At 64.9% G+C, this 55,859-nt stretch carries 50 protein-coding genes, 2 tRNA genes and 1 riboswitch; of the genes, 23 read left to right on the forward strand and 29 right to left on the reverse strand.

The genetic code is table 11. The annotated features are described in order from the left end of the window. Positions 1-228: 228 nt before the first annotated feature. Positions 229-303: transfer RNA gene (locus C4E04_RS16805), tRNA-Gly, on the reverse strand. Positions 304-440: 137 nt separating this feature from the next. On the opposite strand from C4E04_RS16805, the gene C4E04_RS16810 reads away from it, so the two are divergent. Next, entirely contained in the window at positions 441-713 is a 273-nt protein-coding gene (locus tag C4E04_RS16810) for a hypothetical protein (RefSeq protein WP_109599218.1), read from the forward strand. Between the two features lie 12 nt (positions 714-725). Here C4E04_RS16810 and C4E04_RS16815 read toward each other — a convergent pair whose 3' ends face one another. Beyond that, positions 726-1,817 carry a 2'-deoxycytidine 5'-triphosphate deaminase gene (locus C4E04_RS16815; RefSeq protein WP_109599220.1) on the reverse strand — a complete coding sequence of 364 codons (1,092 nt, stop codon included), beginning with the start codon at positions 1,815-1,817 and terminating at the stop codon, positions 726-728. Between the two features lie 201 nt (positions 1,818-2,018). On the opposite strand from C4E04_RS16815, the gene apaG reads away from it, so the two are divergent. Then, positions 2,019-2,411 carry a Co2+/Mg2+ efflux protein ApaG gene (gene apaG, locus C4E04_RS16820; protein WP_109599222.1) on the forward strand — a complete coding sequence of 131 codons (393 nt, stop codon included), beginning with the start codon at positions 2,019-2,021 and terminating at the stop codon, positions 2,409-2,411. A gap of 7 nt (positions 2,412-2,418) precedes the next feature. After that, positions 2,419-3,591 carry an acetylornithine deacetylase gene (argE, locus tag C4E04_RS16825; RefSeq protein WP_109599224.1) on the forward strand — a complete coding sequence of 391 codons (1,173 nt, stop codon included), beginning with the start codon at positions 2,419-2,421 and terminating at the stop codon, positions 3,589-3,591. A 28-nt stretch (positions 3,592-3,619) separates the two neighbouring features. Here argE and C4E04_RS16830 read toward each other — a convergent pair whose 3' ends face one another. From C4E04_RS16830 to C4E04_RS16840, 3 genes are read right to left on the reverse strand one after another with little or no spacing between them, the layout of a single operon-like run. Further along, positions 3,620-4,609, reverse strand: coding sequence for an Hsp33 family molecular chaperone (locus C4E04_RS16830; RefSeq protein WP_109599226.1), 990 nt, complete (start codon positions 4,607-4,609; stop codon positions 3,620-3,622). Continuing rightward, complete coding sequence (gene argF / locus C4E04_RS16835) at positions 4,606-5,532, reverse strand: ornithine carbamoyltransferase (protein WP_109599228.1); 927 nt, start codon at positions 5,530-5,532, stop codon at positions 4,606-4,608. The genes C4E04_RS16830 and argF overlap by 4 nt, the downstream gene beginning before the upstream one ends. Beyond that, the gene (locus C4E04_RS16840) at positions 5,529-6,737 is read right to left on the reverse strand and encodes an aspartate aminotransferase family protein (protein ID WP_109599230.1); all 1,209 of its coding nucleotides are present in this window, start codon (positions 6,735-6,737) and stop codon (positions 5,529-5,531) included. The genes argF and C4E04_RS16840 overlap by 4 nt, the downstream gene beginning before the upstream one ends. Before the next feature lie 380 nt (positions 6,738-7,117). Here C4E04_RS16840 and C4E04_RS16845 point away from each other — a divergent pair, with 380 nt between their 5' ends. Beyond that, on the forward strand, positions 7,118-7,651 hold the full coding sequence (locus C4E04_RS16845) for a GcrA family cell cycle regulator (protein ID WP_109599232.1): 534 nt from the start codon (positions 7,118-7,120) through the stop codon (positions 7,649-7,651). Between the two features lie 170 nt (positions 7,652-7,821). Here the strand turns inward: C4E04_RS16845 and phoB are convergent, their stop codons facing one another. Genes phoB through pstS form a run of 6 tightly spaced genes read right to left on the reverse strand, consistent with a single transcriptional unit; the run spans position 7,822 to position 13,034 of the window. Beyond that, positions 7,822-8,523, reverse strand: a complete 702-nt coding sequence (gene phoB / locus C4E04_RS16850) for a phosphate regulon transcriptional regulator PhoB (RefSeq protein ID WP_109599234.1) — start codon at positions 8,521-8,523, stop codon at positions 7,822-7,824. A 3-nt stretch (positions 8,524-8,526) separates the two neighbouring features. Further along, positions 8,527-9,237, reverse strand: coding sequence for a phosphate signaling complex protein PhoU (gene phoU / locus C4E04_RS16855; RefSeq protein WP_109599236.1), 711 nt, complete (start codon positions 9,235-9,237; stop codon positions 8,527-8,529). Between the two features lie 26 nt (positions 9,238-9,263). Continuing rightward, the gene (gene pstB / locus C4E04_RS16860) at positions 9,264-10,082 is read right to left on the reverse strand and encodes a phosphate ABC transporter ATP-binding protein PstB (protein ID WP_109599238.1); all 819 of its coding nucleotides are present in this window, start codon (positions 10,080-10,082) and stop codon (positions 9,264-9,266) included. Further along, positions 10,079-10,972, reverse strand: a complete 894-nt coding sequence (pstA, locus tag C4E04_RS16865) for a phosphate ABC transporter permease PstA (RefSeq protein WP_109599240.1) — start codon at positions 10,970-10,972, stop codon at positions 10,079-10,081. Before pstA ends, pstB begins: the two co-directional genes overlap by 4 nt. Before the next feature lie 11 nt (positions 10,973-10,983). Next, on the reverse strand, positions 10,984-11,955 hold the full coding sequence (gene pstC, locus C4E04_RS16870) for a phosphate ABC transporter permease subunit PstC (protein WP_109599242.1): 972 nt from the start codon (positions 11,953-11,955) through the stop codon (positions 10,984-10,986). Between the two features lie 35 nt (positions 11,956-11,990). Next, positions 11,991-13,034: a phosphate ABC transporter substrate-binding protein PstS gene (pstS, locus tag C4E04_RS16875; protein WP_109599244.1), complete on the reverse strand. Its 1,044-nt coding sequence runs from the start codon at positions 13,032-13,034 to the stop codon at positions 11,991-11,993. Positions 13,035-13,285: 251 nt separating this feature from the next. Here pstS and C4E04_RS16880 point away from each other — a divergent pair, with 251 nt between their 5' ends. Beyond that, entirely contained in the window at positions 13,286-16,483 is a 3,198-nt protein-coding gene (locus tag C4E04_RS16880) for a PAS domain S-box protein (protein ID WP_162559437.1), read from the forward strand. A gap of 19 nt (positions 16,484-16,502) precedes the next feature. Here the strand turns inward: C4E04_RS16880 and C4E04_RS16885 are convergent, their stop codons facing one another. Both C4E04_RS16885 and C4E04_RS16890 read right to left on the reverse strand, forming a co-directional pair. Continuing rightward, positions 16,503-17,798 carry an ATP-binding protein gene (locus C4E04_RS16885; protein ID WP_109599249.1) on the reverse strand — a complete coding sequence of 432 codons (1,296 nt, stop codon included), beginning with the start codon at positions 17,796-17,798 and terminating at the stop codon, positions 16,503-16,505. 62 nt (positions 17,799-17,860) lie between these two features. Continuing rightward, on the reverse strand, positions 17,861-18,904 hold the full coding sequence (locus C4E04_RS16890; protein WP_371682005.1) for a lysylphosphatidylglycerol synthase domain-containing protein: 1,044 nt from the start codon (positions 18,902-18,904) through the stop codon (positions 17,861-17,863). Between the two features lie 250 nt (positions 18,905-19,154). Here C4E04_RS16890 and C4E04_RS16895 point away from each other — a divergent pair, with 250 nt between their 5' ends. Genes C4E04_RS16895 through C4E04_RS16905 form a run of 3 tightly spaced genes read left to right on the forward strand, consistent with a single transcriptional unit; the run spans position 19,155 to position 22,598 of the window. Then, entirely contained in the window at positions 19,155-20,546 is a 1,392-nt protein-coding gene (locus tag C4E04_RS16895) for a sensor histidine kinase (RefSeq protein WP_162559438.1), read from the forward strand. Between the two features lie 28 nt (positions 20,547-20,574). Then, complete coding sequence (gene cobU, locus C4E04_RS16900) at positions 20,575-21,120, forward strand: bifunctional adenosylcobinamide kinase/adenosylcobinamide-phosphate guanylyltransferase (RefSeq protein WP_109599256.1); 546 nt, start codon at positions 20,575-20,577, stop codon at positions 21,118-21,120. Next, a complete protein-coding gene (locus tag C4E04_RS16905; protein ID WP_109599258.1) occupies positions 21,117-22,598 on the forward strand; it encodes a cobyric acid synthase in 1,482 nt (493 codons plus the stop codon). Before cobU ends, C4E04_RS16905 begins: the two co-directional genes overlap by 4 nt. Here the strand turns inward: C4E04_RS16905 and C4E04_RS16910 are convergent, their stop codons facing one another. Next, positions 22,599-23,453: an ABC transporter substrate-binding protein gene (locus C4E04_RS16910; RefSeq protein WP_109599260.1), complete on the reverse strand. Its 855-nt coding sequence runs from the start codon at positions 23,451-23,453 to the stop codon at positions 22,599-22,601. 16 nt (positions 23,454-23,469) lie between these two features. Continuing rightward, a riboswitch (cobalamin riboswitch) is annotated at positions 23,470-23,687 on the forward strand. Positions 23,688-23,722: 35 nt separating this feature from the next. Here C4E04_RS16910 and C4E04_RS16915 point away from each other — a divergent pair. Next, complete coding sequence (locus tag C4E04_RS16915) at positions 23,723-25,690, forward strand: TonB-dependent siderophore receptor (protein ID WP_109599262.1); 1,968 nt, start codon at positions 23,723-23,725, stop codon at positions 25,688-25,690. Between the two features lie 7 nt (positions 25,691-25,697). On the opposite strand, the gene cbiB is transcribed toward C4E04_RS16915, so the two are convergent. Beyond that, positions 25,698-26,669 carry an adenosylcobinamide-phosphate synthase CbiB gene (gene cbiB, locus C4E04_RS16920; protein ID WP_109599264.1) on the reverse strand — a complete coding sequence of 324 codons (972 nt, stop codon included), beginning with the start codon at positions 26,667-26,669 and terminating at the stop codon, positions 25,698-25,700. On the opposite strand from cbiB, the gene cobD reads away from it, so the two are divergent. Further along, the gene (gene cobD, locus C4E04_RS16925; RefSeq protein ID WP_245416135.1) at positions 26,668-27,678 is read left to right on the forward strand and encodes a threonine-phosphate decarboxylase CobD; all 1,011 of its coding nucleotides are present in this window, start codon (positions 26,668-26,670) and stop codon (positions 27,676-27,678) included. The two genes, cbiB and cobD, sit on opposite strands and share 2 nt — an antisense overlap. A gap of 185 nt (positions 27,679-27,863) precedes the next feature. Then, complete coding sequence (locus tag C4E04_RS16930) at positions 27,864-29,027, forward strand: transglycosylase SLT domain-containing protein (protein WP_109599267.1); 1,164 nt, start codon at positions 27,864-27,866, stop codon at positions 29,025-29,027. Here the strand turns inward: C4E04_RS16930 and C4E04_RS16935 are convergent. Further along, on the reverse strand, positions 28,979-30,310 hold the full coding sequence (locus C4E04_RS16935) for an MFS transporter (protein ID WP_109599269.1): 1,332 nt from the start codon (positions 30,308-30,310) through the stop codon (positions 28,979-28,981). The genes C4E04_RS16930 and C4E04_RS16935 overlap by 49 nt on opposite strands. A 122-nt stretch (positions 30,311-30,432) precedes the next feature. Then, entirely contained in the window at positions 30,433-30,678 is a 246-nt protein-coding gene (locus C4E04_RS16940; protein ID WP_109599271.1) for a hypothetical protein, read from the reverse strand. A gap of 212 nt (positions 30,679-30,890) precedes the next feature. Between C4E04_RS16940 and ggt the strand changes: the two genes are divergently transcribed. The 4 genes from ggt to C4E04_RS20975 all read left to right on the forward strand — a co-directional run bounded on the left by ggt (position 30,891) and on the right by C4E04_RS20975 (position 34,505). Beyond that, a complete protein-coding gene (ggt, locus tag C4E04_RS16945; RefSeq protein WP_109599273.1) occupies positions 30,891-32,654 on the forward strand; it encodes a gamma-glutamyltransferase in 1,764 nt (587 codons plus the stop codon). A 120-nt stretch (positions 32,655-32,774) separates the two neighbouring features. Next, positions 32,775-33,965 carry an O-succinylhomoserine sulfhydrylase gene (gene metZ, locus C4E04_RS16950; RefSeq protein ID WP_109599275.1) on the forward strand — a complete coding sequence of 397 codons (1,191 nt, stop codon included), beginning with the start codon at positions 32,775-32,777 and terminating at the stop codon, positions 33,963-33,965. Between the two features lie 75 nt (positions 33,966-34,040). Then, positions 34,041-34,208 (forward strand): hypothetical protein, encoded by a 168-nt coding sequence (locus C4E04_RS21125; protein ID WP_174219288.1) that lies wholly within the window; start codon positions 34,041-34,043, stop codon positions 34,206-34,208. Positions 34,209-34,331: 123 nt separating this feature from the next. Further along, positions 34,332-34,505 carry a hypothetical protein gene (locus C4E04_RS20975; RefSeq protein ID WP_162559439.1) on the forward strand — a complete coding sequence of 58 codons (174 nt, stop codon included), beginning with the start codon at positions 34,332-34,334 and terminating at the stop codon, positions 34,503-34,505. Between the two features lie 237 nt (positions 34,506-34,742). Here the strand turns inward: C4E04_RS20975 and C4E04_RS16955 are convergent, their stop codons facing one another. Both C4E04_RS16955 and C4E04_RS20980 read right to left on the reverse strand, forming a co-directional pair. Beyond that, entirely contained in the window at positions 34,743-35,123 is a 381-nt protein-coding gene (locus tag C4E04_RS16955; protein WP_162559440.1) for a hypothetical protein, read from the reverse strand. Positions 35,124-35,414: 291 nt separating this feature from the next. After that, the gene (locus C4E04_RS20980) at positions 35,415-36,890 is read right to left on the reverse strand and encodes a replication protein (RefSeq protein WP_162559441.1); all 1,476 of its coding nucleotides are present in this window, start codon (positions 36,888-36,890) and stop codon (positions 35,415-35,417) included. 773 nt (positions 36,891-37,663) lie between these two features. Here C4E04_RS20980 and C4E04_RS16965 point away from each other — a divergent pair. From C4E04_RS16965 to C4E04_RS16980, 4 genes are all read left to right on the forward strand, one after another. After that, the gene (locus C4E04_RS16965; protein WP_109599281.1) at positions 37,664-38,185 is read left to right on the forward strand and encodes a hypothetical protein; all 522 of its coding nucleotides are present in this window, start codon (positions 37,664-37,666) and stop codon (positions 38,183-38,185) included. Between the two features lie 178 nt (positions 38,186-38,363). Beyond that, complete coding sequence (locus tag C4E04_RS16970; protein ID WP_109599283.1) at positions 38,364-38,681, forward strand: hypothetical protein; 318 nt, start codon at positions 38,364-38,366, stop codon at positions 38,679-38,681. Positions 38,682-38,742: 61 nt separating this feature from the next. After that, the gene (locus C4E04_RS16975; RefSeq protein WP_109599285.1) at positions 38,743-39,351 is read left to right on the forward strand and encodes a hypothetical protein; all 609 of its coding nucleotides are present in this window, start codon (positions 38,743-38,745) and stop codon (positions 39,349-39,351) included. 214 nt (positions 39,352-39,565) lie between these two features. Continuing rightward, positions 39,566-39,994, forward strand: coding sequence for a hypothetical protein (locus C4E04_RS16980; protein WP_109599287.1), 429 nt, complete (start codon positions 39,566-39,568; stop codon positions 39,992-39,994). Positions 39,995-40,015: 21 nt separating this feature from the next. Here C4E04_RS16980 and C4E04_RS16985 read toward each other — a convergent pair whose 3' ends face one another. Together C4E04_RS16985 and C4E04_RS16990 are read right to left on the reverse strand one after the other, a co-directional pair. Next, positions 40,016-40,387, reverse strand: a complete 372-nt coding sequence (locus C4E04_RS16985; protein ID WP_162559442.1) for a hypothetical protein — start codon at positions 40,385-40,387, stop codon at positions 40,016-40,018. Positions 40,388-40,498: 111 nt separating this feature from the next. Beyond that, a complete protein-coding gene (locus C4E04_RS16990; RefSeq protein WP_109599291.1) occupies positions 40,499-41,170 on the reverse strand; it encodes a recombinase family protein in 672 nt (223 codons plus the stop codon). A 217-nt stretch (positions 41,171-41,387) separates the two neighbouring features. On the opposite strand from C4E04_RS16990, the gene C4E04_RS16995 reads away from it, so the two are divergent. Continuing rightward, complete coding sequence (locus C4E04_RS16995) at positions 41,388-41,777, forward strand: hypothetical protein (RefSeq protein WP_109599293.1); 390 nt, start codon at positions 41,388-41,390, stop codon at positions 41,775-41,777. Positions 41,778-42,101: 324 nt separating this feature from the next. Here the strand turns inward: C4E04_RS16995 and dgt are convergent, their stop codons facing one another. From dgt to C4E04_RS17010, 3 genes are all read right to left on the reverse strand, one after another. Further along, positions 42,102-43,571 carry a dGTP triphosphohydrolase gene (dgt, locus tag C4E04_RS17000; RefSeq protein ID WP_109599295.1) on the reverse strand — a complete coding sequence of 490 codons (1,470 nt, stop codon included), beginning with the start codon at positions 43,569-43,571 and terminating at the stop codon, positions 42,102-42,104. A gap of 439 nt (positions 43,572-44,010) precedes the next feature. Beyond that, on the reverse strand, positions 44,011-45,804 hold the full coding sequence (locus C4E04_RS17005; RefSeq protein ID WP_109599297.1) for a site-specific integrase: 1,794 nt from the start codon (positions 45,802-45,804) through the stop codon (positions 44,011-44,013). A gap of 84 nt (positions 45,805-45,888) precedes the next feature. Then, positions 45,889-45,964, reverse strand: a tRNA-Glu gene (locus C4E04_RS17010). 90 nt (positions 45,965-46,054) lie between these two features. On the opposite strand from C4E04_RS17010, the gene C4E04_RS17015 reads away from it, so the two are divergent. Together C4E04_RS17015 and rpoH are read left to right on the forward strand one after the other, a co-directional pair. Then, positions 46,055-47,062, forward strand: coding sequence for an RluA family pseudouridine synthase (locus C4E04_RS17015; RefSeq protein WP_109599299.1), 1,008 nt, complete (start codon positions 46,055-46,057; stop codon positions 47,060-47,062). Positions 47,063-47,281: 219 nt separating this feature from the next. After that, positions 47,282-48,169 (forward strand): RNA polymerase sigma factor RpoH, encoded by an 888-nt coding sequence (gene rpoH / locus C4E04_RS17020; protein ID WP_109599301.1) that lies wholly within the window; start codon positions 47,282-47,284, stop codon positions 48,167-48,169. Between the two features lie 48 nt (positions 48,170-48,217). On the opposite strand, the gene C4E04_RS17025 is transcribed toward rpoH, so the two are convergent. From C4E04_RS17025 to C4E04_RS17035, 3 genes are all read right to left on the reverse strand, one after another. Beyond that, positions 48,218-49,402 carry a histidine kinase gene (locus C4E04_RS17025; protein ID WP_109599303.1) on the reverse strand — a complete coding sequence of 395 codons (1,185 nt, stop codon included), beginning with the start codon at positions 49,400-49,402 and terminating at the stop codon, positions 48,218-48,220. A gap of 33 nt (positions 49,403-49,435) precedes the next feature. Next, positions 49,436-50,728, reverse strand: a complete 1,293-nt coding sequence (locus C4E04_RS17030; protein WP_109599305.1) for an adenylosuccinate synthase — start codon at positions 50,726-50,728, stop codon at positions 49,436-49,438. Positions 50,729-50,861: 133 nt separating this feature from the next. Then, complete coding sequence (locus tag C4E04_RS17035) at positions 50,862-51,725, reverse strand: type 1 glutamine amidotransferase (RefSeq protein ID WP_109599308.1); 864 nt, start codon at positions 51,723-51,725, stop codon at positions 50,862-50,864. Positions 51,726-51,802: 77 nt separating this feature from the next. Here C4E04_RS17035 and C4E04_RS17040 point away from each other — a divergent pair, with 77 nt between their 5' ends. Then, on the forward strand, positions 51,803-52,708 hold the full coding sequence (locus C4E04_RS17040; RefSeq protein WP_109601233.1) for a DMT family transporter: 906 nt from the start codon (positions 51,803-51,805) through the stop codon (positions 52,706-52,708). Between the two features lie 186 nt (positions 52,709-52,894). Here C4E04_RS17040 and serA read toward each other — a convergent pair whose 3' ends face one another. Together serA and C4E04_RS17050 are read right to left on the reverse strand one after the other, a co-directional pair. Next, on the reverse strand, positions 52,895-54,487 hold the full coding sequence (gene serA / locus C4E04_RS17045; RefSeq protein ID WP_109599309.1) for a phosphoglycerate dehydrogenase: 1,593 nt from the start codon (positions 54,485-54,487) through the stop codon (positions 52,895-52,897). A gap of 122 nt (positions 54,488-54,609) precedes the next feature. After that, on the reverse strand, positions 54,610-55,782 hold the full coding sequence (locus C4E04_RS17050) for a phosphoserine transaminase (protein ID WP_109599311.1): 1,173 nt from the start codon (positions 55,780-55,782) through the stop codon (positions 54,610-54,612). Positions 55,783-55,859 lie beyond the last annotated feature (77 nt).

Raw genomic sequence — 55,859 nt, forward strand, 5'->3', positions numbered from 1 at the left:
CGATCCAATTGTCAACTCCAATCCGCAACCAAAGTCGAACAACACGTCTCAGGCCAGCCAAGGGCCAGGGCGGTTCTGCGTGACGGTGAAGGAATAGAGGACGGTGCGGCTTCGAGCCGACGGCTCGGCCTCGCCTAGAGATATATGGGAAAACGATCCCGGCTCCGCAAGGAGGCGAGTTTCGGGAGCCAGCCGGCTCCATCCGGGTCTCTTCGTATAGGAGGAAAGTGGAGCGGGCGATGGGAATCGAACCCACGACATTCAGCTTGGGAAGCTGACGTTCTACCTCTGAACTACACCCGCGTCACACGCCCGACCTAATGCGGCCGGGACGGGGGGAACTTAGCAAAGGGGCACGGCCCCTGTCCATCGACTTCTATCGTGGTGGGCGCATATCCGTCCGGGCGCGCCTTCGTGGCACGTGCCACAGGAGATTCCGGATGGGCTTCAATCTCGATCCTTTGGTCGCTCTTGGCGTCGTATTTGCCACCGCGGCGACCGATGCGGCCTATGTCTTTTTCAATGCTGCCGTCGTGGCGCGCCGCCGGGTCCGCGCGGCAAACTGGAGCGGGATCTGGTATCTGCTCTCGGCCTTCGCGGTGATCAGCTACACGGAACACGCCGTCTACGTGCTCTTCGCTGCACTTGGGTCCTGGATCGGCGCCTTCCTGTCCGTGACCTGGCTGGTGCGTGCGCCGCACCCGAGCCGGTGACCGGACCTCTTCCTATCGGAAGTGCTTCGACAGCTTCAACCCTTGTGCCTGATAGTTCGAGCCCACGCCCGATCCATAGAGAATGTCGGGTCGCCCGGCCATGCGTTCATAGACGAGGCGCCCGACGATCTGGCCATCTTCCAGGATGAACGGCACGTCGCGCGAGCGCACCTCGAGCACGGCCCGGGCCCCCTCCCCGCCTGCCGGCGCATGGCCGAAGCCGGGATCGAAGAAACCCGCATAATGGACCCGGAACTCTCCCACGAGCGGATCGAAGGGCACCATTTCGGCTGCGTAATCGGGCGGCACATGCACCGCTTCCTTCGAGGCAAGAATGTAGAACTGGCCCGGGTCGAGGATGAGCGTGCGGCTGGCATCCGCATAGAGCGGCTCCCAGAAATCGGCGATCCGGCAGGAGCCCGGCTTGTCCACATCCACGAGGCCCGTGTGGCGCTTGGCCCGATACCCGATGAGCCCGTCGGGCCCGAAGCCCGCGAGGTCCACGCTCACGGCCACGCCGTCCTGGATCGACGGCTCGGCCGACGTCACGACCCGGTCCCGGGCATGGAGGGCGTGGAGCTCCGCATCGCTCAGGCGCACCTCGCCCCGGCGCAGCCGCAGTTGCGACAGGCGCGTGCCGGTCCGCACTAGAACCGGGAAGGTACGAGGGGAGATCTCCGCATAAAGAGGGCCGTGATAGCCGGCCCCGATAGTATCGAATTCCTGGCTACGGTCCGTGATGACCCGTGTGAACACGTCGATGCGGCCCGTGGAGCTTTTCGGGTTTGCGGCGGCCGACAGGTCGGGCGGCAGCGCGAGGCTCTCCTGGAGCTCTGCGATATAGACGCTGCCCGTCTCCAGAATGGCGCCGATGCCAAGGTCGATCTCGTGGAAGCTCAGCTGGGTCAGGCGGTCGCGGACCGTATGACGGCGCCCGGGCAGAAAGCTCGCCCGGACCCGGTAGGCCCGCCGCCCGAGCCTCAGATCGAGGCTCGCCGGCTGCACCTGATCCGCCGCAAAGGGCGTCTCGGGCCGGATCACCCCCTCGTCCGCAAGCTGTCTGATGGTTTCGGCCGATTGGATCCCGTCCCGCAACGCAACCATGTCTTTCCTGACGGGCCCCGGCCCACTCCCCTGCTGAAATGCCGTTCTATCTCTAAGGGATGTGGCGAAATTCTCAAGGCAGGTCCGAGAGGCGTCGTCCCTTATGCCCGCTCTCGATTGACGGAGGCCGAGCCCCGCCTTACCACGTCTCCGGCGCTGCCTTCCGCCGATCTCCTGCGGCGGCGCCCGTGAGGAGGACCGATGTACAAGGCTGTCACCCGAGGCATCAGCGTGACCGTGACGCCCCGCTACATGCCGGAAGAATCCTCTCCGTCCGACAGCCGCTATTTTTTCGCCTACACGGTGGAGATCATCAACACGGGCCTCGAGCGCGTGCAGCTTCGCGCCCGCTATTGGAAGATCATCGACGAGCGCGGTCACACTCAGGAGGTCCGCGGCCCGGGCGTGGTGGGCGAACAGCCCGTTCTCGGCCCTGGGGAAAGCTATAGCTACACGAGCGGCTGCCCGTTGACGACGCCGAGCGGCACCATGCAGGGCTGCTACGTCATGGAGACGAGCGGCGGCGAAACCTTCAACGCCGAAATCCCGGCCTTCTCTCTCGACAGCCCCCACACGAAGCGCGTGGTTCACTGAGGTTTTCATGTCCCCTAACGGCCAGCGGCTGACGCCGCTCGAAATGCTCGCGAAGCTTGTCTCCTTCGATACCGAAAGCTCCAAGTCGAACCTGCCGCTGATCGATTTCGTCGAAAGCTACCTGAAAAGCTGGGACGTGCCCTTCATCCGCGTGCCGAACGCCTCCGGCGACAAGGCTGCGCTCTATGCGACCGTCGGGCCGCAGGACCGGAGCGGGATCGTCCTGTCGGGCCATACGGACGTGGTGCCGGTAACCGGCCAGGCCTGGACGTCGGACCCCTTCACGCTGCGCGTCGAGAACGGACGCGCCTACGGTCGCGGCGCCGTGGACATGAAGGCCTTCGATGCCCTGGCGCTGGCTCTCGTGCCGGATTTCCTGGCCGCGGGGCTGAAGACCCCCATCAACATCATGCTGTCCTATGACGAGGAAACGACCTGCCTCGGTGTGATCGACACGATCCGGCGCATGGGCCACGAGCTTCCCATGCCGAAGGCTGCCATCATCGGAGAGCCGACGCTCCTGGAAGTGGCGGATGCGCACAAGAGCGTCGTGACCTTCATCACTACGGTTCATGGCTTCGAGGCCCATTCCTCGAAGCCCTATCTCGGCGCAAGCGCCGTGATGGCCGCGGCCGAGCTGATCTGCGAGCTCAACCGCATCGCCGACGAGATGATGGAGCGGGGCGATCCGAGCGGGCGCTTCGATCCTGCCTACACCACCGTCCATGTGGGCGTCGTCAATGGCGGTACGGCGCGCAACATCATGGCCAAGGAATGCAGGTTCCACTGGGAATTCCGCGGCCTGCCGAGCCTGGATCCTGCGGAGATTCCCCAGCGCCTCGAACGCTTCGGGCAGGAGGTTGTGCTCAAGCGGATGAACCGTTTCGGCACCTTTGGCCGGATCGAGACCCAGCTCGAGGTGGCCGTCCCGGGCCTCGCCCCGGATCCGGGCTCCGCGGCCGAATCCCTGGCCCTGCGGCTCGTGGGCAAGAACCGGACCCAGACCGTTCCGTTCGGTACGGAAGCGGGGCATTTCCAGGCTGCCGGCATTCCCACGATCGTCTGCGGTCCGGGCTCCATCGACCAGGCCCATCAGCCGGACGAGTATATCACCCTGGAGCAGCTGAACGCGGGCGAAACCTTCATGCGCCGCCTCGCGACCGCCTGCGCCGAGGGCTGAGCAGCTTCGCGCAGCTCAGCCCCGGCTTTCAGGTCTCGGCTTTGGCGATCTCGGCCTCCACATCGGCGGGGTCGAGATCGTAGAACCGCGAGCAGAACTCGCAGGTGATGCCGATGCGGCCATTGTCGCCGACCATGTCGCGGCGGTCCTCTGACGAGAAGCGGCGCATCATGGACATGATGCGCTCTTCCGAGCAGCGGCACTCCTCATGCACGCTCTGCCCCTCGAAGACGCGCACGCCGCGTTCGTGGAACAAGCGATAGAGCAGGCGCTCGCTCGAAACCGCGGGATCGATGAGCTCGTGATCCTCTACGGTTTCAACCAGAGCCTGCGCCTCGACCCAGGCGTCGTCCTCGCCGGGAACGGCCAAGTTCTCCGAAGGGTGTCCTTCTGGAATGTCCCCCGGCGAGAGATCAGCCTGGCGCATCCGCTCGGGAGAGCTCGGCAGGAACTGGATCATCAGCCCGCCGGCCCGATAAGTGTGCCGCCCCTCCTCGAACTGCTCCGCCACCGCAAGGCGCACCCGGGTCGGGATCTGCTCCGACTGGCGGAAATACTGGTGCGCCGCCTCCTCGAAGCCCTGCCCTTCCAGGGCGACCACACCCTGGTAGCGGTTGCGGTCGGAGCCCTGGTCGATGGTCATGGCGAGATAGCCGGAGCCGAGCAGATCACCCGTCTGCGTGGCCCCGGAGCCGAGCGCCTCGATCCGCTCTTTGTCGAAACGCGCCGTCGCCCGCAGACGGTCCGGCGCGTCGAAATCCACCACCACCATTTCGATGGGCCCGTCCGTCTTGGTCTGGAGCTGGAACCGCCCCTCGAACTTGAGGGAGGAGCCCAGCATGACCGTCAGGGCCGCGGCCTCGCCGATCACCCGGGCGACCGCGTCCGGGTAGCCGTGACGCATGAGGATGGTGTCGATGGAAGGTCCCAGGCGAACGATCCGCCCGCGCACGTCGAGGGGCTCGACCGCAAACGGAAGGACGACGTCGTCGGCGCCTTCGAAGGATGCCGCCATCATTCTTCAGCCGCTCCCAGGCACCAGGCCAGGATGCCCTTCTGTGCATGGAGACGGTTCTCGGCCTCATCGAAGACTACCGATTGCGGTCCGTCCATCACGTCGTCGGTTACCTCCTCGCCCCGGTGGGCCGGGAGGCAATGCATGAAGACAGCACCCTTGTCGGCCACACCCATCAGCCTGCTGTTGACCTGATAGGGCTTGAGGAGGTTGTGACGGCGGAATTCGTCCTCGTCGCCCATGGAGACCCAGCAATCGGTCACGATTGCGTCCGCGCCGTCGGCGGCCTCGAATGCGTCGGTCGTCACCACGATGTCCGCTCCTTCGCTCTTCGCCCATGTCAAAAGCTCGGGGCGGGGCGCGAGTTCCGGCGGCGAGGCGATCCGAAGCTTGAAATCAAGCCGGGCGGCCGCGTGGACCCAGGAGGCGAGGACGTTGTTGGCGTCGCCCGACCAGGCGATCGTCCGCCCCTTGATGGGGCCCCGATGCTCCTCGAACGTCATCACATCGGCCATGATCTGGCAAGGATGCGTCATCTTGGTCAGGCCGTTGATGACCGGAATCGCGGCGTTCTGGGCCAGCTCCGCTACCATGGCGTGGTCGAGGGTGCGGATCATGATGGCGTCGACATAGCGCGACAGGACGCGCGCCGTGTCCGCGATGGTCTCGCCGCGGCCGAGCTGCATCTCCTTGCCGGTGAGCATCAGGGTCTCGCCGCCGAGCTCCCGCATGCCCACGTCGAACGAGACACGGGTGCGCGTGGAGGGCTTGTCGAAGACCATGGCCAGGACCTTGCCCTCGAGAGGCCGCTCCTTAGCCCGCTCGCCCCGGCGACGCTTGGCCTTCAGGGCGGAGCCGATATTGAGGACGTTCCGGATTTCGTTACCGGACAACTCGCTAAGATCGAGAAAGTGGCGGGGGGTCATTTGGCGGCTCCCTGCTGGGCAACGGCGGGCTGGCCGGCCTCGATGGCCGCACAGGTAGCGTCCAGACGCTCCATGGCCTCGGCGACATCCCCTTCGGTGATGATCAGGGGCGGCAGAAGCCGGGTGACGTTGTCGCCGGCGCCGATCAGAATGAGCTTGTTGCGGCGGGCGGCTGCGATGAATTCCGTGTTGGGAACATGGGTGCGAAGGCCCATGAGGAGCCCCTGCCCCCGTACCTCGGAGATCACGCCGGGGTGGCGGTCCATCAGCTCGGCCAGGCGCTGCTTCAGGAGGAGGCCCATCCGCTCCACGCGCTCCAGGAAGCCCGGCGCGAGGATAACGTCGAGCACTGCATTGCCGACGGCCATCGCCAGCGGATTGCCGCCGAAGGTGGTGCCGTGGGTCCCGAGCGTCATGCCCTGGGCGGCCTCTGCGGTCGCCAGGCAGACGCCCATCGGGAAGCCGCCACCGATGCCCTTGGCGACCGACATGATATCGGGCGTCACACCCGTCCACTCGTGGGCGAAGAGCTTTCCGGTTCGTCCGACCCCGGTCTGGATTTCGTCGAAGATCAGCAGCAGGCCATGGGTATCGGCAAGCTCGCGCAGGGTGCGCATGAAGGCGCCCGGCACGGGACGGACACCACCCTCGCCCTGGATCGGCTCGATCATCAGAGCCGCCGTTTCCGGCCCGATGGCGGCCTTGAGGGCCTCGACGTCTCCGAAGGGAACCTGGTCGAACCCCTCCACCTTCGGGCCGAAGCCCTCCAGATACTTGGCTTGACCGCCGGCCGCGATGGTCGCGAGCGTCCGTCCGTGGAAGGCGCCCTCGAACGTGATGATGCGGAACCGCTCCGGATGGCCTTTGGCCGCGTGGTACTTCCGGGCCATCTTGATGGCCGCCTCGTTGGCCTCGGCGCCAGAATTAGAAAAGAAGGCCACGTCCGCGAAGGTGTTCTCCACAAGCCGCTGGGCGAGGCGCTCGCCTTCGGGGATCTGGAACAGGTTCGAGGTGTGCCAAAGCTTGGCCGCCTGATCCGTCAGGGCCTTGACCAGATGCGGATGGGCATGCCCCAGGGCATTCACGGCAATGCCGGCCCCGAAATCCAGATATCGCTCGCCATCTCGGCCGAAGAGCCAGGGGCCCTCTCCTCTTTCAAAGGATATATCGGCACGTGCATAGGTCGGCAGCAAAGGCGACGTCACGGGATTATTCTCCGCTGGAAGGCCAGGATCAGACCATAAGGTCGCACCTGGGCCGGAAAAACAAAGCGCCGCCCCACAGGGACGGCAGCCCAGGAATTCTAATGAGCCCCGAGACCCTGTCAATTCAAGAGAAATGAACTCATTCATCACCGCGCTGGCGGGAAAAACGAGTTCCCTGGGGAAAACGGCAGGGCCTGTCCGGGGACTCTTGCGCCCGAGTCCACCCATCTAGTAACTTCGGGATCGTCGATTACGCATTCGAGCGGCGGCCCTCACCTCTCAGGAGTGATCCTCACAACGCGGTCGGACCTTCCATTCTGTCCGCGAAGCATGAGGGATTCGGTCCTAGGCAGAGCCGTCCCGATGGAGGCCATATAAAAATGACAGATGCGGGTGCAACCTGGACCGATGAAAGGGTCGAGCTTCTCAAAAAGCTCTGGGCCGACGGCTTGAGCGCGAGCCAAATCGCCTCCGAGCTTGGCAATGTGACCCGGAACGCCGTGATCGGGAAGGTTCATCGCCTTGGCCTGTCCGGACGGGCCAAGGATAAGGTCGCGGCGCCGGCCGCCCAGCGTCCCCGCAAGGTGGCGCGCCCGCCCAGCACCCCCACGCCAATTGTGCCGCAAAATCGGAACAATGTGGTGATTGCTCCCATTTCCCGTCCGCCCGTAGCGGAGGAGGAGCCGGTGACCATGGCTGAGGACGATATCGCGATCCCGATGTCCGAACGCGTGACCATCATGGATCTGCGGGAGTCCATGTGCCGTTGGCCCATGGGCGACCCGACCAAGCCTGAATTCCGCTTCTGCGGCGCACGCTCGATGGCCGGGCTGCCCTATTGCGGGCACCATGCCCGCATCGCCTACCAGCCCGTCGCCGACCGCAAGCGCGAGCGCAAGCTGGCCCGGGCGTAAGGGACGCTCCCGATCAGACTTTCAAGGCAGGCCCTGCGCCTGCCTTTTTTATTTTCGGCATGTGAGAAGAAGAGCGGCACCGGCACGCATCAAGAAAAAAGGCCGCCTTCCTGTTATGGAAAGCGGCTTCACGGACCGGGTCGACGCGATGGCCTGGACCCGGCCGAAACTCAACCTTCGCGGGCGAAGGTTTCGTCGAAAGAATAGCCGGTGCCGCGAACCGTCCTGATAGGGTCGGCCTTGTGCGGCACCCGGATGGCCTTGCGCAGGCGGCCCACATGCACGTCGACGGTGCGCTCATCGATATAGACGTCGTGCCCCCAGACCGCGTTGAGCAGATGCTCGCGGGTGAAGACGCGGCCCGGGCTCGTCATCAGGAATTCGAGAAGGCGAAACTCGGTCGGCCCTAAGTGAAGCTCGTGGCCGCCACGCCGCACCCGATGGGTCTCACGGTCGAGCTCCATGTCGCCGGCCGTCAGCAGCGTCGCGATATGGGCCGGCTTGGTACGGCGCAGGAGGGCGCGCACCCGGGCCAGCAGCTCGGGCACCGAGAACGGCTTGACGATGTAGTCGTCGGCGCCCGTGGAAAGTCCCCGGATCCGGTCTCCTTCCTCGCCCCGTGCGGTCAGCATGATGATCGGCATCCGCTCGGTCTCGGGCCTGACCCGAATGCGGCGGCAGAGCTCGATGCCCGACAGGCCGGGCAGCATCCAGTCGAGAAGCAGGAGATCGGGCACCTGCTCCCGCAGGCGGATTTCCGCCTCGTCGCCGCGCCCGACGCAATCAACGTCGTAACCCTCCGCCTCGAGATTGTAGCGCAGGAGGAGCGTCAAAGGCTCCTCATCCTCCACGATCAGTACACGCGGTCCCATGCGTCAGGCTCCGGCCTTGGTCAGGTCGATGGAACGGTCGTTCTTGGGACGGTCGATCGCCAGGGTTTCGCCGGTCACGAGATAGTACACCGTCTCGGCGATGTTGGTCGTGTGGTCCCCGATGCGCTCGATGTTCTTGGCGCAGAACAGGAGATGGGTGCAGAACGAGATGTTGCGCGGATCCTCCATCATGTAGGTCAGAAGCTCGCGGAACAGCGACGTATAGAGCGCGTCGATCCCTCCGTCGCGCTGCCAGACGTCGAGGGCGCGCGCCGTATCCTTCTGCGCATAGGCATCGAGCACATCCTTGAGCTGTTCGAGCACGAGGTCGCTCATGTGCTGGACCCCCACGACGATCTTGTGGGCCTGGAACGGCCCGCCGATGGCCAGCGCACGTTTCGCGATGTTCTTCGCCAGATCCCCGATACGCTCCACATCGCCGGAAATGCGGATGGCCGAGATGGTCTCGCGCAGGTCGATCGCGAGCGGCTGGCGCCGGGCGATGGTGAAGATCGCGCTCTCCTCGACCTCGCGCTGGAGCAGATCCAGGCGGCTGTCCGACGAGATGACGGTCTGCGCCAGGGGCAGGTCGCTGCGCACGAGCGCCGCGATGGCGTCGACGAGCATCTTCTCGGCAATGCCGCCCATCTCCGAGATCCGGCGCCGAAGGCTCTGCAGGTCCTCGTCGTAAGAGCTGACGATATGCTCCGCCATGGAAGGGTCTCCTTGAGGCGCTCCGGTCAGCCGAAGCGGCCCGTGATGTAGTCCTGGGTCTGTTTCTTGTTGGGCGTCATGAACATCTTGCCGGTCGGCCCGAACTCGATGAGCTCGCCGAGATACATGAAGGCCGTGAACTGCGAGATACGCGCCGCCTGCTGCATGTTGTGCGTGACGATGACGATGGTGAACTCGGTCCTCAGCTGCTCGATCAGCTCCTCGATCTTACCGGTCGAGATCGGATCGAGGGCAGAGGTCGGCTCGTCCAGGAGGATGACCTCCGGGTGCTGCGCGATGGTGCGCGCGATGCACAGGCGCTGCTGCTGGCCGCCCGAAAGGCCCATGCCCGACTGGCGGAGCTTGTCCTTTACTTCGTCCCACAATGCAGCCTTGCGCAATGCCTGCTCGATGCGCTCGTCGAGCTCCGCCCTGGGCAGCCGCTCGTAGAGCCTGATCCCGAAAGCGATGTTGTCGTAGATCGACATGGGAAACGGCGTCGGCTTCTGGAACACCATGCCGACCCGGGCACGCAGCTCGTTCACGTCAACGGAGGGCGAAAGCACGTTCTGGCCGTCGAGCAGGATTTCGCCCTTGGCGCGCTGCTCGGGATAGAGGCTGTAAATGCGGTTGAACGTCCGCAGCAGCGTGGACTTGCCGCAGCCCGAGGGCCCGATCAGGGCCGTGACCTGACGGTCGTAGAAATCGAGCGAGATGTCCTTCAGGCTCTGGAAGTCGCCATAGAAGAAATCGAGGTTGCGCACGGCGATCCGCACCGGCGCGGACGGATTGGCCGCAGCAGCCTTTCCGATGGCGCTGCTCGCTGTGACGGCGATCGAAGTCATCGGGCGAGATCCTTCTTCAGCAGCAGGCGCGCCACCACCGACAGCGCCAGAATGGAAAGCGTGATGACCAGGGCTCCGGCCCAGGCGAGGGAGCGCCAGTTCTCATAGGGCGCCAGCGCGAACTGGTAGATCATCACGGGAAGGTTGGAGACGCCGCCCATCAGGTCCGGGCGGAACCAGAAATTGTTGTTGAGCGCTGTAAACAGCAGTGGCGCGGTCTCGCCGGCGATGCGGGCTGTGGCGAGTAGGATCCCGGTCACCATGCCGGCGCGGGCGGCACGCCAGCCGATATGGATGATGACGGTCGACATGGGAGCGCCCAGCGCCGCGCCTGCCTCGCGTAAGGAGCCTGGAACGAGGCGCAGCATGTCCTCGGTGGTGCGCACGATCACCGGCACGGCGATGATCGCGAGCGCGACGCCGCCTGCCCAGCCGGAATAGCCGCCCAGCGGAGGCACCATGAGCGTATAGACGAACAGGCCGATGAGAATGCTGGGTGCCGCCAGCAGGATGTCGTTCACGAAGCGGATGACCTCGGCGAGTTTCGACCCCTTGCCGTATTCGGCCAGATAGGTCCCGGCGAGCACGCCGACCGGCGTCGCCACCACGATGCCGAGCAGGGTGAGGATGAAGCTGCCGACGATGGCATTGGCGATGCCGCCGCCTTCCGTGCCCGGACCGGGAGTTACGTGCGTGAAGACGTCCAGCGACAGGGCGCTGCCGCCCTCGTAAAGCAGCATCAGCAGGATCCAGCCGAGCACGAAGGCGCCGAGCGCCGTGAAGAGAGTGCAAACCACCTTGAGCGCCCGGTCCGCAATCCGGCGGCCAGCGCGGACACGGCCCCAGGCCTGGGGCTGCTGCAGCGGAGCGTTCGGGGAAACGTCGTTCATTGTCCGTCCTCTCACCGGTTGCGGACCCGCGCGATCAGCAGGCGCGCCAGAACGAGAACCGCGAAGGTGACCAGGAAAAGAATGCAGCCGAGCGCCAGAAGCGCGTTGAAGTGCAGGTCCGACGCCTCGTTGAACTCGTTGGCGATCCGCGACGCGATGGTCGAGCTCGGATCGAACAGGGACAGCGAGAACCGGTTGGCGTTGCCGATCACGAAGGTCACCGCCATGGTCTCGCCGAGGGCCCGGCCGAGACCGAGCATGACGGCACCGATGATGCTGACCCCCGCCTGCGGCAGAAGCACGTGGCGCACCACTTCCCAGGTGGTGCAGCCGATTCCGTAAGCGCTCTCGCGCAGGATCGTGGGGATCTGGTCAAGGATGTCGCGGGTGATGGACGCGATGAACGGGATGATCATGATCGCCAGGATGATCCCGGCCGTCAGCAGGCCGACCCCGGAGGGCACGCGGGCATAAAGGATCGTGCCCAGGATCGGCATCCCTTCCACGAGGGACGAGACCGGCATCTGGACGAAGCGGGCGAAGAGGGGCGCGAAAACGAAGAGGCCCCACATGCCGTAGATGATGCTCGGCACGGCTGCCAGAAGCTCGATCACCGTCGAGACCGGGCGCTTAAGCCAGGCCGGGCAGAGCTGGGTCAGGAAGATCGCGATACCGATGGAGATCGGCACGCCGATGACGAGGGCGATCAGGGCCGAGGTCAGGGTTCCGGCAATCGCCACCCATGCGCCGAACTCGCCCTTGCCGACGCTCCACACGCTCGAGGTGATGAAGCCGAAGCCGAACTCGCGAAAGGCCGGCCAGCCGCCATACACCATGGAACCGAGAATGCCGGCCAGCACGAGGAGGACCAGGAGGGCGGAGGCGCTGCTCGCCCAGCGGAACAGAGGGTCGAAGGTCGTCTTGGGAGCACGGCGGGTCGTCTGCATGGTCGAAAGGGACATCCGTTCAGACAAGGCAACCATCCGCCGTACTCCGTTTTGAAGAGAGTGTCAGCCGCTTACTGCTTGAACACGACTTGGCCGGACTTGTCCTTGACCTCCTTGGCCCAGGCGGCCTCGACGAGCTTCACCACGTTGTCCGGGAGCGGGACGTAGTCCAGGTCGCTCGCAAGCTTGTCGCCGCTCTTGTAGGCCCAGTCGAAGAACTTGAGCACCTCGGCGGTCTGCTCCGGCTTCTCGGCGGTCTTGTGGACGAGGATGAAGGTCGGGGCGGTGATCGGCCAAGCGTCGTCGCCGGCCTGATCGGTCAGGGAGATGCCGAAGCCCGGCGCGGCGGTCCAGTCGGCGTTCGCGGCAGCGGCCTGGAACGACTTGTCGCCCGGAGCCGGGAATTTTCCGGCCTTGTTCTGCAGGAGCGCGAACGCGATGTCGTTCTGCTTGGCGTAGGCGTACTCCACATAGCCGATCGCATTCGGGACCTGCTTGACGGTCGCGGCGACGCCCTCGTTGCCCTTGCCGCCCTGGCCGACCGGCCAGCTTACGGCCGTGCCCGTGCCGAGATCCGCTTCCCAGGACTTGGAGACCTGGGCCAGATAGGTGGTGAAGACGTTGGTGGTGCCGGACGCGTCCGAGCGGTAGACCGGAGTGATCGGCGCGTCGGGCAGCTTCACGCCCTCGTTCAGCTTGGCGATCCTGGCATCGCTCCACTTGGCGATCTTGCCCTGGAAGATGTCGGCCAGAACCTCGCCTGTCAGCTTCAGCTGGCCGGAACCGATGCTCGTGATGTTCACGACGGGCACGACGCCGCCCATCACGGTCGGGAACTGGAGAAGGCCGTGCTTGTCCAGATCAGCGCCCTTCAGGGGCGCGTCGGTCGCGCCGAAATCGACCGTCTTCGCCTGGATCTGCTTGATGCCGCCGCCGGAACCGATGGACTGATAGTTCAGGCCGTTGCCGGTCTCCTTCTTATAGGCCTCGGCCCACTTGGCATAAACCGGGAACGGGAAAGTCGCGCCTGCGCCGGTGATGTCGACGGCAGCCGCCGGCGTCGTGAGGGCAGAGGCGGCAAGGCCAGCCGCAAAGGCGAAGGACAGGAACTTCACGAGACGTCTCCATGTTCATACGAGCGCGGCCGTTTCCGCTGATGTGCGTGGGCCGCGCCGGACTGCTATGGCTTCCCCGTTACGGGTCTAAGACACTTGGATGACACTCACGTGACAACGTCGAAGGCCGCTCCTGGATGCATATCAGACCTTCCGAGGGGTTCCGCGCTGGCCGGACCGCCCTATGGTGAAGGGGGAGCGGAGCACGGGCGTGAGAGGACATTCATGAACCCTAAGGATAGGGTCCCAGCGTGATCACCCGGTCGGATGTCTCTCTGGAAGAAGCAGCGCGCCGGATGCCGGATGCCTTTCCGGCGGGTGGGGGCGAAACCGGAGCCCTGATCAGGTCTTTCGACTGGTCAGGAACGAGCCTCGGGCCCATCGCATCCTGGCCGCAGAGTCTCAGGACGGCGCTCAATCTCGTCCTCCAATCCCCGGTTCCCATGGTCATGCTCTGGGGTCCGGTGGGCGTCATGCTCTACAATGACGCCTATTCGGTCTTTGCCGGAGGCCGGCACCCCCGGGCCCTGGGAGCGCCCGTTCTTGAAGGCTGGCCGGAAGTGGCCGATTTCAATCGCAGGGTCATGGAGGCTGGCTTCCGGGGCGAAACCCTCTCTTTCAAAGACCAGCACCTGATCCTGTATCGGAATGGGGTGCCCGAGGATGTGTGGATGGACCTGAACTACAGTCCCGTCCTCGGGGAGGATCACCGGCCGGCGGGCGTTCTCGCCGTGGTAGTGGAGACCACGGAGCGGGTCCGGGCCCAGCTGAACCTCGAGCGCAGGGACGAGCAGCTGCGTCTCGCCCAGGAGGCAGGCGGGATCGGCATGTTCGACCTCGACATCGCCACCGACGTCCTGACGGTGACGCCGGAATTCTGCCGCATCTACGGCCTGCCCCTGGCCGAGACCTATCTCTCACAGGCTCTCGAGCGCCTCGTCCTGTCGGAGGATGCCTCCGTCGTCTCCTCCAGCACGACGAGAACCACCGGTCAGGCGCAGACCGCCGTGGAATACCGCATCGTCCGGCCCGATACGGGGGAGCTGCGCTGGATCGGGCGCAAGGCCAAGTTCGTCAGGGACGAGGCGGGGCGCCCGGTGCGCTTCATCGGTGCCGTGCAGGACGTGACCGAACGCAAGGAGGCGGAGGAGGCCCTCCGGATCAGCAAGGAGCGCCTCCTTTATGCCCTCAGCGCCGCCGGCATGGTGGGCACGTGGGACTGGCACATCCCTCCCGACGTCATCTATGCGGATGCCAAATTTGCCGAAATGTTCTCGGTCGACCCGGCCCTTGCTGCCGAGGGAGTGAGCCGGACGGCTTTCCAGAGCCGCATTCACCCCGACGACGTCGATCGGGTGAACGACGCGACCCTGCGGGCCATCGAGACCGGCGAGAAATTCTCGCAGGAATACCGCCTGATCCTGCAGGACGGGACCCTGCGCTGGGTGCTGGCCCGGGGCGAGTGCCTTTATGACAACGACCGCAGGCCCCTGCGCTTCCCCGGCGCCGTGATCGACGTCACCGAGAGAAAGCGTACCGAGGAGGCGCTCCGGGAAAGCGAGGCCCGGTTCCGCCTCATGGCCAACAGCGCTCCCGCGTTCATCTGGGCCGTTGATGCCGAGGCAAGGCTGACTTTTCTCAACAGGCTCCATCAGAAGGAATTCGGCCTCACCCTTGAGAACATTCGCCGGGGTGGATGGCGGAAGGTGATCTTCGCCGAGGATGCCGACAGGTTCCGCCAGACTTTCCTGGAGGCTTTTCGGGCCCGCACGACCTTTAAGGCTGAAATTCGCGTCCAGGACAAGCGGGGACGTTTGCGTTGGCTGCGGTGCGAGGGCGTGCCCCGGCGCGACAGCACGGGCCAGTTCCTCGGCTATGTGGGATGCAACGTCGACATCACGGAAGCCCGGCTCGCGGCCGATGCCCTGGAAGCCCAGGTCGAGCAGCGCACCCGGGAGCTCAACTCCATCTGGCGGGTCTCGCACGATCTTTTCTGCATCTGCGGCTTCGATGGTTACTACCAGAGCGTCAATCCCGCCTGGACCGAGGCCCTGGGCTACGCGCCGCAGGAGCTGATCGGCCGTCAATGCCTGGAGCTCGTTCATCCTGAAGACGTCCCAACGGCCGAGAAGGAGTTCGCGCGGCTAAGAGATACCGCCATGGTCGAGACGGACCTGCGGGTGCGGGCACGCAACGGTACCTATCGCTGGTACAATTGGACCAGCGTGGCGGAGGGCGACGTGTTCTACGCCGCAGGGCGGGACATCACGATGCGGAAGGAGCTCGAGGAGCAGCTCCGCCAATCCCAGAAGATGGAGGCCATCGGCCAGCTCACCGGCGGCATCGCGCACGATTTCAACAACCTTTTGACGGGCATCATCGGCTCCATGGAGATGCTCCAGAAGCGGGTCGCCCAGGGCCGCTACGAAAAGGTTGCACGCTATGCGGATGCCGCGATCGCGTCGGCCGATAAGGCCGCGGCCCTCACCCACCGCCTGCTGGCCTTCGCGCGCCGCCAGCCGCTCGATCCACGCCCCGTCAACGTCAACCAGCTCGTCACCTCCATGGAAGATCTGTTCCGTCGCACCACGGGCGAGTCGATCCATGTCGAACTCGCCATGACGCCGGACCTGTGGTGGACGCGCTGCGACCCCAATCAGCTGGAAAACGCCCTCCTCAACCTCGTCATCAATGCACGTGACGCCATGCCGAACGGTGGAAGGCTGACCGTCGAGACATCCAATATCGGCCCCAACGACCGCGGGATTGCAGCGCAGCGCGAGATCCCTCCCGGCCCGTATGTGGCCCTCAGCGTGACCGATACGGGCGTCGGCATGGCGCCCGATGTCAGAGCGCGGGCGTTCGACCCCTTCTTCACGACAAAGCCCCTGGGGCAGGGAACGGGGCTCGGCCTGTCCATGATCTATGGCTTCGCCAGACAATCGGGAGGCTATGTGCAGATCCTCTCGGAGATAGGCCAGGGAACGACCGTGAGGATCTATCTTCCGCGCTATGACGGACCGGTTCAGGACGATCCCACGCCGGACCAACCGGAAGAGCCGCAGACAGGCACGGGCGAGGTCGTGCTCGTGGTGGAGGACGACCCGACCGTGCGCAGCCTGATCATAGAGGTGCTCGCGGATCTCGGCTACGAAGCCCTTCAGGCCCATGACGGCCCGTCCGGTCTGACCTGTTTGGAATCCGACCGCCACATCGACCTTCTCGTGACCGATGTCGGCCTGCCGGGCATGAACGGCCGCCAGCTTGCCGATGCGGCGCGCGAAAGGCGGCCCGACCTGAAGATCCTGTTCATCACCGGCTATGCGGAGAGCGCCGCCCTTGCGACCGGGTTCCTGGACCCCGGGATGGAGATGATCACGAAGCCTTTCGCGGTCGAGAGCCTGATGCAGCGCATCCGCGCCATGATCGAGTCGACCCCCGACCGCTAGGAACCACCCGAAGGAAGCCTCAGGTTTCGGCGCTCGCGGGGAGAGTGATCGTAAAGCGCGCGCCCTGCCCCGGCTCGCTCGCAATGTCGAAACGGCCACGATGGCGGTTGACGATGTGCTTGACGATGGCAAGGCCGAGACCCGTCCCGCCCTTGTCCCGACTCTGCGCTCCGTCCACGCGGTAGAACCGCTCCGTCAGGCGCGGCAGGTGCTCGGGCGGGATGCCCGGCCCGTAATCCTGCACGGCGAGCACGGCCAGAGGCTTGCCGTCGGGGCTCTCGGTGCGCGACAGCTCGACCTCGACCCTGCCGCCGCTCTCGCCGTATTTCACAGCATTCTCGATCAGGTTCTCGCAGACGCGCAGAAGCTCGTCCCGATCGCCGGGAACGACCAGAGGCCGGTCGGGCAGGCGCGCCTGAATGAGCGTGCCGCGCTCCTGCGCCAGGGGCGTGAGCATCTCGATCATGTGCGTCGTGACGGCCTTGAGATCGACCGGCTCCGTCGGCGGCACATGGGCGCGCATCTCGATGCGCGACAGGGACAGAAGGTTGTCGATCAGCCGCTTCATGCGCTGGGCCTGCTCCCGCATGATCTCGAGGAAGCGTTCCCGCGCGGCCGCATCGTTGCGGGCCGGGCCCTGGAGAGTCTCGACGAAGCCGAGCAGGGATGCGAGGGGCGTGCGCAGCTCGTGGCTGGCATTGGCCACGAAGTCCGCCCGCATGGCCTCAAGGCGCCGGGTGGAGGTCAGATCGCGGAAGAAGAGCACGACCCCCGAGCGGCCGCCGAGATCCGCCGGGTTGCCGCGCAGGAGACCGATATGGACCTCGAAGGTCCGCTCCGTCGGGACGCGCTCGGAATATTCGACCTTCAGGGGCCCCTCACCGCTCAGCGCCCCCTCGATGCCGTCCAGGATATCGGGGCTGCGCAGCGCGAAGGAGAGCGGGTGGCTCGTCTTGAGGCCCGGCAGCATCGCCCGGGCGGCCTTGTTCGCTTCGACGACCAGGGAGCGCTGGTCGACGAGGATCACCGGATCGGGGATATGGGCCAGGACTGCTTCCGCAAGATTGGAATGGCGGGCCTCTTTCGCCTTCAGGCGCTCGCCGTCCCTCATGGCGCGTGGACGGCCGAGCACCAGGGTTGCGAAGATCGCCGTGACGACCGCAATGGCGAGAAGCCAGATATCCGCATGGCCTCGCACGGCCGTTGCGACGAGTATCGTCGCTCCCACCACGAGGGCGCCGCCCAGGGCGGCGCTCCGCTCCGGGCCCAGGCCGCCAAGGCCGGAGGGCTTCCGGGTCTCGTCAGGTTCGCTCATGGTCAGCTCGGCAGGACGATGCCCGTCTTCTAGAGGATGGGGCCTGGAAAGTCACTCGCGGCTCATACGTCCGGAACAGGCTCCTCGTCGTCCTCGGGCTTGAACTTGTCGCGCATGGACTGGATCCGGTTGCGGATCTCGTAGGCTCCGAGCAGCGCCAGGGCGACCACGAAGGGCACGAGATAGTAGCACAGCCGGTACAGCAGGAGCGCGCCCAGGATCGGCTCGCGCGGATAGCTCGACAGGGCCAGCAGGATCGTGGCTTCGAATACGCCCAGCCCACCGGGCGCATGGCTGGCGACGCCCAGCATGACGGCGAAGATGTAGATGGCCACGAAGGTCTCGAAGCCGATATTGTGCCCGCCCGGCAGCAGCACGAACAGGACCGCGGCCCCGGCGCAGACGTCCACAGCCCCGATCAGCATCTGGGCGACCGTGAGACGGAAGCCCGGCAGGTCAAGGCGCCAGCCCTGGATCTTCACGGCCCGTCGCTTGAGCGAGACCCAGACGAGATAGGCCACGACCAGGACGGCCGCGACGAGCCCGACAAGCTGGTTGATCCAGATATTGGTATAGATGAGGCTCGCCACCTCGTCGGCCCGCCGGATCATGCTCGAGGCCAGGACGAGGGCCATTCCGAGCCAGAAGGTCACGCCGGCGATGACCGTGAGGCTCGCGACGCGCCCGGCGCTGATCCCGCGCGAGGAATAAATCCAGTACCGGACCGTACCGGCCGTCAGCAGGGGGAACCCTAGGGTAAAGCTGACCGCATAGCTCGTGAACGACGCCAGGGCCGTGGTGCGGTAAGGGATCTGCAGCCGGAGCTGCCGCAGCGCGATGGCATCGTAGCAGGTCAGCAAGCTGTAGCTGACGGTCGTGAACAGGATGGCCAAGCCGATCTGGCGCAGGCTGGCGGCCGTGAACGCGGCCTTGAGCTCATTGACGTCGATACCCGAAACGATGTGCCAGAGAACCACGAGGGAGGCCCCGAACAGCAGCAGGCTCCCGGCCATCCCGATCCAGGCGAACCGGCGCGAGCGCCGTTCCTTGGGGTGCAGGGCCTCGGCCGATGCTATCTCCGGAGGGGGAGCCGGAAGAGGTCTCATCTCATTCATGAAAAGCGAAGCCAGCCTTGGGATGGGAATCTGTGTCGGTCGATGGCAGTCCTGCATCTAAGGGCTGCCGGCGCGAACCGCCAGGGGGCGAAGGCAGCTTAACAATATCTCGGCTCCGGCCGCCCAGTGTGGTATATAAGCGACAGGACCGGTTTGAAACGTGTTGCCAGGTTCAAAAAGGCCTACAACAATGGCCATACTTTGGACGCTGCCCAGAGGGCACGAACATATGGGGGTCTTGGTGGCAACGACGGATAGCGACGACCAGCTCGTACTTCTGGCGGAGCGCTTGCCACAACTCGTCTGGTTTACCCGCCCGGACGGATATCATGACTACTTCAACCGCCGCTGGTACACCCTCACGGGCATGACGGCAGAAGAGTGCCGCGGGCAGGGCTGGAGGAGCGCCATCCACGCGGACGACCGCTCCCATGTGGACATGAGGTGGCGTGAGGCCCTCGCGGCCGGCGAGTCCTACGAGGCCCAGTACCGTCTCAGGCGAGCGGATGGGACCTATTGCTGGGTGCTCAGCCGCGGACTTGCCCATCGGGATCCGGAGGGACGGATCACCCGCTGGTTCGGCACCTGTACCAATATCGACGCCCAGAAGCGGGCCGAAGGCGCCCTCGCCCAGCTGGAGGAGCAGCACCGCCTCGCCCTGGAAGCCGCCAATCTCGGCACCTGGAGCATCGATCTGGCGACGGGGGTGACCACCTGCGACACCACCACCTGCGCGCTGATGCTCATCCCGCCGGAACGGAGAAACGGGATCCCCCTGGAGGAGATCTACGGGCAGATCCACCCGGACGACCGGGAAATCATGCGCAAGCGCATCGCGGAGGCGACCGCCCCCGATGCGGATGGCCATTACGAGGTGTTCTACCGGGTCACCCTCGCGGACGGGGCCCTGCGCTGGATCCGCTCCCGCGGCAAGGCCTTCTTCGAAGGGGAAGGCAGTGGCCGGAAAGCCGTGCGCCTGTCCGGCGTCCTCAGCGACAATACCCATCAGCATGTCCTGGAAGAGGCGCAGCAACTCCTGACGCGGGAGCTGAACCACCGGGTCAAGAACCTCTTCGCCATCGCCAACGGCATGGTCTCGCTCACGGCCCGCACGGCCAAGGATCCCAAGGAGATGGCGACCGCCCTGCGGGGCCGGCTCAGCGCCCTGTCCCGGGCTCACGAGCTGGTACAGCCTCCTACGGTCGGCTCCCTTCACAGCGGGGGCGAACTCCTTCTCGGCTACCTGATCGAGGCCGTCCTCGCCCCATACTTCGAAACCCATAAGGACCATATCCGCATCGACGGACCGCCGATCCGGGTCGGCTCCCAGACGACGACGGCCCTCGCCCTCGTTTTCCATGAGCTTGCCACCAACGCCGCCAAGCATGGCTGTCTCTCGGTCCATGAGGGTCACCTCGTCATCCATTGGACTCTGGAGGGCGGTCAGGTCCGCCTGGACTGGACCGAGACGGGTGGACCACCCATCGAGACGCCACCCGATTTCCAGGGCTTCGGGCATCAACTCACCCAGCGGAGCATCGCCGGCCAGCTCGGCGGCACTCTCGAGCGGGAATGGCGGCACGAGGGACTTTGCGCCCATATGACCTTCCCGCTCGATCGTCTGGCCGGCTGACCCCCCTCCTTCGAACCTGGATGATCCCATGACGATCCACCGCCGGGCCCTGGTTCTGGGCGGCGCCCGCTCGGGCAAGAGCCGTACGGCCCAGGCCATCGCCGAGAAGACCGCGGGAGAGCGCCTCTTCGTCGCCACGGCCCAGCCCTTCGACGACGAGATGCGCGAGCGCATCCGCCGGCATCGGGACGAGCGCCGCGATGGCTGGCGGACCTGCGAGGCCCCTCTTGAGCTTGCGCAGGCGATCCGGGAAGGCACGGGCCCCGGCCGGGTCGTGCTCGTGGATTGCCTCACCCTCTGGCTGTCGAACGTCCTTCTCGCCGGGCGGGATGTCGAGGACGAGACTGAGCGCCTCGCCGGCGCAGTCCGCGATGCGGGCGGCCCGGTCGTTCTGGTGTCGAACGAGGTAGGGCAGGGAATCGTGCCGGAGACGCCGCTGGGGCGCAGATTCCGCGACGCGCAGGGACGGCTGAACCAGCGCATGGCCGAGACCTGCGACGCGGTGATCCTCGTGGCGGCGGGGTGCCCGCTCCTCCTGAAGCCCGCCCCTTCCCTCGACCTGACCCTCGCATGAGCCCGCGTACGAACCCGCGCACTCCTGCCGTGATGATCCAGGGCACCGGCTCGAATGTGGGCAAGTCCCTGCTGGTCGCCGGCCTGTGCCGGCTCTTCGCCCGACGCGGCCTTCGCGTGCTGCCCTTCAAGCCGCAGAACATGTCGAACAACGCGGCCGCCGTGGAGGGCGGCGAGATCGGCCGCGCCCAGGCGCTCCAGGCCCGCGCCGCACAGGTTCCGGCGAGCGTGCACATGAATCCCGTGCTCCTGAAGCCCGAGACCGACCGCCGCTCGCAGATCGTCGTCCAGGGGCGGCGCTTCGGCCTTCTCGAATCCGGCGCCTTCGGGGAACGGCAGAGCCTCCTGCCCTGGGTCCTCGAAAGCTTCGCGCATCTGAGCCGCGAGGCCGACCTGATCGTCGTCGAGGGCGCAGGAAGCCCTGCGGAGACCAACCTGCGCAAGGGCGACATCGCCAATATGGGTTTTGCATCCGCCGCGCAGGTTCCGGTTGTCCTCGCCGGAGACATCGATCGCGGCGGCGTCATCGCGAGCCTCGTCGGGACCCATGCGGTGCTCGACGCGGATGACCGCAGGCTCGTGCGCGGCTTTCTCATCAACAAGTTCCGCGGCGACCCCGGGCTTTTCGACGAGGGACTTGCGACCATCGCGGGAATGACCGGCTGGCACTCCTTAGGGATCGCACCCTGGTTCGCCGAGGCCCACAAGCTTCCGGCCGAGGATGCGCTCGACATCACAACTGAGCGTAAGACCAATGCGCTTTTAAGGATCGCCGTGCCGATCCTGCCGCGGATCGCGAATTTCGACGATCTCGATCCCCTGAAGCTCGAACCTGATGTGGATCTGACCATGGTGCCGCCCGGGGTGCCGCTTCCGGCGGATGCGGATCTCGTCATCCTGCCGGGCTCCAAGGCCACAATTGCCGATCTCGCGTTCCTTCGCACTCAAGGCTGGGACATCGATCTTGCGGCCCATCTCCGGCGCGGCCGCAAGGTGCTCGGCCTGTGCGGCGGCTACCAGATGCTGGGGCGCACCATCGCGGATCCGGACGGACTGGAAGGCCCGCCCGGCACTATCGCGGGGTTGGGGCTTCTCGATGTCGACACCGTTCTGACGGGCGACAAGGCCGTGCGTCCGGTCCTTGCTCGCCACGCACAGAGCGGAGAGGCTCTCTCGGCCTACGAGATCCACCTCGGCCGCACGACGGGTCCAGACGCCGCGCATGCGCCCTTTTCGGTGAAAGGCGAGCCGGAGGGCGCCGCCTCGGCGGAAGGCCTCGTCCTCGGCACCTACCTGCACGGTCTCTTCTCGGCGGACGGCTTCCGGCGCGCCTTCCTGAAGTCGCTTCATCCGCACGCCGGCGACAGCCCCCTGCACTACGAGGCCGAGATGGAGCGCATCCTGGATGCGCTCGCCAGTCACCTGGAAGACCATCTCGACACCGGGCGGATCCTGGCCATCGCGCAGGAGGGTGTCTGATCAGCGGACCTTGGCGCGGATTTCGGCCGCCAGGGCATCGATCAGGATCGGGGTCGAGGGACCGCCGCAGATGGTCAGGCGTCCCGGGATCACGAGGCGCCGGGATGGCGGCACCACCTGTGCCAAGGCAGGATGACTGAGGAGCGCCGACCCGTTGTCGACGGTCCGGCTCGCATCCTCGTCCATCAACAGGTAATCCGGCGGCGTCTCGACAAGGGTTTCCAGCCGCGCGACGCCGCCCCTGTCGAGGCCCAGCGCCTCCTGATGCAGGGTGAAGCCCATGTGCCGCAGAAGCTCGCCGACGAGCGAATCGGAGGCAGGCACCCATCCGCGCCGGTAATAGACGAGGATGCTGCGCCCGTTCGGCACGATGTCCTTTGTCCGCGCCAGCGCTGCGTCCATGTCCTTGATCAGGGCCTCGCCCCGCTCCGGATGTCCGAGGCGGGCGGCCACCATCCTGATCTGCTCGCGCCCCTCCGCGAAGCTGCTCCAAGGCGCGAGGCTCAGAACGTCCAGCCCCTGCCGGGTAAGCAGGGCGGTGCGTGCCTGCTGGCCGAAGTTACCGGTGAGCACCAGGTCGGCGCCGCTGAACAGGATGCTCTCGCCCTTGCCGTCATTGGTGGGCAGACGCGACGCCGCCTGCGCGAACAGCGAGATCTCGGGATCACGCACGAGCGGGCTCAAGGATGCGATCTGACTGCGATCCGCCAAAGCCAAAAGCAGCTGATCGGCACACAGGTTCAGGGACACGACCCTCTCGGGCACCTGCGCGACGGCCTCCGGTGCCGTCGCAATCCAGATCGCGGCGGCCAGCCAGATCCCTCTGGAAATCCGCCTGGGGCAGAGTTGCGGCATGGGGAGCGACCGACTAAGAGAGGAACCGGACGTTGGTCCTCGAGACATCGAGGTGAAACGGGAACACGGTGCGGAATTTCCAATGCCGTGGCTGCCCCCGCAACTGTAAGCGGTGAGCGGCGGTCCTACATGCCACTGAATCTGCGGGCCCGACAAGCTCGAGATGATTTGGGAAGGCGGACCGTTCGCGATGACCCGCAAGCCAGGAGACCGGCCTGCGTCCGAGCGTCAACTCGATTGTCCGCCGGTGGGGCGGGCAGGAGGTCTCCATGCCCATGTCTTCACGCTGCCTGCTGGCGGCGTCCGTTTCCGTTTTCGCCCTCGTTCCGGGCGGAGTGCTGGCTCAATCCGCAGCGCCGACCCTCGTTCCCGACATCGTCGTCACGGCGACGCGGTCGCCACAGGCAATCAGCCGGGCCGGCAGCGCCATTTCGGTAATCTCCGGAGAAGAGATCGCCAAGGAATCCCCGAAGAGCATCACGGACGTGCTGCGGCGCGTGCCTGGCTTGTCGGTCAACGAAGCCGGCGGACCCGGCGGGACCACCTCGGTGCGGATCCGCGGCGCAGAGGCGCGCCATACTCTCGTTCTGATCGACGGCATCCGCGTCAACGATCCGTCGGCGGGCGCAGGCGAGTTCGACTTCGCCAATCTCGAGGCGGTCGATATCGAGCGCATCGAGGTGCTGCGCGGCCCGCAATCGGCCCTCTACGGATCGGACGCGCTGGGCGGCGTCATCAACATCATCACGCGCAAGGGCAGGTCACCGCGGGCCAGTCTCAGCCTGGAGGGTGGCTCCTACGGCACCAAGGCGGGCCGCGCGGCGGTCTCGGGCTCCTCGGGCCCGGTGAACTACGCCTTCTCAGCCACGGGCTTCGACAGTGCGGGCTTCTCGCGCTACGGCTACCGCATCGGACGGATCGAGCGCCTGTATGCCTGGCCCCTCGAGGCGGATTCGGCCGAGCGCCTGGGCGCCTCGGGCCGGGTCGGCATCGCCCTGTCGCCGGATGCGGAGCTCGAATTCGGCGGCTACACGAGCTACAACGGAGCCCAGTACGATGCTGCCTTCGGGGCAGCGCCCGACACACCCTCCCAATCGCAGCAGCGCCTCTTCGAGGGCCATACGCGCCTCACCGTCAATGCGTTCGACGGCATCCTGCGCAACTCCTTCCTGATCTCGGGCAGCCGCACCAATCGGCATTATCGCGATGTCAGCTATTTCGGCTCGCCCCTCGTCACGAACTGGTCCAATTCCGGCTATGAGGGCGACCGCATCTCCGCCGAATACCAGGGCGACCTGAAGCTCGGCACCTTCGGCCTCCTCACCTTCGGGGCGAAATTCGAGCGTGAGCGCTTCCTGACCTCCGCACGGGACGTGCTGCCTTTCACGAGCCCCTGGCGCGAGACCAACGATGCCTCCCGCGATACGCGCTCGATCTACGCGCTGCATCAGATCAGCCTGTTCGAGAACCTGCACCTGTCCTTCGGCGGCCGGCTCGACGCCGTCGAGAAAGAAGGCAGCTTCGGGACCTGGCGCGCGACCGCGGCCTATGAGGTGCCGAACTCGCGCACGACCCTGCGGGCCAGCATCGGCACCGGCGCCAAGGCGCCGAGCCTGTTCCAGCTTTACGATCCGCTCTACGGCACGCCCGGCCTGGAGCCGGAGCGCTCCATCGGGGCGGATATCGGCATCGACCAACGCCTGCTCGACGACAGGCTCATCCTGTCGGCCACCTTCTTCGCCAATCGCTTCCGCGACCTGATCGACTTCTCGTTCAGTCCCGGCGACTGCCCGCCCGGCAACCTCTACGGCTGCTACCTGAACGTGGCGCGGGCACGCACCTCGGGCGTCGAGCTCTCGGCTGAGGCCGACATTGTTCCTTCGCTCCTGCGGATCAAGGCAGTCTACACCCATACGGACGCTTTCGACCTTGCGACCCATCTGAGGCTCGCACGACGTCCGCAGGACGAAGGCCGGCTCGGGCTCATCATCACGCCGATGGCGGGGCTGTCCATCGAACCATCCGTCGTCTTCGTCGGCCGGCGCTTCTCCACGACAGGTGAGAGGGAAGAACTCGCGCCCTATGCGCGCCTCGACGTCTATGCGGATTACAAGATCGACGAGACGTTCAGCATGTATGTGCGGGCCGAGAACCTGACCGATGCCCGCTACCAGGACATCTACAATTACGGCACGGCCGGGCGCTCCTTCTATGCGGGCCTCCGCGCCACCTGGTAGGGACCGGTCACACGGCCAGGATCGTCAGCAGGAGGGCCCACAGGCCTGCCTGCAGCAGGCAGGCGATCCGGTAGACACTCAGCGCCCGGCGGATGTCGCCGGGCGTCGCGGCAGGCGTGCCGTCTCCCATCCAATGGTCGGGGACGGTCACGCCGCCATAGGTCCGGGGTCCTGCGAGGCGCAGCGACAGGGCACCCGCCATGGCCGCCTCCGGCCAACCCGCATTGGGGGAGCGATGGCGGCGCGCATCCCGGAGCACCGCCCGGGCGGCTCCGGTCGCGCTGCATCCGGGAACGATGGCGGCCGCCAGGACCAGGAGGCCGGCGGAGAGCCGCGAGGCCGGAAGGTTGATCCCATCATCGAGCCGCGCCGCCGCCCAGCCATAGGCCTCGTGGCGCGGCGTCCGGTGACCGACCATGCTGTCCGCCGTGTTGACGGCCTTGTAGGCGGCGCCGCCCGCAAGCCCGGCCAGCGCCGTGTAGAAGGCGGGAGCGACCACCCCGTCCGAGAAGTTCTCGGCCAGGCTCTCGATGGCCGCCCGTGCCACGGCCGGCTCGTCGAGGGATTGCGGATCCCGCCCGACGATATGGGCGACCGCGGCCCGGCCCTCGGCAAGGCTCCGGTCGAGCCCTTCGGCCACGCGGGCGACATGGTCGTGCAGGCTGCGCTGGGCGATCAGGCTGCCTGCGAGAAGGCCGACCGGAAGGAAGGCCCATCCGCCGAGAGCGATGCGGAAAGCGGCCTCTATTCCGGCCGCGACAAGGGCCACGGCCCCGACGGTTGCGGCCAATGTCGCGACCCCGCGACTGCGCCGGACGGATGCGGAACGGGCCGGATCGTTGAGGCGCTGCTCCAGGGCGGCGATCATCCGGCCGATCCAGGTGACCGGATGCCTGATGCGCGCGAAGAGCCAGGCCGGATAGCCGAAGCAGGCATCGGCCGTGAGGGCCGTCAGAAGGACGGGGAGTCCAGAGAGCATGACGAAGATGGGATCCGGCGAGACGGCCATGGAGCATGGCGGCGACCTTCATGACGCAAAAGCGCGCTTTCCGGAAGCGCCAGAGCCCTGGCTCGACCTCTCGACAGGGATCAACCCGACCTCCTATCCGGCCGGCCCCCTCGATGGGGAAATCTTCCGGCGCCTGCCCTCGCCCGGGGAGGTGCGGATTGTCGAGCGGATCGCCGCACGGGCCTATGGGGTCGCGGACCCTGACCGGCTCGTGGCGGCGGCAGGATCCCAGGCGCTGATCGCCCTCCTGCCACGCCTGCGGGCCAAGGGCCGGGTCGCGATCGTCGGGCCGACCTTTGAGGAGCACGCCCACCAATGGGCCCGCCAAGGACACAAGGTCGTCTCCGTCCCGGATCCGGAGGCGGCCTTGGCTGCGCGGGCGGACGTCATTGTGGTGGTCAATCCCAACAACCCAGACGGGCGCATTGTCCCGGCGGAGCGGATGGCCGAGACCGCCGCCAGCCTCCGGGCCCGGGACGGCTGGCTCGTGGCGGACGAGGCCTTTGCGGATCTGGAAACCCGCATCTCGATTGCCAGCCTCGACCTGCCCAATGCCATCGTCTTGCGGTCGGTCGGCAAGGCCTATGGCCTCGCGGGCCTCCGCCTCGGCTTCGCGGTGGCATGGCCTGCCTTGGCCCGGGAGCTGCGGCAAGGCCTCGGCCCCTGGGCGGTCTCCGGCCCGGCCCTGGCGGTCGGCGCCCAGGCACTCGCGGATGAAGCGTGGCTTGCGGCACAAGGCGCGCTCCTCCGGGATGCGGCCGGACGCCTCGATACGCTCCTTGCCAAAGCAGGCTTTTGGGTGGAGGGCGGCACCAGCCTGTTTCGCCTTGCGCGGCACGAGGCGACGGCGCTCCGGTTCGAGCAACTTGCCCGGGCCGGAATCTGGGTCCGCGCCTTTTCCTGGGATTCAACTCTCCTTCGCTTTGGAATTCCGCAAGAAAAAGATTGGCCGCGCCTAGAGAAGGCTCTGATCTACTAAAGCATTACGGACTTCCTCTTTGTTCAAAGGGCGACCTGCCGCCGCAGGTGGAAATAAAATGGAACCGACAAGGCTAAGCTGACCTATTCTTGACATATCGGGAGGCCACGAAGCGCGTGTTCTAAGCAAATAAGGACCGCACACCGCCTTGCGGCGACGCGGCATTTCTTCGGGGGCTTCCCAGCATGACTGTCGATCTGACAGCGTCTCGCGACGCTTGCCAGCCATTCAGCCTTTGCAATCACGACGAGCCGGTTTTCTGGCTCAACCCACGTGGCCAGGAGCGGCCGGGCAATGGTCCGGGCCTGCTGCGCTCGCTTCTCCGCCTGACGTCGAGTCTTGGGCTCGGAGCCTGCCTGACCGTCGCGACGGCCTCGGCGGCCATTGCGCCGGCCGTGGCGGCCGGCAAGGACACCCTGTCGGCGCCCGAGCCGCAGATCGTGCTCCCGCCTCCGGCCCCGGTCGACCTGCCGGATGCCGAGGTTACGGGCACGATCCGCATCGCCATGCTGCCTCCTGCACGACCCGACCCGCTCGAAGACATCGTTCCGGTCCGGGCCGCCGATACCCGGGAGGCCCGCGCCGACATCATCACGTCGATGCCACTGACGACCGCTCCGGACGTCCGGCCCCAGGACGAGAAGGACCGGACCGCCGCACGGGAGCAGGAACACGTCACGTTCGACACCATGCGCGTGCCGCGGTGGATCGTGGATACGATCCTGCGGGCCTCCGAGGAGACCGGGGTCGACCCGGTCTACATGATGGCCCTGGCCGACAAGGAATCGAGCTTCCTGCCGGAGAACCGGGCTGCCACCTCCTCGGCCGAAGGCCTGTTCCAGTTCATCTCGAGCACCTGGTTCGAGGCCATCCGGTCCTTCGGCACGAAGTACGGCTTCGACGTCGAGGCCAAGGCGATCCAGTCGAACGGCGGCCAGCTGTCGGTGCCGGAAGGTCCCATGCGCGAGCACATCCTGGGCCTCCGCCGCAACCCTTACGTCTCGGCCCTGATGGCAGCCGAGATGATGAAGCGGGACAGGGCCAAGATCGAGGGCCGGCTGGGACGCAAGATCAAGCAGTCGGAATTCTACATGGCGCATTTCTTCGGCGTGGACAGCGCCAGCAAGTTCATCGCCCTTCTCGACGACAAGCCGAAGCAGAGCGCGACCCGCGTCTTCCCCGCGGCTGCCAAGGCCAACAAATCCCTGTTCTCCGCCAAGTCGGGCCGCAAGACCCGCCAGCTCTCGGTGGCCGAGGTCTACGGCAAGATCGACGAGATGATCGACAAGCGCCTCAGCCGCTACGAGGACGTGTCGACCACCGTGGCGGCGTCCGATCTGGACCTCTGATCCGCGGGCCCCTGCTCGGGCGCGTCTTCGTCAGCGGCGCGCTCCTCGGCCTCTGCCGCAGCCAGGTCCTCGCGCGGCGCAAGGACGGCCGTGGGGGAACTCGTCGGGGACACGTCGACGAAGCCGCCCCTCGGGCGTTCGCGCTTCTGCTGACGGATGCGGACCACGACGAAGATCGCCAGGATGGAGCACACGGCAGCTGAATAGATGAACAGGCCGCCAGGCCCGAGGGACGTCATTGCCATCGCGCCGAAAAGCGGCCCGACGGTCACGCCGACCGCCCAGGAGAACAGGAGCGTGCCGATGGTCGAGACGATATGCTCGGGCTCGACGATGTCGCACGCATGGGCGACGCAGACCGAATAGATGCACAGGGCAAAGCCGCCCCAGGCCGCAAAGGCCCAGAGGATCACGGGGCCTGCCGCGCTCATGCTGGCGAGCAGGATGACGATGGACACCACGCTCGTGCCGGCCGCAAGCCCTGCGATCACATAACGGCGGTCATAGCGGTCCGACAGCCAGCCGAGGGGCCATTGCAGCAGGAGGCTTCCGGCCTGGAGCGCAAAGAGAAGAGCCGCCGCCTCGCCCTGGTTCAGGCCGATACTCACGCCGAAGACCGGCGTGATGGCGATGACGGGGCCGTTGACGAGACCGACGATGAAGGCGCCGACCACTGCGGAGGGTGCCGCGACGAACAGGCTTCTCACGCGGATACGGACGCTGCGCGGCGCGGACGGCTCCTGGGTCGTCGTCGCCGCGATCGGAAGAAGCGACAGGGAAACCAAGGCGCTCGCCGCCATGAAGAGCCCGTCAGACCGGATATCCCCCAGCGCGATGCCCAGCGGCGACAGCATCAGCGCGATCTTGGTGCAGATCATGTAGAAGGCCAGGATGCGCCCGCGATGGCTCGAGGTCGCGCGGGCGCTGGTCCAGCTGTCCGTGGCCGTGAACACGCACGCGAAGGTGATGCCCGTCAGCCCGCGGAGAAGCGCCCAGGCGAGCGTGGTGTCGGCCTGGGTCATTGCCAGGATGACCACGGCCGCGATGGCCGCGAGGCTCGAGAAGGCCCGGATATAGCCCACGTGACGGATGAAGGCCGGAGCCAAAAAGCAGCCGGACGAGAAGCCGAGGCCGTAGGCCGCCGCGACGATGCCGATCGACGAGATCGACAGGCCCGCCGCCTCCATGCGCAGGGGCATGAGAGCCTGGAGCAGTCCGTTTCCGGTCTGCAGCAGCGTGGTTGCAGCCGTGATCGTCCAGATGAGGGAAAGGGGAGAGGTCACAATGGGAGGCAGTGAGGAAGGCGCCTTGGCGCGGGATACCGGCTAAGAGACTCCACCCCTTCCGAGAGATCAAGAGTCGTTCTTGCCGGCCGGCCGTGTTTTTCGAAAGGCCGGCCGCCCCGTCAGGAGGCCTGGTGCATCCCCCGCGCTCCCTTCGAGAAGGCAGCGAAGAGATAGAAGCCGTTGAAGCGGACGCCGGTCGCGGCCGCCTTCTCGTCAAAACCGAGCGGCCTCGGGCGCTGGCTGTCGACCTTTCCGGCGAATTCCCAGCCCGGTGCCGTCACGAATCGCGGCACGGAGCGCTCTTCCGGAACGGCGCAGGAGAGCCCCTCGGGGCCTGTACTCCGAAAAAGATTGTAAGCACTCATGCGGATCCTCCTCGACGGTTGCTCGACGCGAATCGCAACACTTACCGGCCGGCACTGTGCCGGCATACCTGGGCCGGAATGTGTCCTTGTTGCGCCCGGGCAGGGGCGCCCGGATGGGAGAAATCGGTGTGGCAGTGGCCCGCGTTTCCTTGTTAAGCTTCAGACTATTCCGGTCCCGGCCGGAGGAAAACACATCCGAGGGAGTAGGCCCCATGGCAATTCGGGCATCGCGCTGGTTGAACCTCGCCGGCTTCGGCCTCCTGTCGCTGGCTTCCGTGTCCCTGACATCCGCGTCTCTCGCGCAGCCGGTCGCGCCCTCCCCCGAGGCTCCGACCGGCCGGATCGCCAAAGGGGCCGGCGCGGCCACGAAGGACATGGTCGCAGCCGCCAATCCCCTCGCGGCGCAGGCCGGGCGGGAGATCCTGGCAGCCGGCGGCAGCGCCGTCGATGCGGCGGTGGCGGTTCAGCTCGTCCTCAACCTCGTCGAGCCGCAGAGCTCCGGGATCGGCGGCGGCGCCTTCATGGTGTTCTGGGACGGCAAGACCGTAACCACCCTCGACGGGCGCGAGACCGCTCCGGCAGCAGCCAAGCCTGAGCGGTTCCTCGGCGCCGACGGCAAGCCGATGAAATTCTACGAGGCCGTCGTCGGCGGGCGCTCGGTGGGCGTGCCGGGGACCGTGCGGCTCCTGGAGGAGGCGCATCGCCGCTGGGGCAAGCTGCCATGGCGACAGGTCATCGAGCCCGCGATCCGGCTGGCCGAGGACGGTTTTTCCATCTCCCCGCGCCTCAACGGCCTCCTCTCCCAGGAGAAGTATCTGGCCGCGAACCCGGTCGCCCGCGCCTATTTCTTCGAGGCGGATGGGACACCGAAGGCGGTCGGCACAGTTTTGAAGAACCCGGCCCTCGCCCGGACCCTGCGGGCCATCGCCGAAAAGGGCGCGGACGCCTTCTATACGGGCGAGATTGCCGAGGACATCGTCGCGACCGTGACCGGACATCCGACCAATCCGGGCGACATGACCCTCGACGACCTGAAGAACTACAAGGTCGTGGAGCGGGAGGCCGTGTGCGGTCCCTACCGGGTCTACAAGGTCTGCGGGATGGCACCGCCGAGCTCGGGCGGAATCGCGGTCCAGCAGATCCTCGGCATCCTCGAAACACGGGACATGGCCGCCCTGAAGCCGGGGCCCGAGGCGGCGCACTGGATTGCCGAAGCCGGGCGCCTCGCCTTCGCAGACCGGGCGCTCTACGTGGCCGACCCTGCTTTCGTGAACGTGCCCGTGAAGGGGCTCATCGACCCCGGATACCTCAAGAGCCGCGCCGCCCTGATCGATCCCGACAAATCCATGGGCAAGGCCAAGCCGGGCGACCCGCCGTTCCAGAAGACCTTCCTGTTCGCTCCCTCCGAGGGCATCGAGTTCGGCACGAGCCACATGTCCATCGTCGACCGGGACGGCCGGGCGGTGTCCATGACCACGACCATCGAGGACGGTTTCGGCGCGCGCCTGATGACGAAGAGCGGCTTCCTGCTCAACAACGAGCTGACCGACTTCTCCTTCGCGCCGGAGGAGGACGGCAAACCCGTCGCCAACCGGGTAGAGGCGGGCAAGCGGCCCCGCAGCTCCATGGCGCCGACCATCGTGCTCGACCAGGGCGACAAGCTCTACGCGGTCGTCGGCTCGCCTGGCGGGAGCCTGATCATCAATTACGTCGCCAAGACCCTGGTCGCTCTCCTCGACTGGAAGCTCGATCCCCAGGTCGCGGCCGACCTCCCCAATCTCGGCAGCCGCAACGGCCCGACGGAGCTCGAGGCCGGAACCGAGGCGGAGGGCTGGAAGGCTGGGCTCGAGGCCAAGGGCCACGAGGTCAAGCTGATCGACCAGAATTCCGGCATCCACGCCATCGTGGTCACGCCGACGGGCCTTGTCGGCGGGGCGGACAGCCGGCGCGAGGGCGTTGCCATCGGCAATAACTGACGGTCCCGCTCCGGATCGATCCGAGGCGGCGCGGGCGAATTGTCCCGCCCGCCTCTGGACCCTGGACAAATCCTTCAAAGGGGACGATTGTTCTTTTTAGAGAACAACACCGATCGTCCCATGACCCATTCACCTGTCACGCCCTACCACCTCGACACCCGCCTCGTGCACGAGGGCCAGACCCGCACGCCCTATGGGGAAACCTCGGAAGCCCTCTTCCTGACCCAGGGCTTCATCTATGAGAATGCCGAGACGGCGGAGCGGCGCTTCCTCAACGAGGAGCAGGGCTACAGCTACACGCGCTATACCAACCCGACCACCACCATGTTCGAGGAGCGGATGGCCGCGCTCGAAGGCGCCGAGGCCGCCCAGGCCACCGCGACCGGCATGGCGGCCGTGACGGTCGCCATGATGGGGCAGGTCCAGGCCGGTGATCACGTGGTGGCGGCCCGAGCCCTGTTCGGCTCCTGCCGGTGGATCGTCGAGGATCTCTTCCCCCGCTTCGGGGTCGGCAGCACCCTCGTGGACGGACCGGATCTCGACGCCTGGCGCCGGGCCGTCCGGCCCGAGACCAAGGCCTTCCTGCTCGAAACCCCGTCCAATCCGAGCCTGGAGATCATCGACATCGCCGGGGTCGCGGCCATCGCGCACCAGGCGGGCGCAACGCTGACCGTGGACAATGTCTTCGCGACGCCGCTCTTCCAGAAGCCCCTGGCGCTCGGGGCCGATTGCGTCGTCTATTCGGCCACCAAGCATATCGACGGGCAGGGCCGATGTCTCGGCGGCGTCATCCTCGGCTCGCGGGACTTCATCGAGACGAAGGTGCAGCAATTCCTGCGGATGACCGGCCCATCGATCTCGCCGTTCAATGCCTGGGTCCTGCTGAAGGGGCTTGAGACCCTGTCCCTGCGCGTGGAGCGCCAGACCGCGACGGCGGGCTTTCTCGCCGATACCCTTCACGACCACCCGAAGGTCCGGCGCCTGACCTATCCGGGCCGGCCGGATCACCCCCAGGCCGCGCTGATCGCCCGGCAGATGACCGGCGGTTCCACCATGATCGCCCTCGACGTGCAGAACGGCAAGGCCGGGGCTTTCCGCTTCATGAACGCCCTGAAGCTGATCCGCATCTCCAACAATCTGGGCGACGCCAAGAGCCTCGTGACCCACCCGGCCACCACGACCCATCAGCGCTTCTCGCCGGAGCTGCGCGGCGAGATGGGCATCACGGACGGGCTCGTGCGCCTCTCCGTGGGGCTGGAGCACCGGGACGACCTGCTCGCAGACCTCGCCCGGGCCCTCGACGAAGTCTAGCTCTTCAGCCGGCGTTCATCCTCTCGCCACAGTTTGGCCCAAACCTGACCGTTCCACCGAAACGGAGGAGACGTCATGAACGTACACGGACGCAGCTGGACCCTCGAAGATACCTGCACCCTCGTGTCCCTCGCCAAGGAAGGCATGCCCGTCTCGGTGATCAGCCTGAAGCTCAAACGCTCGCTGGCGGACGTCCTGGTCAAGCTGAACGATCTCGGCCTCGCGCCGCCCGTGGAAGCATAGAGGACGAGGCGCAACGCCCGTTACGCTCCGTTGCACATGGCCGCCCGGCGCGGCCGAAAAGCCGGAACCGGGCCCCTCCCCTCACGTTGGCCTCCCGATCCATCTCAGCAAGGAAGCTATCTCATGATGTGCGCATTCTGCCGGCAGGACGTGATTAATCCCTGCCACACCGTCCAGGAAATGCAGCAGCGGGCCGAGCATCATATCGACCGCTGCGAGCGTGCCTTTGCGCAACAGGGCGGCAGCCATCCGCAGAGCGCTTCCTCGACCGAGAGCGGAACGGGCCGCCGCCGCTAAAGCATCGGACCCAAAAGTGGATTTGCACTTTTGGGACCCATCCGATGCTTTCTCATTGGGTAAGGGCATGGTTGACGCGACCCGAATGGCCGCGTCAGCGAATAACCGGGTCCACTTTTCGCTGACGCGGCCCTCTGGGTCCGCACGATGCTCTAAGCAGCCGGACGGACCTCTTTCACGCCTGAAGCCGCGGCTCACACCGCGGCTTCAGCACTGTCATTCCGGTTTTTCGTCGCGCTACTGGGGCGACGGCGTGGCAGGAGGCGTGGATGGTCCAGAGGAGCCCGTCGACCGCGGCTGCGACTGTACGCGATCGAAGAGGCGCAGGGCCGAGTCGATGCAGGATTGCGTGGATTCGCGGTCGCCGCACACGATCCGCATCTGCGCATCGCCGTTGCGGACGAAGAACCGGGCATTGCGGCCCGAGCGGTTGTCCTCATCATCGTCGCGCATCGACCGGCGCATGTCGTCCTTGCCCCGGTCCCTGTCCCACCGGTCGTAGCCGCCGTCGTACCAGTGCCCGCGCGAATAGTCGTCGCGGTCGCGCGAGGTGGACTGGCTCATGGCCGATGTACCGATCAGAGCGAAACCGGCTGCGAGTATCAGGACCTTGCGCATGAGAATCTCCATGAAGGCGACGCGCAAAACGGACTTCGACGCGTCTTTGCTGGCGCTCGGTGAACCGGCAGCCGCCGCAGAGGTTCCAAGGAGAGGATGCATCGGGAGAGGATTACAGTTTCGCGCAGGAGCACGCAGAAACAAAAAAGGCCCCGCATGCCGCGAGGCCGATCCTGCAAAAGTCCTTGGCGCTCCCTAGGGGAGCGGTTGCCAATTTCCTGTTTTCCTCAAATATCAGACATTTAGCCAAGCCTGACAGCATCGTTGTGTAGCAGATTTGTGTGACGGCTGTCACGCTCCTTGAAATTGGGCTTGATTGTTTGTCTCCATCGTCTTCATGAGGTCGCCTAGCAGGGCGGCGGTATCGGTGTATTCCTGCTCGGTGAGTTCCCAGGCCGGGGTGACCGGGCTCGGCATGAGCGGCACGACGTTACGCCGCGCGTGGGGCTGGCGCAGCATCCGCTCGGTGCTGTCCTTGGTCAGCCGGGCCTCCTGGAGCATGGACGCGGCCCGCTTCTTGCCCGCCTCGATCTCGTCGCGCAGCCGGACCTGAGCCCGCTCCTCGGCGATCAGCAGGTTAGCCTCTTCCAGGGTCTTGCCCTGGCGCATCATCAGTTCGCGGCGGCGACGTTCCTCGCCGGAAAGCCCGTCGATGGCCTTGTCCACGGTGCGCCGGTTCCAGGCTTGGAAGAACCGATCCTTGAACGTCATCACGAAGCGGATCGACGGCAGGGACGGGGCCGGGTCGCGCTTCATCCAGGCGAAATGGGTGCCGACGATGTTGGACCAGTCGGTGACGATCCATTCGAGGAAGCCGTGCAGGCTCGCGGCGTCCTGGGTCCATCTGGCGGCCAGGGCCGATTTGACCATGCCCATCTCGGTCTTGGTCCAGGCCGGGCAGACGGCACCGGGGACCTCGTCGAAGGCGCAGCCCCAGGCGGCGGTCCAGGTGCGCTGGAGGGCTCCGGGATTTTTCAGGGTCCTCGACGCCGTCTCGCGGGCGCTGGCGGCCGTTTGCGGGTTCGCCGGGGCCAGGGGACCCTTTGCCACCCGCTGGGCGTCTCCGAACGAAAATTCGCCATGATCGGCGATCCCGGTCCGTGGGCGATCTTGGCCGGACGGTTGAGCGGTAGGTTCCGGCTCGGGCTTGGCGAGAAGGTTTCCGGTTGGGCGCGACCTGACCCGATAGGTGGCCTTCGGTTGTTCGGAAAGTTTGAGCGGATTATCCGACCCAGCGACGGCGGATGCCGGAGCTACTGTTCTTCTATCTGTTCCCCTAAAGTGTTCCTCTAAGAGGGGGGAGGGAAATCCCTCCCTCTGGGGGTTGGATTTCACTCCCTCGGAGGGTTGGTTTTCCGCTCCCCCTTGTAGACGCTTAGGTACGGCAAAGCTTGGTTTCCACCTCAGGTTCGGAGTGATGGTGAGGCCGTCCCGCTTGTTCGGCGCGATAGTGATTACTCCCAGCCGCTCCAAAGCCCGGAGTACCTCGGTGAGTTGCTTTTTCGTCTTGTTGAGCCCGGCCGGTGAAACAGAGGTGCCCTCGGACAGCGAACGGTAGGTGAACCGGTAGGTCTGGCGGCCCCAGCAAACCGTATGATCGATGATGTACGACAAGACCGCGTATTCACGGTCGGACAAGATGGCCCGCCACTCACGTGATAGGCGGCGCATCACGGTTAACTGGTGGACCGGGCTAGACAGGTCCTGGTTCGGCAGGTCCTTGGAGGCATCCAGACGCGGACGAGCAAATTCAACAATGTTGTTCACTAGCTTTCACCTTGACACTTCACCCTAGCAAGGCGGATAGTGACCCACTTGCCCGATTATGGCAAGTCTACCTTGACAAAACTCAATGTAGAGCCCGCCGAACCCTAGCACATTCGGCGGGCTTTTTCCATTTAGCATTGGATTGGCTCTTCGTTGATGACAAAGACACTGTACTTTGCTTAACGATTACATAAAATCTGAAAATCGCTGCTGTCGCTGAAGCCAACGCCCTGACCAGCAAAGTTAAGTCGCCGTTAGATGTTCGCGGGCCGCGCTCTGAGTTCGAGCGGCCCAGCGGCACGTATGGCGCTCTACCTGATCCGCCCTCACTACCAAGCCCTCCGTTTTGCGCCTCTCCGACCTCGCTCCAGGCCGGGGATCGCCTTCGCTCGCCTGGACCTCGAAAATTATTTCAGCACCTCCGCTATCCCTAAGTATTTGATATGTAACAATGTGAGACAAAGACAGTGTATGAGGCTAACTACGACAGTGTACGATGCTAAATTTACTTGTCTGGACACATGTTTAGAGTTGTGCGAAGCACTATTAACTTTTGGAGAACGACGAATGCACATGCGACAATCACAGACTATCTCGATGCGGGTTCAATACGCCTTCGTGCAGGCTCTCGACAAAGAAATTGATGCCAGAAAACTGGCAGGATGGCGGGGACATGCTTGCACGCGGTCCGCCGTGATCCAGGACATTGTTAGAGATGCTCTCGGAATTTTGAAACCGGGTGCAACAATTACATCAGGAAGAGGAACGAAACCATGATCCCCTACGGCGACCCCAGAAAGACCCCACAAGCAGCCGGAGACACGGAACGCGCCCAGGTTGCCCGGAGACGCGCGAAGGAAGCCAAGGGCATCTTCGGCGGCCCGGCTTCGGAGCGGGGCCTTGGTCTCAACTTCCGCGCCCCGGACAAGGCCCCGGCCTGGACCACGCCCGGCGGCACCACCACCATGAGCTTCTACGACACGGTTTCCCGGAGCGAGACCGCCCAGCAGGCCGAAGCCCATGACCGCCTCGCCCGGCTTCCCAAGTCCATCCAGCAGGCGGCCCAGGCCCAGGGCATCGCGGACCTCGCCTTGCTTGAGATCGCGGGAGCCATCCACCGCAAGAGTGAGATCATGGGTGGCGAGCGCGTCCAGGCTTTCGCCTCCGACCTCGCCAAGGCCACCGGCACCACGACCCAGCGGGCGGAGCAGTTGATAGACGAGGCGGTCCGGCGCGGCCTCATCGAACGCACGGCCCAGGTCCCCGGCGGCGGTTTCTTCCGGTCCCACCTCTGATCCCCACCGGATGCGGCGTCCCCGATCCTCCGCCGCATCTGTCGCCCCCGGTCCGATTTGACGGCGGAGCCGGGGGCACCCTTTCGAGACTGTGCCATGCCTTCGACGCACCTCATCGCCTGCACCGGCCTGGAGCCGGGTCAACAGCGCCTCGCCCTCTTATGTCCGGTGAACTGACATGAGCCCCCCCGACCATCTTGCCCGCGCCCAGGCAGTCCGATCCGACCTCGCCCCCGTGGCGGAAGCCCTGGAGCAATGCGGCGCGGCCGTCATCCTCGAAACCATCCCTGACCGCGCCCTTGCGGCCGTGCTCATGTCCGCCACCTTCACCGGCTCCCCTGCCCTGGCGCACAAGCTCGTCCGCCGGATCGGAGACGCGGCCTACGCCCAGGGCATCGATCTACGCGGCATCGTCTGTGACCATGACGACCTCCGGCCGGATCAACAGCGCATCGGCTTCATGTGCCTCTGCCCGACCGGAAAACTGGCGGCCTGATCCCATGTCCTCCCGGTGTTCCTGTTGCTCGCACCCCGAACGGCCCGCCCTCGATGCGGCGTTGCGCTCCGGCGTGGCCCTGCGCACCGTGGCCGAAGGGTTCGGCGTGTCGAAAACCGCCCTGATCCGGCACCGCGACAACCACATGGACACCCAGGTCCCTCGTGTGCGCCATCGGGAGCGCCCGGCGGCCCTATCTGCGCCCCTCAATGTGCATGAGAAGATGCGTAGAGCCCTCTGGATGCGGGAGCAGGGGTTCACCCGCTCCGAGATCGCCGAGGCCCTGACCATCACCGAGGGCTATGTCTCGGAGCTTTTTGCCCGCGCCCGTGATGAAGCCCTAGCGGCCGTCAAGGAAGCCACGGCGGAGCAGCTTGTCACCGATCTGCGCACCACTCACGCCCTCCAGATGGCGAAGCTCGCGGCCCTCTATGACCAAGCGGAGAAGGTCGGGGACCGGAAAACCATGGTGGCCGTCCTCCGGGAGCGCCGTCACCACAACGAAAGCCTACGGGAACTGTATCGGACCCTCGGAGCCTTCGACCGCTTCACACGCCACAGCCAATCCGAGCCCACGAACCCCCTGGCGAAAGCCGCCATCGACTGGATGAACGAGGTTGCAGACCTCTTCAACGGCACAGGCGATATGCTTGACGCTGTGGAGCCCTAAGCCTCATAGGCGGGGCCTATGGTCCGTTGCGTGGTCCGCTTCCCGGCCTTGGTCCGGTCCGCTCGAAATCCCAGGAAATCAGGCCATTTCCCTCGACAATTCCAGCGGCGTGGTCCGCTTCGCCCCGTGGTCCGGTCCGCTTGGTCCGGTTGGTCCGCTTCCCTGGTCCGCCTCCCATGGCTAAGGCTCGATCCGGCCAAAGGGGGGCCAATCCATGCACCGGACTATCTGCCTGTTCCTGGCCTTCGTGGTGGCCATCGCCTCGGCCCTGCCGTATGCGGGAGCCTTGCCGGTCCCTCCCCCTGATCTGCGGAGCCCCGTGACTTACGTGCTGGCAACCCTTTCTGGGAGCGCCGTAGGCATGTTTCGGGACCCCTTCGCATGGGTCTCCCTGGTCCTGATCGCGGCCATCAGCATCCGTCACCCCAGGCTAGGGCTCTTGGCCGCCGTCGCCGCTGCGATCTTAGGCGGGCTTATGGTCTGGTCCTGGCAGGATGAAATCGGCTTCCCCGTCTTCAGCCGTCTGGTTTCAGGGGCCCGAAAGGCTGCCCTCCTCTACCTGATCGCGGCTCCTATTGCGGGCATCATCGGGTTGTTTGTTCCCCGATCTGAACCGGAGCCTCCAGCTTCTCCGGCCACATAGGGACGCCTCGCGGCAGTCTGGTTAGCAACGTGCCAAGTGAACCACAGAGTAGAGATGCGCCCCCATCTCGACGATGGGCTCTGCCTTATACTTTGCTTTGAGCATGCCGAGCCGATGCAGTAGCAGAACCGCAAGCACGGAGTAGGATGCGGACACGTTGCCCACGAGGTGCTGGCTAGGAGGTTTGTTGCCGTAGGAGCCGATATTTGCCAGCCGCGCGGCTGTCGTAAGGTGCTCGCGTGTCCCGGTCTCCAGGAGATCGAGGAAGGTGGAGTGCCAAGCCATGGCCTGCACTATCTCTCGCGATGCGTCCCAGAGGGCATTCGCGATATTGTCTTGGGTATCCGTCGTTCCGTCGCTGAAATGACCAACGAGATTGGCGACGTTGTTCAAGTGCCAGTCTGCTATCTCATCAAATCTGGACTTACCCTCCAGCGACCTAAGCCAACTAAACAGCCCCATAATTCACCCCACAGTACTGGACCAAACGGGACAGTAAGGGGCTCATGCAGCCCGCTCCATTAGCCGTCCGACTGATTTCGCATGCCACTGACCACCACGCGGCGTCTGCACTCCCCGCGCATTGAGAGCATCGGCGATCCTCCGGAGAGACGTGACCCCGGCGGCCTCAATGCTGCGCACGATGGGGAGAACATTCGCGGCGAAGGCATCGGCTGCCTGTGCATTGGCGGCCGCTCCGAGCTTCTGGGCCTCGCCTAGGTTCTTCCTGTTGCCGAGCTTTGTCCCGGCCGCTTTCTTCGCCTGGAGGGCGGCCTTGGTCCGGGAGGCAATCAACGCCCGCTCTTTCTCGGCAAGGGCCGCATAGAGGTGGAGCACGAAAGGGTCCGTATCGGCCCCAAGCTCCGCCACCAGGAACGGCACCCGCTGCGCCATCAGGCCAGAGATGAAATGCACGTCACGGGACAGGCGGTCCAACTTCGCCACGATGACGGGGGCCTTAAGTTTCCGGGCCGTAGCGAGGGCCTTGGCAAGCTCCGGACGGCGATCCAGGGCATCGGAGCCCTTGCCAGTCTCAACTTCGGTGAAGATCGCGGCGACCTCGATGCCTTCGGCGGCTGTGAAGCGCTCGATGGCCTCACGCTGCGCATCCATGCCCAGGCCGCTCTTGCCCTGCTTCGCGGTGCTGACCCGGATGTAAGCGACGGCCTGTTTCATCGTGATCCCCTAGCCCGGAGCGCTCCCCAGCGCCTTCCGTGGCAACACAATATGAACGTTTAGAGTTGCCACGCAAGCGAAATTTTAAGGCATTTTCTGGGGCATACCCCCCAAATCTAGGTGGACGTACCCTTCATATTTAGGTAGAGATCGCGGGTGGGGCCAAGCTGATCGCCAAACCTAACTTGGCCCCTGCCAACCACGAAAGGATCGAGACATGCTCATTTCCGCAGCCGACGCCGCACTTCTTACCGCCTACAATCTCCACTTGAAAGGGTTGGAGATGGGCAAGCCGCTTAACCGCGCACGCGCTTCTGAAAAGTCCATCAAGCGCCTCGCCACTCGCCAACGCCTAGATGGTCGGTTCATGGAGGACTACATCACGGAGCTTCTAGCGCTGGGATGGGTAGCCTTCTGGAGTGGGGAAGTCTGGGGGTTCCAACGATGTAAGCCCGTCAACGGGTGGACGAATGTCAACTCGAAACGCGCAATCGATGCTGTGCGCACCGATGGGCTTAGTGTTGCCCTCGCAAGGGCGAGGAAGGCATTGGGCCTTTCAGACGACTTGGACTTTGATATCGATGACGAAAAAGAAAACGACGAATAACCATTAGATTACATGGGCAGCGGGTCCGTTTGACGGACCCGCTATTTTTGTATCGGGCATGTGCGTCATTGACATACGCCCTGCTCCAGCGGAGGGCATATACTTAGGAGCAGGAGCGACTTTGACCGTCTGTTGGCTGGATTGACCGAGGCCCCTACCGAACCCGTACAGGAGACCTCTGGGCCGAACCCTACTTCCCGTCCCTCTATCCCGGACCGCATTGACGTGGCGGCTATCCAGCGGCGGATTGGCCTCTCACAACCGGCCTTCGCCGCCTAGCGTTACGCTGCGCAATACTGAACCCCGATCGCGGAGCCCAAAGTGCTACAAAGGCTTGTGAACGGTTAAGCCCTGCGCCCCAAACAGGCGGCTATAAAATTCAATCGCGTATCTGTCAGTCATTCCCGCGATGAAGTCGCAAACCGTCCTATACCGCTCCACTTCAGTGCAACCGCGATAGATCGCCCGGTAGTCGTCAGGCAACAACCTACCCTCTCTATCGCCAATCAGAGCATTGAAGATGCGCGATACAATGTCACGCCCTCTATATTCAACAACCTGTAGCGCAGGAGCACGAATGATTGCTTGATATGTGATGTTCTTCAGAACCTCGACCATGATAAACGTAGAAACTTCCAGCCGAGCTTGATGCAACTGCGGATAGTCTGGATGTGCTACAACTTCAATGCCGTCTAGGAACGCACTAACAAGATCAGATGTGAAGTCAGTTCTATAATATCCGTTGTGCGCGAGCTTTCGAGACAATTCTTGCGCCTCTGCCGCGAAGAACATCTTCTTAGCTTCGGCTTCAATTTTACGGTTCTTCAGTAGAGCCTTCTGATCGTCACCAAATTCAAACACATCGTAGAAGATGTAAAGCAAGATTTCGCGCACGTCAGCGGTTGTCATCTTACTCACGCCGCTCGCTGTGCCGTAGTACTTTTCCAGGCGGCTGTTTATCGTCTCGACGGCGTTCTCGTATATTATCGGATCGAGAACAAAGAGATCGAGGGGGGTTAAAAACCCACTCTTGAAGACGTCCTCTAGATCGTATGTCGAGTATGCAATATCATCCGCGATGTCCATAATAGAACATTCGATGGTTTTGAAATTGCCCTGATACTTTTCATCTCCAAGGACGGCGGCTTTTACCCGCCGGACAAGATCGATGTCTTCACGATAATAACCTTTCATCGCCCCGTCCTTTTTCGGGCGATCGCCTTTCCTCTCAGGTATAGGGTCATCATATTTGAGTACAGATGCAAGCGATCTAAATGTTAAGTTTAATCCACATCTGAGATCGCGGCCATTCTCATCAAAAGGGACACGCTCGCCATTCGTTAGCGCAATGGTCTCTTTCTTCTCTAACCTCGATATAATCCTGAGAGTTTGCGCGTTGCCTTCGAAGCCGCCATGGCCTTGCATGCACTCATCAAGCGCCTCCTCGCCATTATGGCCGAATGGCGGGTGCCCAAGATCGTGAGCCAGCCCTGCAAACTCTACGATTTCGGGCTCAAGCTTGTGGGTGGCAAAAAGCGGTTCCGTAGCGTTCAGCTTGATCGCAATTGACTTTGCAATCTGCGCCACCTCTAGAGAGTGGCTAAGCCTATTCCGAAAAAAGTCGCTCTCGTTCCCGGGGAAAACCTGTGTCTTTCCCTGAAGCCGACGAAAGCTCGCAGAGTGAACCAACCGAGCGTAGTCCTTACGCCAAGGACTACGATAGCTTTCGGTAGAAGATTGCTCGCTTAATGGCGCGACGCGCTCCCGATCTCGATCGGAATAGAGGCTTACCATAATCTGATTACACTACTTACTAGCGAGATCGGGAGGTCGTTACTATTTCACTACAAGAGGCTTGCTCACTGTAACACGCACGACGCTTTTTCCTTTCGCGCGATGCTTCACAGTTTCCCACTTACCATTCTGAGTGTTTACCACAGCGTCTCGTAGGACCGTTAATTCCCGCCAGACAGATTTGCGGAGAGCGCGGCTATCGTCATCCGAACTGATCTGCTTGCCCATCCGCTTGGCTGCTGAGACAACTGCACTTTCAGGCATTTGAGAACTCCCCCTCGGTGGCACGGCCATGTTAGCTCCAACACTCGTTACTGAGAAGACGCAAACTTAGCAATAAGGCCTCCGCAGGCCGCGACAGCCCTTGCCCCAGGATAACCCTGGAACCCTCAAGTTTGTTTCTGTGAGTTCAGCCTTAAGCGAGGCGGTACCTAATTACCTATCCCCTGGGCTCCCTTGGGAGATGCGATAGGTCAACAGGAGCCACGACCTTGTTCAGTTCTGTGGCAAGACGAGCAACAGAGTGACCCGCCCCATATCTTCGTCCGACACTCGACCCAGCACCATGCCCTGTCAGAGCGTCATGAACATCCTCTGACAGCCCTGCATCCCGGCACATATCTTTGAACAGATGCCGGAACGAATGGAACACCTTTCTAGGGTCCTGAATGCCAACAGCCTTGCTCCTGAGATAACCATTAAACCACTGTGAGAAGGCAGCCGATCGCGCTCTTCCCTTTGCAGATTGCACCTCTGGCCAGAGATCGCGGTTTTCGTTGCTGCTGGCCACTCGAACACCCTCGATGTATTCCAAAAAGCCAAGGCGACGAAGCTCCGAATGGATAGGCAGCTTCCTGATGCTGGTCCTGGTTTTCACGGTGCGCCCACCGGACGTGGCAATATCGAGATAAGCTAGACCTGATCTATCGACATGGATGTCGCAAACGCGGAGTTGAGCTAACTCGGCGAGACGCGCTCCCGTGAACAAGGCTAGGAGGGGCAGCCAAAATTGCGCTTCGCCTTGGCCACCTCGGAACCGCTTGCCCGATCCATGCACAGGCCCATTGACAAAGATCATGCGCAGTTCGTCGGAACTAAACGGAAGACGGCCCTCTTCGGCGGTGCTGTCAGATGCGATCTTGACGCTTGGGAAGTAGTTGGGCCAACCGGCTGCCTCTTCGAGATCGCTTTCCTTTTTTGCTGCCTCGATGATGGCTGAGAGCAACTGAAACGACTTATTGATGGTGCCCGCAGTACGGGGCGGGTAGACGCTCAGGTCTTGTTTGAGCAGTTCCGGCACCGTCAACTTTGCAAGTTTTGTGGGCAGACGCGCTGGGATACGAACCAGGGCGTCACTGTATTCCTTCACCCGTCGCTTCGTCATTTCTCCGATATGGAGATCGCCATGAAGCTCGATGAATTGCCGGACCGCAGTCTCAGCTTCCTTTGCGGTTAATTCGCGCGGGCGCTTACTACCCCGCGCCCCTGAGCCACTACGCCAAGACGCCAGTGCCTCTGAGAGGCGTGGGCCGTGCTGATCCTGCGCGGTTGGTCGAGAACCAGGAGCAAATAAGGGGTCCTGAGGGATGAAGGGCTGTCCGTTCAGTTCGCACAGGGCCAGACGGCTCCCCTCAATGGCGGCCCGCCTCACCAACCGAGTGAACTCACGATATTGATCGCTCGTCCTATCGACATCCACGGTTGGCAGCACCCGCTGAATGACACCCGCTTTCTCGAACTTCTTCGGCCACCCAGCCTGCATCAAGATATGATCGGCTGCCCCTTGGACGCTTTCCGCCCACTGCTCTTTATCCCGATCCTGTAGACGGGAGAGGGCGTCGGTCCACTCATCAATAAGCTCGCCTCTATCGATCTCTTCAGTTGGCCGATCAACAGCAATTGGCTCAAATACGTCCTTGAAATATCCGACTGCCATCCGCTCAAGCTCGGTCTGAGAGACGCGTGAGAAGGCTTGTCTGGACAATTTGTCTTGAAGGCTCAGCTTGGCCTTTCCCGTCCGGCGCAACTCATCGAAATGCGCCTCTAGTTCGGCAAGCCGCAGATTTCGCTGCCGCCGGGCTTCATCCCGATTGCGCGTGCCAAGGCTTACAAAGACCTTATCGCCGCCATAGGCCGCGACAATGTCGGTTGGAACCCGCATGTTGAGATAATAGTTGCCGCCCTTTCCCCGCCGGTAAAGGTACGCGTCTTTCGGCATGAGTTCCCCGCTCATGTGTGACACCTTTGTGTGACAGGTTGAGCCGAGAATGCTTGATAACTGAGGAGGTTAAGGCAATCAAAGGCCTTATCGAACCTTTGGCGCTCCCTAGGGGACTCGAACCCCTGTTTTCGCCGTGAGAGGGCGACGTCCTAGACCGCTAGACGAAGGGAGCTAGCAAGGCGAAGGCCGCTCGTATAACCAGCTCCGTGAAACCCTTCAAGCCCCTTCGTGCAAAAAAGCGAAGAGGAGGATCGATTAGGACATGGATGAGGATGCGGTGAGCGGCGAAACGCGAATGGAATGGGTCCGGGAGGACGGAGCGCCGGCCGAGCGGCTCGACCGGGTGCTGGCGCAGCTCGCCGGCGATCTGTCGCGCAGCCGCCTGCAGGCGCTCATCCGCGAGGGCCGGGTCGAGGTGGACGGAAAGCCCGTCCTCGACCCCAACCACCGGATCGCCGGCGGAGTGCGGATCGGCCTCGACGTCCCGCCTCCGGCTCCGGCGGAGCCGCAGGGTGAGAGCATTGCGCTGACGGTCGTCTATGAGGATGACGACCTCATCGTCATCGACAAGCCGGCCGGGCTCGTGGTCCATCCGGCGGCCGGCCATGAATCGGGCACCCTCGTCAATGCGCTCATCGCCCATTGCGGCGAGAGCCTGTCGGGCATCGGCGGCGTCCGGCGGCCCGGCATCGTCCACCGCCTCGACAAGGACACGTCGGGCCTGCTCGTGGTCGCCAAGAACGACCGGGCCCACCAGGGACTTGCGGCGCAATTCGCCGATCACGGCCGCACAGGTCCCCTGGAGCGGGCTTACCTCGCCCTCGCCTGGGGTCTGCCGGCCCGCCCGCACGGCACCGTGGAGGCGCCGCTGGCGCGCGGTGTTCACAATCGCGAGAAGATCGTCGTCGTGCCGGAGGAGCGCGGGCGCTACGCCATCACCCATTACGAGGTGCTGGAGACCCTGCCGGCCGGGGCCCCGGTTGCGTGCCTCCTGCGCTGCTACCTGGAGACCGGGCGCACCCATCAGATCCGGGTGCACATGGCCCATCTCGGCCATCCGCTCCTGGGCGACCAGCTTTACGGCTCCGGGTTCAAGACCAAGGCTAACCGCCTGTCAGAGCCTCAGAAAGCGGCGCTGGAGGCCCTCGGACGCCAGGCTTTACACGCGGCCGTGCTCGGCTTCGAGCATCCCGTCACGGGCGAATTCCTGCGCTTCGAAAGCCCGCTCCCGGCCGAGATGGCGACGCTCCTGGAGGCTCTGCGGCACTAGAAAAGCCTAGGCCAGGACGCGCCGGACAAGCGTCAATGCGTCGCAAAAATACGCCAGGGTGGCACCCTTGCGCCGGCCGCGCGTTGTCACCTCCTGAAACCCTACTGCCTCTGTTCTGACAAGGTTCGACCGTCTATATAGCGATAGGCGGCCGGCTAACCATGGGGGCCGCTTCAGGTCTGCCTCGTCTTAAAAAGGGGACCAAAGAAGGAGATCGATATGGCTGCAGCGCTTCCAGTGCTTGCCAATGAAGGGGGCCTTTCGCGCTATCTCGACGAGATCCGCCGATTCCCCATGCTCGAGCCGCATGAGGAATACATGCTCGCCAAGCGCTGGCGCGAGCATGGCGACCGCGAAGCCGCTCACAAGCTCGTAACATCCCACCTGCGTCTCGTGGCGAAGATCGCCATGGGATACCGCGGCTACGGCCTGCCGATCAGCGAAGTCGTGTCCGAAGGCAATGTCGGCCTGATGCAGGCCGTCAAGCGCTTCGAGCCCGAGAAAGGCTTCCGCCTCGCCACATATGCCATGTGGTGGATCAAAGCCGCGATTCAAGAATACATCCTGCGTTCCTGGTCCCTCGTGAAGATGGGCACCACGGCGAACCAGAAGAAGCTGTTCTTCAACCTGCGCAAGGCCAAGGGCCGCATCTCGGCCCTGGACGAGGGTGACCTGCATCCCGACCAGGTGAAGCAGATCGCCACCCAGCTCGGCGTCAACGAGCAGGACGTGGTGGATATGAACCGCCGCCTCGGCGGCGATGCCTCCCTCAACGCTCCCTTGCGCGAGGAAGGCGAAGGCGAGTGGCAGGACTGGCTCGTGGACAACAGCGAGAGCCAGGAGCAGCTGCTTGTGAAGGAAGAAGAGGGCCAGAACCGGCTCTCGGCCCTGCGCAGCGCGCTCTCGGTGCTCAATCCCCGCGAGCGTCGCATCTTCGAGGCCCGGCGCCTGTCCGACGACCCGATCACCCTGGAAGAGCTGTCGACCGAGTTCGGCGTCTCTCGGGAGCGTGTGCGCCAGATCGAGGTGCGCGCCTTCGAGAAGGTTCAGGAAGCCGTGAAGAAGAACCTGGCCAGGATCGAGGCGCCCACCGAGGAGGCGCACTGACGCTCTCCCGGCATGACGTAAAGGAGCCGCGGCATCACCGCGGCTTTTTTATTGCCACTGGCTGAAGGCGCTGTTGAGCACCTGGGCCCCGGAGGCGCCCTTCTCGAAGCTGAGGATGGCCCGCTGTCCGGACGCCATCCGGACCGGCAGGTCGATCCAGTTGCGCCGCACGAAGAGCTCGGTGTTGCGCTCGACATCGCCCGACAGGTTCGAGAGGCCGATCAGGAAGAGGTTCTCCCGCACCGGTACCGGCAGGCCGGCCACCGGAGTTCCGCGCGCCGCCTCCTCGTCCTTGAACTGGAGCAGGCCCACGTCACGGATCACCCGGCCGCTGTCGCCCGCGCGGGTCGTGAAGGAAATCTCTACCGTGTGCGAGGCCGGAAGCGTCGCGTCGAGGTTGCGGCGCAGCACCATCTTCATGGTGAGCCCGGCATCGGGGATATCCACATTGGCCGTCACGGCCCGCTGAAGGGGCTGGCCCTGGCCGGGATTGATGTCCTCCAGGCGCCAGACGACGCGGCCCGTCTGCGCCTTCGGCGCCTGCGGATTGGCCGGATCCTCTTCATAGAGCACGGCGCGCTGGGCGACGCCGATCTCCTGCCGCGCCGGCGCCGGCGCCGGAGCAGGCGTCGCCGCGGGCGCACCGACGCGCTCGGTGTTCTTGGCGGCCTCAGGCTGGGACTGGGGCGCCTCCGCAACCGGGGTTTGAGGCGTCAGGTCCTCGGGCTTGTCCCGCCACAGGAACGCGAAGGCCGCAATGGCCGCGATGACGAGGGCCAGAACGGTGCCGAGGACGATCGTCCTGCCCCGCTTGCCGCCCTGCATGCCGGGATGCGGACGGGTCTCGACCCGCGGCCGTGCCGCCGCGTCGGAAGCGGCACTCTCGGGCTCCGCGGGCTCGTCGCCGTCACGGGCGAAGGCGGCGGGCGCCGAGAGCGGCACCACCGCTGGAGGCTCGGGACGGTGCGGACCGCCCTCGTTCTGGGCGTCGGCCAAAGACGCGGGATCGAAGTCGAAATCCTTGGCGGAGAAATCAGCCTCCACCCGGAGGATGGCATCGTCGAGGGAGCGGCTTTCCTTTTGGATATCCGCGTCCGAGAGAGGCGGATCCAAGGAACGCAACTGGGCGACCAGGGCCGTGCGTGCGCGCTCGTAGACGGCGCGCCGCATCTCGGGCGTCTGGTCCGACAAGCCTTCGACGGCTCGGGCAATCAGGGGGTAATAATCTGCCATTTGCCCTCGGAATGACCCGGAGCGCGCCCGCCGTCAACCCTCAAAGGGGTTCTTCATGAGGATTGTGTCGTCGCGCTCGGGCGAGGTGGAGAGCACCGCCACGGGCGCGCCGATCAGCTCCTCGACGCGACGGACATATTTGATCGCCTGCGCCGGCAGGTCAGCCCAGGAGCGCGCGCCGGCCGTGGAGCCGCTCCAGCCCTCCATCTCCTCGTAGATCGGCTCCACCCTGGCTTGAGCACCCTGGCTCGCCGGGAAGTAGTCGATGGTCTCTCCGTCGAGGCGATAGCCGACGCCGATCTTGATCGTGTCGAAACCGTCGAGGATGTCGAGCTTGGTGAGCGCGATGCCGTCGATGCCCGACGTGCGCACGGTCTGGCGCACCAGAGTCGCGTCGAACCAGCCGCAGCGGCGCTTGCGGCCTGTCACCACGCCGAATTCCTTGCCCTTCTGGCCGATCAGCTCGCCGGTCTCGTCGAAGAGCTCGGTCGGGAACGGCCCCTCGCCGACCCGGGTCGTGTAGGCCTTGGCGATGCCGAGCACATAACCGACCGCGCCCGGGCCGAGGCCGGAGCCCGTGGCCGCCTGGCCGGCGACCGTGTTGGACGAGGTGACGAACGGATAGGTGCCGTGATCCACGTCGAGAAGCGCGCCCTGCGCGCCTTCGAACAGGATGCGCTTGCCGGCCCGGCGCTCCTCGTCGAGGAGCCGCCAAACCGCATCCATGTAAGGCAGGACCTTGTCGGCGACGGAAGCGAGTTCGTCGTAGATCGCCTTGGGCTCGAATTCCGGCAGGTTGAAGCCGCGCCGCAGGGCGTTGTGATGGGCGAGCAGGCGCTCGATCTTCTCCGGCAGGGTGCTCAGATCGGCGAGATCCATGAGGCGGATGGCGCGGCGGCCCGCCTTGTCCTCATAGGCCGGGCCGATACCCCGCTTGGTGGTGCCGATCTTGGTGCCGGCGCTGCCGCTTTCGCGCAGCGCATCGAGCTCGCGATGGATGGACAGGATGAGGGTCGCGTTCTCGGCGATGCGCAGGTTCTGGCGGGTGATCGCCACCCCCTGCTCGGCCAGGCGCTCAACCTCGGCCGCAAGGGCATGAGGGTCGAGCACGACGCCGTTGCCGATGACCGAGAGCTTGTTGGGGCGCACGACGCCGGAGGGCAGGAGCGAGAGCTTGTAGACCTTGTCGCCGATCACGAGGGTGTGGCCGGCATTGTGGCCGCCCTGGAACCGCACGACCACATCGGCCTGCTCGGACAGCCAGTCGACGATCTTGCCCTTGCCCTCGTCGCCCCACTGGGCGCCCACGACAACCACGTTCGCCATCGCTCTTAACCCTCGCATGAAAAAACCCCGGCGCAAGGCCAGGGTTTGGGGTGGAAAAACCTTGCAAACTCTCATGGTGGATCGAGGCCGCGAGGTCAAGCCGGAATGAGGCCCTCCGCCCTTTTCGGGCCGCTCACGCCCGGCCGCGGGCGCTTTTCTCGGGGCGGACCCGGTGGGTGATGAAGTTGCGGATCTCGCGGGTGCGGCGTTCGGGGTCGAGCACCTCCTGGTCCAGGCCGTGTCGCCAGGCCAGGTCGAGCCGGTCCGGCTGCGCCTCGAGGGCCTTGAGGTCGGCCACGTAGGCGGCCGCCTCCTCTGCCGTGCGGCAGAACCCCTCCCCGACCAGGATCCCGGTGCGCCGCCCGAGGATGACGGCCAGTTCGCCTAAGCTGAATTCCGGGTGGTACTGGACGCCCCAGAACGTGCCGCCCCCGGCGGTGATCTCGGCCGCCTGGACGAACGACACCGCGTTGGAGGCCAGGATCGTGCATCCGGCCGGCGGGGCCGTCACCATGTCGAGGTGGATCGCCGGCGCGTCATAGGCTGCCGGCCGGCCCGCGAGCATGGGGTGCCCCTGGCCTGCCTGGGTCGGCACCAGCCTGCGGGCGAAGCCGACCTCGCGGCCGGACGGGTTGGGGCGGACATCCCCCTCGGCCGCGACGGCCGCCACCTGGAGGCCCCAGCAGGACCCGAAGCTCGGCGTGCCCGAGGCATAGATCGCCCGCATGAGGTCGATCTGGCGCAGGATGTCGGGGGTGCGGTCGTAGATGTTGAGATGGGAGCCCGTCAGAACGACGCCGTCATAGGATTCGAGGCCTGCGGCATCCGGAAGGTTCGCGCCTTCGTCCGCCGGGAAGGCCAGGTCGCAGACCGAATCGGGCGCGATGCCCTGCAGCACGGCCGCATAGGACTCGGAAGGCATGAGTCCATAGGTTTCCCGGTGGGTCTGCCTTGCGTCCCGCGTATTGCCCTCGACGACCAGAAATCTTAAGCCCATGACTTGACGAAGCCTCCCTGCCGCGCCGGTTTAGCCGAATGGTGCATGGCGGCAAGCGCCCGGAGGGACTGCGCCCCATGAAATTCCTGCAATCCCTCTGGAAGGGGCTCTTCGGGCAGGCCTATCTGCTCCTGGCCATCACGGCCCTGTTCTGGGGCGGCAACGCCATCGCGGGGCGCCTCGCGGTGGGCGAGGTCTCGCCCATGGTGCTGACCTGCCTGCGCTGGGTGCTGGTGGTCTGCATCCTGTTCCCCCTTTTCGGCCGCAGGCTCGTTACCGAGTGGCCCGTGATCCGGCGAAGCTGGCTCTTCGTTATCCTCATGGGGGTCTTCGGCTTCACGGCCTTCAACGCCCTGTTCTATGCGGCCGCCCATCACACAAGCGCCGTCAACCTCACGATTTTCCAGGGGGCGATCCCGGTCCTGGTGCTGCTGGGCACCGTCCTGTTCTTCCGTGCGCCCATCCTGCCCCTTCAGATCCTCGGCATGATCGTGACGGTGGTCGGCGTGATCATCGTCTCGGTGAAGGCGGATTTCGAGATCCTGCGGACCCTGGCGCTGAACATCGGTGACGTCTGGATGCTGATCGCCTGCCTGTTCTATGCGGGCTACACCCTGGGGCTGAGGCATCGCCCCGCCGTGCCGGGGCTGGTGTTCTTCACGGCGCTCGCCATCGTGGCGTTCCTGAGCACCCTGCCCCTTTTGGCAATCGAGATCGCCAGCGGCACCGTTCAGTGGCCGACCCTCAAGGGCTGGCTGGTGCTGGCCTATGTGGCCTTCCTGCCATCGCTCCTCGCCCAGCTCTTCTTCATCCGCGGCGTGGAACTGATCGGCCCGGCCCGGGCGGGCCTGTTCGTGAACCTTGTGCCGGTCTTTGGCGCCCTGCTGGCGGTCCTTCTCCTCGGCGAGCCCTTCGCGTTCTACCACGCACTCGGCCTCATCCTCGTGCTCGGCGGCATCTGGCTCGCGGAGCGGAAGTCCTAGGCACGACGCTGCCGTTACGGGACATTCCTCCGTCATTCCGGGGCCGCGTCAGCGGAGCCCGGAACCCATAAACACTAGTGGTTCAGAATAGGGCGTTGCGGAAGCCGCTCCGCATTGTCCTGCATCGTTAGCGGTTCTGGGTTCCGGGCCCGGCCCCAAAGGCCGTCCCGGAATGACGGTGTGGCTTCAGAACCGCACGGAGCGGGCGCGCTTGACCTGAGGGATCTCCTCGATCTTGCGCAGGAGCTCGTCGCTGACCGGCTGGTCAACCGAGACGAAGCAGATGGCATCGCCGCCCGGCTTGTCGCGGCCGAGCGCGAACGTCGCCACGTTGACGCCGGACTCGCCGAGCAGCGTCCCGAAGCGGCCGATGAAGCCGGGCTTGTCGTCGTTGCGCACATAGATCATGTGCGGCGCGAATTCCGCATCCACGGCGATGTCGCGGATCTCCGTGACGCGGGGCTTGCCGTCCTGGAACACGGTGCCGCCCGCATGGCGCGACGTATCCTCCGCGACGACCACGATGCGTACGAAGCTCTCGTAATCACGCACGGCGTTCTCGCGCTTGACCTCTTCCACCGTGATGCCGCGCTCGCGGGCCACGACGGGGGCCGACACCATGTTGATGTCCTGCAGGAAGGGACGCAGCACGCCGGTGACCGCCGCCGAGGTGAGCGCGCGGGTGTTCATCTCCGCCACGTCGCCCTCGTATTCGATGCGGATGCCCTTGATGGGCGCTTCCGTGAGCTGGCCCAGGAACGAGCCGAGCTTCTCGGCAAGCGCCACGAAGGGCTTCAGGCGCGGCGCCTCCTCGGCCGTGATCGACGGGAAGTTCACGGCGTTCTGGATCGCGCCCTGGAGCAGGTAGTCGGACATCTGCTCGGCGACCTGGAGCGCCACGTTCTCCTGCGCCTCTGTGGTGGCGGCGCCGAGATGCGGCGTGCAGACCACGTTCGGATGCCCGAAGAGCGGGTTCTCGGTCGCCGGTTCCTGCGTGAACACATCGAAGGCGGCACCGGCCACGTGGCCGGAATCGAGTGCAGCGCGCAGGGCCACCTCGTCCACGAGGCCGCCGCGGGCGCAGTTGATGATGCGCACGCCCTTCTTGGTCTTGGCGATGTTCTCGGCCGAGAGGATGTTCTTCGTCTTCTCCGTCATCGGCACGTGCAGGGTGATCACGTCGGCACGGCGCAGAAGGTCGTCGAGCTCGACCTTCTCGACTCCGAGCTCCACAGCGCGCTCCGGCGACAGGAACGGATCGTAGGCGATGACTCGCATGCGCAGGCCGATGCCGCGCTCCGCCACGATGGAGCCGATATTGCCGCAGCCGATGACGCCGAGCACCTTGCCGGTGAGCTCCACGCCCATGAAGCGGTTCTTCTCCCACTTGCCGGCCTGGGTCGAAACGTCGGCCTGCGGGATCTGGCGTGCGAGCGCGAACATCATCGCGATGGCGTGCTCGGCCGTGGTGATCGAATTGCCGAAGGGCGTGTTCATGACGATGATGCCCTTCGCGGTCGCGGCGGGAATCTCGACATTGTCGACGCCGATGCCGGCGCGGCCGATCACCTTCAGGTTCTTGGCCTGCTCGAGGATCTTGGCCGTGACCTTGGTGGCGGAGCGGATCGCAAGGCCGTCATACTCGCCGATCACGGCGGCGAGCTTGTCCTTGTCCTTGCCGAGATCCGGCTGGAAATCCACCTCGATGCCGCGATCCTTGAAGATCTGCACGGCGGCGGGCGAGAGGGCATCGGAAATGAGTACGCGGGGTTTGGTCATGGGATTGCACCGGTCACGTCATCCCGGGAAAAGCGCAGCGCGAGCCGGGATCGTTGAAATGAGTCTGGCTGGGAAGAGCGATCCCGGATCGCGGCTTTGCCGCATCCGGGATGACGCATGAATCAAGCCGCTTTCGCGAGCTTTGCCTTTTCCTGCGCGAAGGCCCAGTCGAGCCAGGGCGTCAGGGCCTGGAGGTCGGAGGCTTCCACGGTCGCGCCGCACCAGATGCGGAGGCCGGGAGGTGCATCGCGATAGGCGCCGATGTCGAAGGCGACGCCCTCCTTGTCGAGCGCGGCCGCGATGCCCTTGGCGACCTGCGCCACGGCCTCGGGGCCTTGTCCGACCACGTCCGGATCGGATACGACGAGGCACACGCTGGTGTTAGAGGCTGTGGCCGGGACCTTGGCGAGATTGGCGATCCAGGGCGTGCGGGCGACCCAGTCGAGGATCACCTTCGCGTTGGAATCGGCCTTGGCCACAAGGCCGTTCAGGCCGCCGACGCCCTTCGCCCATTCGAGCGCGTCGATATAATCCTCCACGCAGAGCATGGACGGGGTGTTGATGGTCTCGCCCTCGAAGATGCCCTCGATGAGCTTGCCGCCCTTGGTCATGCGGAAGATCTTCGGCAGCGGCCAGGCGGGCTTATAGGTTTCGAGCCGCTCGACCGCGCGGGGCGAGAGGATCAGCATGCCGTGTGCCGCCTCGCCGCCGAGCACCTTCTGCCAGGAGAAGGTGACCACGTCGAGCTTGGCGAAATCGAGCTTCTGGGCGAAGGCCGCCGAGGTGGCGTCGCAGATGGTCAGGCCCTCGCGGTCCGCCGCGATCCAGTCCGCATTCGGCACGCGCACGCCGGAGGTGGTGCCGTTCCAGGTGAAGACCACGTCGCGGGTCCGGGTGTCGACCGTCGCGAGATCGGGAAGTTCGCCGTAAGGCGCCGTGATGACGCGGGCATCGTCCAGCTTGAGCTGCTTGACCACATCCGTGACCCAGCCCTCGCCGAAGCTTTCCCAGGCCAGCATGTCCACCGGCCGGGCGCCGAGGAGCGACCACAGGGCCATCTCGACCGCGCCCGTGTCGGAGGCGGGGACGATGCCGATGCGGTAATCGGCCGGGACCTCCAGCACTTCGCGGGTCAGATCGATGGCACGCTTCAGGCGCGCCTTGCCGATCTTGGCGCGATGCGAGCGGCCGAGAGCGTCGGTGTTCAGATTTTGGAGGGACCATCCGGGGCGCTTCGCGCACGGGCCGGACGAAAAGAAAGGCGCGCGAGGGCGCGCGGCGGGCAGATCTGTCATGTCATTCCATCCTTACAGATGGGCGCCTCTCGTTGGGGAGAGGTGTCCCGCCGACAGGTATGGGGGAGCGGGCCCGG

Source organism: Microvirga sp. 17 mud 1-3 (genome assembly GCF_003151255.1).
GTDB lineage: Bacteria > Pseudomonadota > Alphaproteobacteria > Rhizobiales > Beijerinckiaceae > Microvirga.

What these genes read in the sequence shown, in the direction of transcription:
- ggt (WP_109599273.1), top strand. Translation starts at nt 30,891, where the DNA reads ATGGCAATTCGGGCATCGCGCTGGTTGAACCTCGCCGGCTTCGGCCTC.
- C4E04_RS16910 (WP_109599260.1), bottom strand. Translation starts at nt 23,453, where the DNA reads ATGCCGCAACTCTGCCCCAGGCGGATTTCCAGAGGGATCTGGCTGGCC.
- C4E04_RS17025 (WP_109599303.1), bottom strand. Translation starts at nt 49,402, where the DNA reads ATGGCAGATTATTACCCCCTGATTGCCCGAGCCGTCGAAGGCTTGTCG.
- C4E04_RS16915 (WP_109599262.1), top strand. Translation starts at nt 23,723, where the DNA reads ATGCCCATGTCTTCACGCTGCCTGCTGGCGGCGTCCGTTTCCGTTTTC.
- C4E04_RS17035 (WP_109599308.1), bottom strand. Translation starts at nt 51,725, where the DNA reads ATGGGCTTAAGATTTCTGGTCGTCGAGGGCAATACGCGGGACGCAAGG.
- pstB (WP_109599238.1), bottom strand. Translation starts at nt 10,082, where the DNA reads ATGACTTCGATCGCCGTCACAGCGAGCAGCGCCATCGGAAAGGCTGCT.
- C4E04_RS16990 (WP_109599291.1), bottom strand. Translation starts at nt 41,170, where the DNA reads ATGAAACAGGCCGTCGCTTACATCCGGGTCAGCACCGCGAAGCAGGGC.
- C4E04_RS16810 (WP_109599218.1), top strand. Translation starts at nt 441, where the DNA reads ATGGGCTTCAATCTCGATCCTTTGGTCGCTCTTGGCGTCGTATTTGCC.
- C4E04_RS21125 (WP_174219288.1), top strand. Translation starts at nt 34,041, where the DNA reads ATGAACGTACACGGACGCAGCTGGACCCTCGAAGATACCTGCACCCTC.
- argF (WP_109599228.1), bottom strand. Translation starts at nt 5,532, where the DNA reads ATGACCCCCCGCCACTTTCTCGATCTTAGCGAGTTGTCCGGTAACGAA.
- C4E04_RS16965 (WP_109599281.1), top strand. Translation starts at nt 37,664, where the DNA reads ATGATCCCCTACGGCGACCCCAGAAAGACCCCACAAGCAGCCGGAGAC.
- C4E04_RS16885 (WP_109599249.1), bottom strand. Translation starts at nt 17,798, where the DNA reads ATGAGCGAACCTGACGAGACCCGGAAGCCCTCCGGCCTTGGCGGCCTG.
- C4E04_RS17015 (WP_109599299.1), top strand. Translation starts at nt 46,055, where the DNA reads ATGGATGAGGATGCGGTGAGCGGCGAAACGCGAATGGAATGGGTCCGG.
- C4E04_RS20975 (WP_162559439.1), top strand. Translation starts at nt 34,332, where the DNA reads ATGATGTGCGCATTCTGCCGGCAGGACGTGATTAATCCCTGCCACACC.
- argE (WP_109599224.1), top strand. Translation starts at nt 2,419, where the DNA reads ATGTCCCCTAACGGCCAGCGGCTGACGCCGCTCGAAATGCTCGCGAAG.
- cobD (WP_245416135.1), top strand. Translation starts at nt 26,668, where the DNA reads ATGACGAAGATGGGATCCGGCGAGACGGCCATGGAGCATGGCGGCGAC.
- C4E04_RS17030 (WP_109599305.1), bottom strand. Translation starts at nt 50,728, where the DNA reads ATGGCGAACGTGGTTGTCGTGGGCGCCCAGTGGGGCGACGAGGGCAAG.
- serA (WP_109599309.1), bottom strand. Translation starts at nt 54,487, where the DNA reads ATGACCAAACCCCGCGTACTCATTTCCGATGCCCTCTCGCCCGCCGCC.
- C4E04_RS16955 (WP_162559440.1), bottom strand. Translation starts at nt 35,123, where the DNA reads ATGCGCAAGGTCCTGATACTCGCAGCCGGTTTCGCTCTGATCGGTACA.
- C4E04_RS17040 (WP_109601233.1), top strand. Translation starts at nt 51,803, where the DNA reads ATGAAATTCCTGCAATCCCTCTGGAAGGGGCTCTTCGGGCAGGCCTAT.
- apaG (WP_109599222.1), top strand. Translation starts at nt 2,019, where the DNA reads ATGTACAAGGCTGTCACCCGAGGCATCAGCGTGACCGTGACGCCCCGC.
- cbiB (WP_109599264.1), bottom strand. Translation starts at nt 26,669, where the DNA reads ATGCTCTCTGGACTCCCCGTCCTTCTGACGGCCCTCACGGCCGATGCC.
- cobU (WP_109599256.1), top strand. Translation starts at nt 20,575, where the DNA reads ATGACGATCCACCGCCGGGCCCTGGTTCTGGGCGGCGCCCGCTCGGGC.
- rpoH (WP_109599301.1), top strand. Translation starts at nt 47,282, where the DNA reads ATGGCTGCAGCGCTTCCAGTGCTTGCCAATGAAGGGGGCCTTTCGCGC.
- metZ (WP_109599275.1), top strand. Translation starts at nt 32,775, where the DNA reads ATGACCCATTCACCTGTCACGCCCTACCACCTCGACACCCGCCTCGTG.
- phoB (WP_109599234.1), bottom strand. Translation starts at nt 8,523, where the DNA reads ATGGGACCGCGTGTACTGATCGTGGAGGATGAGGAGCCTTTGACGCTC.
- C4E04_RS16995 (WP_109599293.1), top strand. Translation starts at nt 41,388, where the DNA reads ATGCTCATTTCCGCAGCCGACGCCGCACTTCTTACCGCCTACAATCTC.
- C4E04_RS17005 (WP_109599297.1), bottom strand. Translation starts at nt 45,804, where the DNA reads ATGAGCGGGGAACTCATGCCGAAAGACGCGTACCTTTACCGGCGGGGA.
- C4E04_RS16980 (WP_109599287.1), top strand. Translation starts at nt 39,566, where the DNA reads ATGCACCGGACTATCTGCCTGTTCCTGGCCTTCGTGGTGGCCATCGCC.
- C4E04_RS16890 (WP_371682005.1), bottom strand. Translation starts at nt 18,904, where the DNA reads ATGAGACCTCTTCCGGCTCCCCCTCCGGAGATAGCATCGGCCGAGGCC.
- pstC (WP_109599242.1), bottom strand. Translation starts at nt 11,955, where the DNA reads ATGGTTGCCTTGTCTGAACGGATGTCCCTTTCGACCATGCAGACGACC.
- dgt (WP_109599295.1), bottom strand. Translation starts at nt 43,571, where the DNA reads ATGGTAAGCCTCTATTCCGATCGAGATCGGGAGCGCGTCGCGCCATTA.
- C4E04_RS17050 (WP_109599311.1), bottom strand. Translation starts at nt 55,782, where the DNA reads ATGACAGATCTGCCCGCCGCGCGCCCTCGCGCGCCTTTCTTTTCGTCC.
- C4E04_RS16815 (WP_109599220.1), bottom strand. Translation starts at nt 1,817, where the DNA reads ATGGTTGCGTTGCGGGACGGGATCCAATCGGCCGAAACCATCAGACAG.
- pstA (WP_109599240.1), bottom strand. Translation starts at nt 10,972, where the DNA reads ATGAACGACGTTTCCCCGAACGCTCCGCTGCAGCAGCCCCAGGCCTGG.
- C4E04_RS16930 (WP_109599267.1), top strand. Translation starts at nt 27,864, where the DNA reads ATGACTGTCGATCTGACAGCGTCTCGCGACGCTTGCCAGCCATTCAGC.
- C4E04_RS16970 (WP_109599283.1), top strand. Translation starts at nt 38,364, where the DNA reads ATGAGCCCCCCCGACCATCTTGCCCGCGCCCAGGCAGTCCGATCCGAC.
- C4E04_RS16940 (WP_109599271.1), bottom strand. Translation starts at nt 30,678, where the DNA reads ATGAGTGCTTACAATCTTTTTCGGAGTACAGGCCCCGAGGGGCTCTCC.
- C4E04_RS16845 (WP_109599232.1), top strand. Translation starts at nt 7,118, where the DNA reads ATGACAGATGCGGGTGCAACCTGGACCGATGAAAGGGTCGAGCTTCTC.
- C4E04_RS16905 (WP_109599258.1), top strand. Translation starts at nt 21,117, where the DNA reads ATGAGCCCGCGTACGAACCCGCGCACTCCTGCCGTGATGATCCAGGGC.
- C4E04_RS16830 (WP_109599226.1), bottom strand. Translation starts at nt 4,609, where the DNA reads ATGATGGCGGCATCCTTCGAAGGCGCCGACGACGTCGTCCTTCCGTTT.
- phoU (WP_109599236.1), bottom strand. Translation starts at nt 9,237, where the DNA reads ATGGCGGAGCATATCGTCAGCTCTTACGACGAGGACCTGCAGAGCCTT.